We start from the raw sequence: 57,671 nt of genomic DNA, 5'->3' as shown, positions 1-57,671 counted from the left end.
AGGACGAGGAGGGATGTGTAGGCATCGATGGCTTCCTGGAACCGGTACGCTCTGAAGCAGACCTCCGCCAGGTTGGCGAAACCGAGCGCCAGCTTTGGATCGAGGCGGACCGATTTCCTCAGCGATACGATCGCCGTGTTGAAGTCACCGAGCAGGGCCTGGTCGGTTCCGAAGTTAAGCCAGGAAAGAGGATTGTCGGGTTGAATGGATATGCTCTTGGCAAAGGCCTCAGCCGCCTCACGGTATCGGCCTTCGGCGTTCATGGCGAGACCCGCCTGGAACCAGTCGTCGGCTTCGAGGTACTCCTCCTGCTCCAGGGGGGGCCGTGACAGCGGCTTAGGCTCAAGTGCCCCTGTCGTAAGTCCTGCCACTAGCAGGAGCATCAAGTATTTGCCTGGATGATGTTTCATTCCTTGGCCTCGCTGGATGAATAACTTTAGCACATGAGTCCAGTGTTGGCAGTGTCGGCGGGGTCTTTTTGCTGGAAGGTATCTGCCTAATCTGATAGATAGAAAGGATCAGCTTCTGGAAGGAGAGCATCAATGAACGATCTGCTTATCATCGGTTGCGGCGCCATCGGGGCGCGCATTGCCTCGCTGGCCGCGGGGACCAAGGTCTCGACGTTCAGCCGCGGTGAGGCCCGTGTTGGGGGAACGCATCATCTCAGCGGAAACCTCGACGACGTGGCAACACTCAAGGGGCTCCCGACCAGGGGCGCCGGCGTCATATATCTTGCGCCCCCGGTCGGGGGAGGGGTAGAGGAGACCCGGGTACGGAACTTCTGCTCGGCCATTCCGGCCGGTGAGGAGCCGGCGAAGCTGGTCTACATCAGCACCAGTGCCGTGTACGGGGACAGCGGCGGAGAAGTGGTCACCGAGGAGACGGAGCCAAACCCCCAGTCGACCCGGGGCAGGAGGCGTCTGCACGGGGAGCGGCTCTTTACCTGTTGGGGGAAGGAGCGGGGAGTCGAGATCGTGATCCTGCGGGTGACCGCGATTTACTCCGCGGACCGGTTGCCGGTAACGCAGCTTACCACGGGGCAGCCCGTTCTTCGCGAGGAGGAGTCACCTTTAACCAACAGGATCCATGCCGACGACCTTTCCCGTATCTGCCTCGCGGCACTCGAGCGCGGTAAGGACGGCGAGATCTTCAACGTAAGCGACGGCACCAGCATAACCATGACGGATTATTTCAACGCGGCCGCCGACCGCCTCGGTGTCCCGAGACCTCGTCAGGTGACCATGTCGGAGGCTAAGAAGATCATGACGCCGCTGATGATCTCCTATTTTTCGGAATCAAGGATCGTGGACAACTCGAAGATGCTGAAGGAGCTTGGCATCACTCTCTTGTATCCTAAAGGCGTGAATGGTGAATGGTGAAAGGTGAAAGGTGAAAGGTGAAAGGTGAAAGGTGAAAGGTGAAAGGTGAAAGGTGAAAGGTGAAAGGTGAAAGGTGAAAGAACGGCCTCTGTGACCGGTAATGCACGTAGGAGCGCCCTTCCAGGCGCGAACAGCCTCAGCGGGTTTGCGCCCGGAAGGGCGCTCCTACAAAGAGAACAGCCGCGGGTGCGGATACCCGTTGGAAGCAGCGATGAAAAAAAGGCTCCGGGCAGCAGTGCCGGGGCCTTCGCCTTTTCTACAGCTGGAGAGGTCTCAGATGCCGAGAATCAGTGACAGGTGGTGCAGTTCGTCGGCCTGCCTCTTCTCGCTGACCACCACGGTCTCGAGGAGGGTGGGGACGATGGCGTTGCAGCAAAGGCCAACCATCTTCCCTTTCTGTCCGGCCAGCAGGAGTTCGACTGCGGAGTGGCCAAGCCGGCTTCCCAGCAGGCGGTCGAAGACTGATGGCGCTCCGCCGCGCTGGTAGTGTCCAAGCACGGTAACCCTGGTCTCGAAGCCGATGACATCCTTGATGGTGTCCGCTATGTTCTGGGCCCGGCCCGCTCCTTCGGCGAGGATGATGATGGCGTTGCTGCGCCCCTCCTCGTAGCGATGGCGCAGCTGGTTGCAGAGATCCTCCATGTCCGGCTCAACCTCCGGAACGATGGCGTATTCGGCGCCGGTGGCTATGGCCGTCATGCTGGCCAGGTAGCCGGAGTTCCTGCCCATCACCTCTATGACAAAAGCGCGATCGTGAGAGCTGGCCGTGTCCTTGATGCAGTCGACGGCGTATATGATGTTGTTCAGGGCGGTGTCGACGCCGAGGGCCATGTCGGTGAAGGGGATGTCGTTATCGATGCTGGCGGGGATGCCGATCACCGGGACCCCCATGCGGTGGAGCGCCAGGGCTCCATTGAGGGAGCCGTCGCCTCCGATGATGATGAGCCCCTCGACCCCCATTTCTTCCAGGTGGCGCACCGCCTTCTCGCGCCCCAAGGCGGTCCGGAATTCATCGCTGCGGGCGGATTGCAGAAAGGTTCCGCCGCGGTGAAGGATTGCCGCCACGTCCTTTGTTTCCATGTCGATGTACTCAGGCTTCAGGAGCCCGACGTAGCCCTTTTTGAAGCCGACAACCTGCACGCCGTGCCCGAGTGCGGTACGGGTGGCGCTCCGGATGGCGGCGTTCATCCCGGAACAGTCACCGCCGCTGGTCAGTATCCCTATCTTCTTCATAACAGACTCCGGATGTTCGGTTTGCCGCGGATTCCCCTGAAATGCCAAGGCTTGCGGCCTGCTTGAATATATCACGGGTCGGTGCGTTTTCAACATCCCCCCGGGTCTAATGAACAGTCATCTCAACCCTTTTCCCTCTCCCCCTTGATCCACTCCATCCTGTCCTTGATGCTCTTCTCGTAGCCGCTCTCCCTCGGTTCGTAGAAGCGCCGGCCGGCGATCTCGTCCGGGAGATAGCCTTGGGCTACGTATCCCTTGTCGTAGTCGTGCGGGTAGCGGTAACCCTTGCCATAACCTATCTTCTTCATGAGCGAGGTCGGAGCGTTCCTGATATGCATCGGCACCGCCAGGGCGCCGCTCTGCCTGACCTCGTCCAGCGCCTGGTTTATCCCCATGTACGAGGCGTTGGATTTGGGCGCGGTGGCGAGGTAGGTGACCGCCTGCCCCAGAATGATCCTCCCCTCGGGCATCCCCACCAGTTGGAAGGCCTGCAGCGCCGACACCGCCATCTGCAGACCCCGCGGATCGGCGTTGCCGACGTCCTCGGAGGCGAAGATCACCATCCGCCTCAGGATGAAGATCGGGTCCTCACCGGACTCGATCATGCGCGCGAGCCAGTAGAGCGCCGCGTCGGGGTCGCTGCCGCGCATCGACTTGATGAAGGCGGAGATGACGTTGTAATGCTCCTCGCCCCCTTTGTCGTAGAGAAGCGGCTTCTTCTGCAACGCCTCCCGCGCCGTCTCCAGCGAAATGACCTCTCCGTGCCCCACGCGGGCCGCGGTCTCGAGGGTATTCAACGCCACCCGGGCGTCGCCTGCTGCCTGCTCGGCAATGAACCGCAGCGCCTCCGGCGCCGCCGTCAGCCCCGACTCGCCCAGGCCACGCGCCTTATCCTCAAGCGCGTTGGTGAGGATCTGGATCACCTCCTCGTCGGTCAGCGGGTTGAGCACCAGCACCTTGCAGCGGGATAAAAGCGGGGCGATGACCTCGAAGGAGGGGTTCTCGGTGGTGGCGCCGATCATGGTGAAGGTGCCGCGCTCGACGTAGGGGAGGAAAGCGTCCTGCTGGGACTTGTTGAAGCGGTGAATCTCGTCCACGAAGAGGATGGTCCGCTTCCCCTGGTACCTGAGGGTGTCCTCGGCCTCCTTGACCACCTCGCGGATCTCCTTGATCCCGCTCATGATGGCGGAGAAGAAGATGAAGTGGGACTTGGTGGCGTTGGCGATGATCTTGGCGAGGGTGGTCTTGCCGCTTCCCGGTGGACCCCAGAAGATCAGCGAGGTGAGACGGTCGGTCTCGATCAGGCGGCGCAGGAGCTTTCCCTCGCCCAGAATGTGGCCTTGACCAAGATATTCGGAAATGGTGCGTGGCCGCATCCTCTCGGCCAGTGGTGCGATTTCGGTACTATTAGTTGTGAAGAGATCCAATCAGTGCTCCAGTTCTGCGGCCCCAGGGCGGATATCGATCGGTTGGATGCCCCAGATCTCTTCAGCATACTCCTTGATGGTCCTGTCGCTGGAGAATTTCCCCATACCTGCCGCGTTGAGAATGGCCTGGCGCGCCCACTCGTCCTTCTGCAGGAAGAGTTCGCTGACCCTTTCCTGGCAGGCGACGTAGGAGGCGTAGTCGGCCAGCAGCATGTAATGGTCCCCCAGGTTCAAAAGCGAATCGGTGAGCGGGGTGAAGAGTTCGGGTGCGCCGGGCGAGAAGAAGCCGGAAGCGATCATGTCCAGCACCCGTTTGAGCTCGGGGTTGGCGTTGTAGTATTCTTTCGGATTGTAGCCGCGCTCCCTCAGCTCGGCTACGTCTGATGCGGTCAGTCCAAAGATGAAGATGTTTTCCCTGCCGACCTCCTCCATGATCTCTATGTTGGCGCCGTCGAGGGTCCCGATGGTCAGGGCGCCGTTGAGGGCGAACTTCATGTTCCCCGTGCCGGAGGCCTCGGTCCCGGCGGTGGAGATCTGTTCGGAGAGGTCGGAGGCCGGGAAGATGCCCTCGGCCAGGGTCACGCTGTAGTTGGCCAGGAAGATCACCTTGATACGGCCCGCCACGTCCGGGTCGCGGTTCACCACCGAGGCCACGGCGTTGATCAGCCTGATGATCAGCTTGGCTGCGGCATAGGCCGGCGCGGCTTTTCCGGCGAAGATGAAGGTGCGCGGGACGTAGTCGCCCCGCGGGTTGTCCTTGATCCGGTTGTACAGGGTGATGATGTGCAGCACGTTCAGAAGCTGGCGCTTGTACTCGTGCATCCTCTTCACCTGGACGTCGAACATCGAGTCGGGATCGACGTCGATCTCGTTGTGCTTGAGGATGTACTGGCGCAGGCACTCCTTGTTGGACCTCTTCACCTCCTGCCACTTCTCCCGGAATTCGACATTGTCGGCCAGCGGCCTGAGCTTCCTGTTCAGCTCGTAGAGATCGCGGGTCCAGGCGTCGCCTATGTATTCGTCGATCAGGTCGGCGAGGAGCGGGTTCGCCATCTTGAGCCAGCGTCTCTGGGTGATGCCGTTGGTCTTGTTGTTGAACCTCTCAGGATACATCTCGTAGAAGTCCCGGAACAGGTCCTTCTTGAGGATCTCAGAGTGCAGCGCCGCCACTCCGTTCACCGAATGGCTGCCGACGATGGCCAGGTGCGCCATGCGGATCTTCCGCTCCCAGTGCTCCTCGACGATCGACATCCGGGAGATCCGGTGCGGGTCGTCGGGGAAGCGGGCCTTGATCTCCTTGATGAAGTTGTCGTTGATGTCGTAGATGAGCTGCAGGTGCCGCGGCAGGATCTGCTCGAAGAACCACACCGGCCAGAGCTCGAGCGCCTCCGGCAGGATGGTGTGGTTGGTGTAGGCGAAGGTCTTGCGGGTGATTTCCCAGGCGTCTTCCCACTCCATGTTCTCCAGGTCGATCAGTACCCGCATCAGCTCCGGAATGGCCAGGGTGGGGTGGGTGTCGTTCAGCTGGATGGCCACCTTCTCGGGGAGAAGCTTCATGTCCTTGTGCATCTTCTTGAAGCGGTAGAGGACGTCATGGACCGTGGCCGAAGCGAGGAAGTATTCCTGCTTGAAGCGCAGCTCCTTCCCCTCGATGACGTTGTCGGCCGGATAGAGGACCTTGGAGATGGTCTCGGACTGCATCTTCTTCTCCACGGCACGGATGTAGTTCCCCTCGTTGAAGAACTTCAGGTCGAATTCGCGGCTGGACTTGGCGCTCCAAAGCCTCAGGGTGTTGACCGTCTCGGTCTGGTAGCCGGGGATCGGGGTGTCGTAGGCCATGGCCATGACGTCCTCCGTATCAACCCACTCCCGCACCAGCCTTCCGGTCTCCTTGTCCATGGTGGTGATCACCCGCCCGTAGAACTTGACCGTGTGCAGGTGCTCCTGCCGGTCGAGCTCCCAGGGGTTGCGGTAGCGCAGCCAGTTGTCGGGGATTTCGATCTGGTGGCCCTCGCTGATGGCCTGCCGGAAGATGCCGTACTCGTAGCGGATCCCGTAACCGTAGGCGGGGATCGACATGGTGGCCATGGAGTCGAGGAAGCAGGCGGCAAGCCGCCCGAGACCTCCGTTGCCCAGCCCCGCGTCCTGCTCCTCGTTGAGGATCTCGAAGAAGTCGCGCCCCAGCGAGTCGATGGCGTCCTTGAAATCGCCCCACACGCCGAGGTTGATCAGGCTGTTTCCCAGGGTCCTCCCCATGAGGAATTCCATGGAGATGTAATAGACCCTCTTGTTGTCCAGGTTGTAATACGCCTGCTGGGTGTCGAGCCAGCGCTCCACCAGGTGGTCCCGGACCGCATAGGCCAGGGCGTTGAAGCTGTCGTACTTGGTGGCCGAGTACTTGTCCTTGCCGAGAGTGTATTCCAGGTGCTCAAGGAAGGATTTGATGATGCTCATCTGCTTGTCGAGCTCTTCGCTGACGCCTATCATCTCTCCAGTCATGCCGGTTTCGTCAGTCATGCCGATTCCCTCTTCAGTCACCAGTCCTTCGGTCATGGTTCACCTGATTATTGGCGTGGTTTTGGTGCTGCGATGGTGTGTGAGTGCGGCTTTAGGCGGTCGAGTTTCCGTTGGACATGCAAGAGTATATATGCTAGTAAATCCTAGATTACAATACAAGTAAAGGGGTTGTAGTGAAAAAAATAGCCATTTTTGCTAAAGTACATGACCCCCGTTGTCTTGGTGTTGCACAGCAGTTGACAGAGTGGCTGACACAGCGCGGAGTGACTGCCAGGGTTGAGGATCACCTCTCCAAACAGCTCAGGCGGCCGAGTGCGGCGCAGAGCGTGGAGAGTTCGGAAATAGCCCGTGACGCCGATCTCGTCGTGGTTCTCGGCGGCGACGGTACCCTGATTTCCGCGGCGCGCCTGGTGGGCGAGCGCGACATTCCCATTCTCGGCGTAAACCTCGGGAGCCTCGGGTTCCTCACCGAAATCACCCTGGACGAGCTCTACCCCGCGGTCGAGCGCTGCCTCGACGGCGATTTCGAGGTGAGCGAACGCATGATGCTCCTGGCCTCGGTGGAGCGGGCCGGGGAGGTGATCGAGCACCATCGCGTGCTCAACGATGTCGTCATCAACAAGGGAGCCCTGGCCAGGATTATCGACATGGAGACCTCGGTGGACGGGCGCTACGTCACCACCTTCAAGGCCGACGGACTCATCGTCTCGACCCCGACCGGCTCGACCGGCTATTCGCTTTCCGCCAACGGCCCGATCATACATCCGGCCCTGGAGTGCATCTCCATCACCCCGATCTGCCCCCATACCCTGACCAACCGGCCACTCGTGGTCGCCAAGGACGCCAGCATCTCCATCAAGCTCGTTTCCGGCGTCGACGAGGCCGTCTTCCTGACCCTCGACGGCCAGGTCGGAGTCAAGCTGATCAATGGCGACGTAGTGCAGATAACCCGTTCGACCCACATGACGCGGCTGGTCCAGTCGAGGAGCAAGGACTACTTCGAGGTGCTCCGGACCAAACTCAAATGGGGAGAGCGCTAGGCGAGCGGCGCGGCCGGCTCATAACGATAAAGCGAAAACCTCCTTATGCTAAGAGAACTGCAGATAACCAACCTGGCCATCATCGACAAGCTCCACGTGGAGTTCAACGGCGGCCTGAACATACTGACCGGCGAGACCGGGGCGGGGAAGTCGATCATAATCGATGCCGTCAACCTGATCCTGGGCGGCAGGGCCAATGCGGAGCTGATCCGTTCCGGCGCCGATGAGGCCTCGGTTGAGGCGCTCTTCGACCTTGCCGGCGCTCCGGCGCTCCTGGAAACGCTGTCGGAGAGCGGCATCGACTGCGACGGCGAGCTGGTGGTCCGCAGGATCATCTCCCGCGGAGGGAGGAACCGTGTCTTCATCGCCGGCAGCCTCGCCACCATCTCCATGCTCTCGGACCTTTCCCGCGCCCTGATCAACATCTGCGGGCAGCACGATTCCCAGTCGCTCTTGAGGACCGATCACCACCTGAGGCTTCTGGACGGCTTCTCCGGCGCCCTCGAGCTTCGCGACTCCTTCGCCGCCTCCTTCCATGAATACCAGAAGGCCAAGGAGGAGCTGGAGGCCCTGGAGCAGGGGGAGCGCGAGGCGGCCCGCCGCATCGATCTCCTCTCGTTCCAGAGCCAGGAGATAGCCGATGCCAGGCTTTACCCCGGCGAGGAGGAAGAGCTTGCCGAGGAGCGTAAGCGCCTTGCCCACGGCGAGAAGCTCCTGGCCTCCAGCCAGCAGGCCTTCGATGCCCTTTACGGCGGCGACAGCGCGCTCCTGGGCGCCCTCCAGAGGGTCGTTGCCGCGGTCTCCGAGGCCGGCGCCATCGACCACGCCCTCTCGCCGGTGGTCGAGACCCTTGAGGGGGCTTATGCGCAGCTGGAGGATGCCTCTCTCACCCTTCGCGACTACGCGGCCAAGGTTGAGGCCGATCCCGGACGTCTTGAGCAGCTGGAGGATCGCATCGACGCGATCAACCGCCTGAAGCGCAAGTACGGGGCGAACGTCGCCGAGATCCTGGCCTACCAGGAGACCGTGGACGCGGAACTGGCGACCCTTGCCAGGCGCGAGGAGACCCGCGACGAGCTGGTGGCCGGGATGTCGTCCCTGAGGGATGAGCTGGCCGCGCTCGGCGCCAGGCTGACCAAGGCTCGCGCCGAGGGTGCCGAAGCGCTCAAGGCGGGGATGGAGAGGGAGCTGCGGGAGCTCGCCATGAACCATGCCGTCTTCGAGACCTCTTTCGAGCCGCACCCTGAGCCGAGGCCCCACGGTTTCGAGCGGGCCGAGTTCCTCTTCTCACCCAACCCGGGTGAGCCGGCGAGGCCCCTTGCCAAGATCGCCTCGGGGGGGGAGCTTTCCCGGCTGATGCTGGCCTTGAAGCAGATTCATCCCGAGAGCGAGGTCCCGACCCTGATCTTCGACGAGGTGGATAGCGGCATCGGCGGCGCCACCTCCGCGCTGGTGGGGGTGAAGCTGAAGAGGGTGGCGGCCGCGCAGCAGGTGCTGGCGATCACCCATCTGCCGCAGGTGGCGGCCTTTGCCGACCTGCACCTCAAGGTGGAAAAGGCCGTCAGCGAGGGTCGGACCGCCACCTCTGTGGAAAGGCTGGAGGGGGAAGGCAGGGTAGCCGAGGTGGCGCGCATGCTGAGCGGCGCAAGGGTGACACAGAAGACCCTGGAACACGCCAGGGAGATGATCCAGGAGGCAGGTGCATGATCAGGAAGGCCAAAATCAGCGACGTGAAGGATATACAGAAACTCCTTTCGAGCTTTGCGACCCGCGGGGAGATGCTCTCCCGCTCGCTCTCCGAGCTCTACGACTCGCTGCGTGATTTCTATATCTACGAGGAGGATGGGCAGGTGCTGGGCACTTCGGCGCTGCACATTGTCTGGGAGGACCTGGCGGAGGTGCGTTCGGTCGCCGTCGCCGAGGGGGTGGGGCGCCGCGGTATCGGTACCCAGGTGGTCGGAGCCTGTCTGGATGAGGCCCGCAGCCTCGGTCTCAAGAGGCTTTTCTGCCTGACCTACAAGCCCGACTTCTTCGCCAAGTTCGGCTTCGTGGTGGTCGACAAATCGGAGCTTCCCCATAAAGTCTGGGGAGACTGCATCAAGTGCGTGAAGTTCCCCGACTGCGACGAGATCGCCATGATCCTCGATCTCTAAGACCTTTGCGCCCTTCGACGGGCTCAGGGCGAACGGGTCCTTCGCCCTTCGACGGGCTCAGGGCAAAGGGGTCCTTCGCCCTTCGACGAACGGGTCCATTCGCTCTTCGACGGGCCCGGGGCAAAGGGGTCCATTCGCGCCCGGAAGGGCGCTCCTACAGCTTCGAGCTGAGTCCGTTCGTGCTACAATTACCCAGTCCCCAATCCCCATCCCCCAATCTCCGAGGTAACCCATGGACCTGTCACAGCACGCGGACACCGTAGAACGGCTCCTGAAGGGGCGACAGCTTGACGGCTACGAGATCATGGTCCTGCAGTCTCGGGATCTGACCGTGGAGGCCAAGGGCGGGAAACTCGACGCCTACAAGTGTGCCGAGCCTTTCGGGATCGCGGTCCGGGTCCTGGACGGCGAAGGCCTCGGCTTCTCCTTCTCCACGACGATCGATCCGCATGCCCTCGAACGGATGGTTGATGGCGCCCTGGTTGCGGCAAGGATGCAGACGCCGGACCCCTGCTACCTTCTCCCTGCCGCGGCAGCCTCCTATCCGGAAGTCCCGGATCTTTGGGACGAGGAGTTGGGGGAGATCCCGGAGGAACAAAAGGTCGAAAGGGCGCTGGAACTCGAGCGCCTGGTTCTTGCCCGCGATCCCAGGATCAAGAGGGTCCGCAAATGCAGCTACAGCGACTCCCGGCACCATTACCTCATCCGCAACTCCCACGGTTTGAGCGCCGGCTACCGGGGGAGCCACGTCTCATGCAGCGTCTCGGTGGTGGCCGAGGAGGACAGCTCCGCGCAGATGGGGTGGGATTTCGACTTCTCCACCCGCTTCTCCGGAATCGACCTCGGACGGATCGCCGCCCGCGCCGCCAGCAAGGCGACCTCGCTTCTCGGCGCCCGCACCATACCCACCATGCGTTGCCCCGCCGTGCTCGACAACCACGTGGCTTCGGAGCTCCTCGAGGTCGTTTCCGCCTCGTTCCTGGCCGAAAACGTGGAAAAGGGGAAAAGCCTCTTCCGTGGGCGGGTAGGGGAGAGGCTCTTCTCCGAGCTGATAACGGTGAGGGATAACGGGATTCTTGCTGCCGGGATGGGGACCGCTCCCTGCGATGGGGAGGGGGTGCCGCAGCAGGATACCCTGCTGGTGGCTGGAGGGGTGCTGCAGGGCTTTCTCTACGACAGCTACTGGGGGAAAAGGATGGGTGCTGCCTCGACAGGGAATGCCGTGCGCGGCGGGGTCAAGAGTGCGCCCAGGATGGGGGTCCATAACCTCTTCATCGAGGCTGGTGCGGAAGCTGTCGAGAAACTGGTGGCCGGCATGGAGAAGGGAGTCCTTATCACCGATGTCATGGGCATACACACCGCCAATCCTATTTCGGGTGATTTCTCGGTGGGAGCGGCCGGCTTCTACGTGGAGGGGGGAGTGATCGGTCACCCGGTGAAGGGTATCGCCATCGCGGGTAACCTGCTGGAACTCTTCCGTGGGGTCGATATGGTCGCCGATGATCTCCGCTTCTTCGGGGCGGTCGGCTCTCCGGCGCTAAGGGTGGTCGAGCTCGATGTCAGCGGGTCTTAGACCCCGAGCCCGTCCAAGTGGCAAGTTTTTCGAACAAGATCGCGCGGTTCGTCAGGCGCGGTCGAATGCAGGGCGTCAAAGGTTGCAGCCTTCGACGCCCCGGTTTTTTCACGGCTGGTACATCACGGTCAGGAGCTGGCGCACTAACGGACTCACCACCGTGTAGCGTACCTCGACGCCGTCCCTGGTTCCCTCGATGATCCCCTTGTTCTTCAGCAGCGCAAGATGCTGCGAAACGGTCGCCTGCGGCAGCCCGAGGCACTCCCAAATGTGCTTGACGTTGCACTCCTGGGTGCAAAGTCCCGCCACTATCTTCAACCTGATCGGGTGCCCGAGCACCTTCAGTATCTCCGCTTCCTTTGCGAATTCCCTGCTCTTATCGAATGCCAAGTTCTGTATCCTCCAAACTGTATACTTCTACAATATCTATATATAGGAATGTATTTTTTGTCAATCCCCAGCTTCAGCGCGAGCGGTAGATCTTGTCGCTGAAGTGGCAGGCTGCGCGGTGGCCCGGCTCCTTTTCGTCCAGTTCGGGACGCACCTCGCTGCAGACCTTCTCCGCATAGGGACAGCGGGTGTGGAAGGGGCAGCCGGGAGGAGGTGACAGGGGGGAGGGGAGCTCACCCCGCGCGATCACCCGGCGCCTTCTCTTCTCCGGGTCGATGCTGGGGATGGCGCTCAAAAGCGCCTCCGTGTAGGGGTGCAGCGGCCTGGAGAGGACGTCGTCCCGGCTGCCGCTCTCTACGATCCTTCCCAGGTACATGATGGCTATCCTGTCGCTCAGGTGCCTGAGGACCGAGAGGTCGTGGGTGATGAAGAGGAAGGAGAGGCCGAGCTCCCGCTTCACCTCCTGCAGCAGGTTGATGATCTGGGCCTGGATCGAGAGGTCCAGCGCCGAGACCGGCTCGTCGGCGATGATCAGCTTCGGCGAGACCGCCAATGCGCGGGCGATGCCGATCCGCTGCCTCTGGCCGCCGGAGAATTCGTGGGGGAAGCGGGAGAGCTGGTCACCGGAGAGTCCGACACGCTCCAGCAGTTCTTCCACCCGCTCGCGCCTTTGACCCGAGGTCCCGATGCGGTGGATGGCCAGCGGCTCGGCGATGATCTCCGAGACCCGCATCCTCGGGTTGAGCGACGAGAAGGGATCCTGGAAGATCATCTGCACGTCCTTCCTGAAGACCGCCATTTCGTCCCTGGTCATGTGGGCCAGGTCTTTCCCCTGGTATCGGATCACTCCCTGTGTCGGCGGGGTCAGGGCGGTCAAAAGGCGCGCCAGGGTGGACTTCCCGCAACCGGACTCCCCGGCAATCCCCAGCGTCTCGCCGGCCCTGATCTCCAGCTCGACACCGGCCACAGCGGTCAGCACCTGTTTCTCGCCGAAGGCCCCGCCCCTGACGTGGAACTGTTTGTAAAGGCTTTCCGTGGTGATAAGAGCTGTCATTTCAGGCCTTCAGGCAGCGGACGGTATGCCCGGCGCCTGCCTCCCTCATCTCTGTTGCCGTCTCCATGCAGCTTTCGTCGCCCACCGGGCAGCGCGCCCTGAAGGCGCAACCGGCCAGGGCACCCTTCAGGTCCGGTACCGTGCCGGCGATGGTGGCCAGGGGCTCGCCCGGTTCGGCGAACTCCGGGAGCGAGGCCAGAAGGCCCCGGGTGTAGGGGTGGAGCGGATTTTCGAAAAGCTCGTCGGTGGGGGCCATCTCGACTATCTCGCCGGCATACATGATGGCGGTCCGGTGGGCGCGCTCCGCCACGATGCCGAGGTTGTGGGTGATCAGGATGAGACCCATCCGGTTCTCGGTCTTGAGCCGGTCCAGAAGCTCCAGGATCTGGGCCTGGATGGTGACATCGAGGGCGGTGGTCGGTTCGTCGGCGATGACCAGCTCCGGGCGGCAGGCGAGGGCCATGGCGATCATGACGCGTTGCCGCATCCCGCCGCTCAGTTGGTGCGGATAATCCCTGATCCTCTCCCTCGGCGCCGGGATCCCAACCTCGCCCAGGATCGCTATCGTCTCCCGTTCAGCCTCCTCCTTGCCGAGGCCGCGGTGGATCCTCAACCCTTCGGCGATCTGGCTGCCGATGGTGAAGACCGGGTTCAGGGAGGTCATGGGGTCCTGGAAGACCATGGCGATCCTGTTTCCCCTGATCTCCCGCATCTCCTCGGGGCCGAGCTTCAGCAGTTCGGTCCCCTTGAAGCGGATCGAGCCGGAGACGATTTTCCCCGGCGGCGGTACCAGCCCCATGATGGAGGCGGCCGTGATGCTCTTACCGCACCCCGACTCCCCGACCAGCGCCAGGGTCTCACCCGGCTCAAGGTCAAGATCGACGCCGCGGACCGCTTTCAGGGTACGGGGGCCGAGGCGGAACTCGGTGCAAAGTCCTCTGACTTCCAGCAGTGGGGACAAGGTCGACTCCTGTCAAGCGGAAAAAGCTGACACACGGGCTAGCGCATGTCAGCTGGAGAATGTTGTCCGTGGCGGGACAGCGCCGGCCCTCCGTTGCCAGGGAGAGGCACGATCAGGCGCGAACCTAGTTTATAGCATCATTTGGATCACTGGGCAACGTAGGAGTGGAAGCCGCCGGCCGGGGAGCCTCCCTGCAACGGTTCGGGCAGCTCGCATTGCAGCCGCTGCGGCAGGAAGTTGGGGGTCTTCAGGAGTTCGATGAAGATCGGCACCAGCGCAGGGTCGAACTGGGTCCCGGCGTTGTCCACCAGTTCCTTGATGGCGACGTCGAGCTCGAGGGCCTTGCGGTAGGGCCGGTCGGAAGTCATGGCGTCGAAGGAGTCGGCGATGGCCAGTATCCTGGACTCCAGCAGGAGCTGCTCGGCCGACAGGTGGTTCGGGTAGCCGAGCCCGTCGAATCGTTCGTGGTGCTGGCCGATGCAAAGGCGCACGTCATGGAGGAATTCGATCGGCTCCAGGATCCTCATGCCGATGGTCGGGTGCTGCTGCAACTCTGCCACGTCGGCCTCGGTGAGGCGCGCCTCCTTGTGAAGGAGCGAGAGGTCGATCCCTATCTTGCCGATGTCGTGGAGTATGGCGGCCCTCTCGATCACCTTCAGCCTGTCCTGCGGCAGTTCCAACTTCCTCGCCAGCGCCAGGGAAAAGCGGGTTACCCGCTCGGAGTGGCCGCGGGTGTAGCTGTCGCTCGCCTCGATGGCCGAGACCAGGGCCTGGATGGTGTTGAGGTAGGTCTTCTGCTGCTCGTCGTAGAGCATGGCGTTCTTGATGGCGATGCTTGCCTGCGCCGCGATGGTGCTCAGGAGCTCGAGCTCCTCGTGGTGATAGGTGGTGTTGTTGAGCTTGTTGACCACGGTGATGGTGCCGATGATCTCGTCCTTCACCATGAGCGGCGCGCAGATCAGGCTCTTCCTCTCGTAACCGAGGGAGCTGAAGCGGTCGAACTGCGGGGCGTCATCGATGTCCGCGATCAGAAGCGGCTTGCGGTTGCTGATGACCCACGAGGAGACGCTGGACGGCTTCATCGGGATGTACACCCTTTGCCGCGGCGCGTCGTATCCAACGAGGTTCATGACCCTGAGCTTCTCACTCTCCTGGTCATAGAGGATGATGTAGGAGATCTCGGCCTGCAGGGTGTCCATGGTGGTCTTGACCACCAGCTGGTAAAGGCTCTCGACCTCGATGGTCGAGTTGATGGCCAGGCCCAGCCGGTAAAGGGTGGAGAGCTTGGCCACCGCCTTCTCGAGATTGGTGTTCTTGTCCTCGAGTTCCCCCGCGAGGTCTGCGATCTTGTAGTTGGCCTCCTCGATCTCCTCGATGCGCTCCTCGAGGGTGATGTTCAGGTTCTCGATCTCGCGGATCTGCTCCTCCAGCCTGCCGTTCATGATGTGCGTCTCGCGATGGAAGGTCAGCTTCTCCTGGGCACGGGCCAGTTCCCTCTCGTGGGAGACGGTCCGCTCCAGCAGGGTCTTGAGCCTTACCACCATCTTGTTGAAGCTTTCCGCGAGGGTCTGCATCTCCATGCTGCTGGTGATCTTGATGCTGTGGTCGAAGTCTCCCTGTTCGACCTGCTCCATGTAGGCCATCAGCCTGCGGATCGGCCGGTCGACGTAGAGGAAGAGGAAGATGAAGATGGTGCCGAAGGTGAGAAAGACCAGGATCACGCTGGAGATGACAGCGGTGTCCCGCTCCTTGGCGATGAAGCTGTTCATGTACTCCAGGGAGATCCTGATCTCCAGGAGACCGAGAGTCACTTGGGAGGGGGAGTGGCACTTGTAGCACTGGGGTGCGTTGAAGATCCGGGCGTAGGAGACGAACAGACCTTTGTCCGGAACCATGCTGAGGTTCCTGGCCGGCAGTCCATGCTGCGCCGCCTCGGTTATCTTGGTCCCTATCTCTTCGCGATTGGCTGAATTGAGTATCTTTCCGGTGGCTGGGTCGAGAATCCGGATGGACTTTACGAACTGGCGGGACTTGATTTTGGCGAAGATGCTGCCGACCTCATCGGAGTGTCCTGACAGCATCGCGTTGCCGATACTACTTTTGATTGTTTCGATAAGCACAGAGGTGTTGCGGTTCGCTATTTCGTGCAACATCTCTTTCTGCTGGAGAAAGTTGATATAGGCAACGGATGAAATGACTAAGACCAGGATGAGGGTAACTAGGCCAAGGATCTTAATTTTTAGTGAATTGATCATAACCATCCGTGTGGCTGAGTGTCTGCGTCTTATGGCGCAGGTGGCATCAGCGATATAGCGTAATTTGGCACAGCTGGCAACACTTTATTTCCGGGGACCGTCCCTGGCCGTGTCGCCGAATGCCCAATCGAACCAAGAACTTGAAGAATCGTCGCCTCCCGGTCCGAAGCGTGGTGCCGGGGTCGCGGCCAACTTTCTAATGAGAAGCAAAGCAAATCGCTTGCCAAAGAGGGGGGGATTTTGCTTCGTTAGAACGATAAAATTATTGACTTTGCAGGGTGTTCCGTGGTTTATATCTAAGGCTTTGACGGACCCCCAACCTGCGACTGATACGGATTAAATGAGCTGGTTTAGGACATTAATTATTTTGGCGATTTGCCTCGCCGCCGGGGGGAGCTCCGCCGCCTTGAGGCCGGAGACCATCCGGGTCGCCCTGGTGAAGGGTGCCGAAACCCTGCGAATTGACGGTACCGGCATCCTGCTGACGGACGGACGCGGGGAGCCGCTGCGGCTCGAGATGCCGCTCGAGGTGAGACGCGGCAGGGACGGGATGACGGTGAACGGCAGGAGCATTCCCGGCCTCATCGCCTCGGCTCCGGTGCGGGTCACCGTCAATGGCAAGGGGTATCGCGGACTCCTCGAGGTGACCGCTGCCGAGCGCGGTCTGCTGGTGGTGAACGAACTGCCGCTGGAAGAGTACCTGGTGGGGCTGATCAACTGCGAGATATCCTCCGCCTGGCCCATCGAGGCGATCAAGGCGCAGGCTGTCATCGCCCGCTCTTATGCCGTCTACCAGAAAAACGCCCGCCGCGGCGCGCCTTATCAGCTGGAATCGAGCGTCATGGACCAGGTCTACGAGGGGTGCGACGTGGAAGACAGCAGGGCCGCCCGCGGGGTGCAGGAGACCGCCGGCGAGGTCGTGGTTTACGACGACAAGGTCATTCAGGCCTTCTACCATTCCAACTGTGCCGGCCACACCGAGTCTTCCAAGACCGTCTGGGGCCTGTCCATCCCTTACCTGCGCGGAGTCCCGTGCCGTTACTGCCAGGAGGCCAACCCGATCCGCTGGGAGCAGAACATCCCCCTGAGGAAGGTGGAGGCCGCTCTGCGTGCCGCGGGTTACCACGTCTCGGGAGTGAGGGAGCTCCGGGTGGCGGGGCGCAACGACAGCGGGCGGGTGCAGGACGTGGTGGTGACCGGAGCCAAGGGGAGGGTATCGGTCCCCGGGGTGGCCTTCAGGAAGGCCGTCGGCTACGGCGTGGTCAAGAGCACGAACTTCGAGATCAGGGTTTCCGGTGACGACTGCCAGATCAACGGCTCCGGCAGCGGTCACGGCGTCGGCCTCTGTCAGTGGGGCGCCAAGGAGCGGGCCGCCGACGGTTTCGATTACCGCGAGATCCTCTCTTACTATTATCCGGGCGTAAAGCTTGCCAAGGGGTACGGTCGGTAGCATGCGCCTTTCAGATTTTGATTACCATCTCCCCGCCGAACTGATCGCGCAGCATCCGGCCGAGCGCAGAGACGCCTCCCGCGTCATGACCCTCGACAGGGAGAGTGGCGCCATCGGCGAATCGACCGTTGCCGGCATGGCCTCTCTCTTTCGTCCCGGAGACCTGCTGGTGCTGAACGACACCAGGGTTATTCCGGCTCGCCTCTTGGGGAAGAAGGAGACGGGCGGCTCGGTGGAGATCTTCCTGGTGCGGAGGCTTCCGGGTGAGGGAGAGATCTGGAGCTGCCTGATGAAGGCCTCTAAATCGCCCGCTGCCGGCTGCCGCGTGTTGCTCTCCGGCGGCGTCGTCGCCACCGTGATCGAAAAGGAAGACCGGGAGTGGAAGGTTTCCTTCTCCGGGGCCGAGGACTTCATGGCCTGGCTGGAAGAGAGCGGAAGCATGCCGCTCCCGCCGTATATCAAGAGGGCTCCTGAGGGGGAAGACCGGGAGAGGTACCAGACGGTATTCGCCCGGGAGAAGGGGGCCGTGGCTGCGCCGACCGCGGGCCTTCATTTCACCGAGGCTCTCCTGGAGGAGATCCGCGGGCGCGGAGTCGAGATAGCGCCGCTCACCCTGCATGTGGGTCTGGGCACCTTCATGCCGGTGCGCGTTGAGGAACTTTCCGGCCACACCATGCACCGCGAGTTCTACCGCATCCCGCAAGCGACCGCCGAGGCCATCCGCCGGACCCGGGAGAGGGGGGGGCGCGTGATAGCTCTGGGAACAACCTCCCTGCGGGCACTCGAGCATGCCGCCGAGTCGGGCGAGCTTCAGCCGGGGGAGCGGGAGGCGGACATTTTCATACTGCCGGGATACAAGTTTCGGGTGGTTGATTCCTTAATAACGAATTTTCATCTCCCCAAATCAACCCTGTTTATGTTAGTGTGCGCACTTGCCGGTAAGGAACTGATGCTGGAAGCGTATGGAGAGGCGGTAAAGCGGGGCTTCCGCTTCTTCAGCTACGGCGACGCGATGTTCATAAGCTAGTACGCTTCACTCATTGCCTCTCCCCCTCCCTTGACGGGAGGGGGCTGGGGGGTGGGTGAAGCTGCCGGTTGCGACAATGGTGACACTCTCCCCCACCCCCTGACCCCCTCCCGCAAGGGGAGGGGGGACGTAAGGTAGGGGATCAAATAAAGAAATAGGAAGTTTTTTTGCCAGCACTAAAGTTTGACCTCATAAAGAAGGACCCGGGCTCTGCTGCCCGTTTAGGCTCTCTGACAACCACGCACGGCACGATTGATACCCCGATTTTCATGCCCGTCGGCACGCAGGCGACGGTGAAGGCGATGACCCCCGAGGAACTGGTCGAGGTAGGATCGCAGATCATTCTCGCCAACACCTATCATCTTTACCTGCGCCCCGGTCACGATCTGGTCGGACGGCTGGGCGGGCTGCACCGCTTCATGCACTGGGACCGCCCGATCCTCACCGATAGCGGCGGCTTCCAGGTCTTCTCTCTCGGAGAACTGCGCAAGATCTCCGAAGAGGGGGTGAAATTCCGCTCCCATATCGACGGCTCCAGCCACTTCATCTCGCCCGAGATTTCCATCGCCATCCAGGAGGCATTAGGCTCCGACATCGCCATGGTCTTCGACGAATGTCCCCCCTATCCGGCGGAATACTCTTACGTGAAAAAGTCGCTGGAGCTGACCACCCGCTGGGCCAGGCGCTGCAAGGATGCCCACACGCGTCCCGACCAGGCGCTCTTCGGCATCGTGCAGGGGGGGATGCACCCGGAACTGCGGCGCGAGAGCGCCCTGCAGTTGACCGATATCGGCTTCGACGGCTATGCCCTCGGCGGGCTGTCGGTGGGAGAGGAAAAGGAGCTGATGCACGAGATGATGCAGCACTGCTCCGACATCCTGCCCGAGGGAAGGCCCCGCTACATCATGGGGATCGGCGCCCCGGAGGATCTCATCGAGGGTATCAACGCCGGCTTCGACATGTTCGACTGCGTGATGCCGACGCGCAACGCCAGAAACGGCGCGCTCTTCACCGCCACCGGCAGGATAAACATCAAGGCCGCGATCTACGCCGAAGACGAGGGGCCGATCGATCCCGAGTGCAGCTGCTACGTCTGCAGGAATTACAGCCGCGCCTACCTGAGGCACCTGTACCGCAGCCAGGAAATTCTGGCCTCGCGGCTGAACACCTGGCACAACCTGCACTATTACCTGAACCTCATGGCCCAGGCCAGGGCGGCCATTGCCGCAGGCAGGTTCTCCGACTTCCGGCGCGAGTTCTACGCCAAGAGATCGGCGGCGCCGCTTTTCTAATTGTCGCCTGGAGGCTCGTCTCCACCGGCGACGAAAGAGCCCTACGTCCCCCCCTTTGACGAAGGGGGGGACAGGGGGGATTCGCCTTTGATCTTGGCAGCATGGAGAGCTTCAACGCATAGTTGCACGCAGCAATTGATCATAAGGACCTGCAGTAGAATGGAATATCTAACCGAGGAGGTAGCAAAATGTTAGGTTTGGCGTTTGCAATGGGGTCGCCGACTGGCGGAGCAGCCGCAGGCGGATCCGGCGGCATGCTGGCCCAGTTTCAGGGAATGATCCCGCTGGTACTGATGTTCGCCATCTTTTACTTCCTGCTCATCAGACCGCAGCAGAAGAAGGCTAAGGAGCACAGGGCGCTTCTGGAGGCGCTCAAGAAGGGCGATTTGGTGGTGACCGCCGGCGGCATGCACGGCAAGGTGACCGCTCTTGACGATCAGGTGGTGACCCTGGAGATCGCTCCCGGCGTCAACGTGAAGATCAACAAGGGCTTCATCGCAACGGTCAAGAAAGACTAGCTTTTCAAATCCCCGAAAGGAGCTTTTCCATGACGAAGGGTTATACCTGGCGCATCTCCCTCATTGTTATCTTTATCGTCGCCTCGTGCATCTATCTTGTGCCGACGCTGGTGTCGCCGCTTCCCAACTGGTGGAGCGGTCTCCTCCCCAAGGACAAGATCCATCTCGGTCTTGACCTGCAGGGCGGAACTCATCTTGTTATGGAGGTAGAGACCCAGAAGGCGGTCGAAGGTTCCCTGGACCTGATTGCCACCGACCTGGAGGATTCCCTTAACTCCCAGAACCTGCGTTTCAAGAGGGTGGCCAAGGTGGGCGGCGACAAGGTGCAGCTGACCCTGTACGACCGCAACTCGGCCGATGCAGTGCAGAAGGTGGTCAAGAAGAAGTACCCCGACCTCGAGATCCTGCCCGTCTTCGATGAGGGCGGTTTCGTCAACATGCAGCTGCGTATCAACGAGAAGGAAGCGCAGGTAAGGAAGGACAGGGCAGTGGCGCAGGCCCTCGAGACCATCAGGAACAGGATTGACCAGTTCGGCGTCTCCGAGCCGGTGATCCAGCGCGAGGGCATCAACCACATCGTGGTGCAGCTCCCGGGGATCAAGGATCCGAAGCGCGCCATCGAGCTGATCGGCAAGACCGCACGGCTCGAGTTCAAGCTGGTCGACGAGAATGTGAACGCCGCCACGGCTACCGCCTCGACCCTCCCCGAGGACGACGAGCTCCTCTACGAGAAGCGTACCGATCCCACCACCGGGGCAGTCTCCGAGACCCCGCTGGTCGTGAAGAAGAAGGCGATGATCACCGGCGACCTCCTCACCGACGCCCAGATCAGGATTGACTCCCAGTACAACCAGCCCTACGTCGCCATCGAGTTCAACTCGACCGGCGCAAGGCTCTTCGACCAGGTGACCGCCGCCAATGTCGGCAAGCGCTTCGCCATCGTCCTTGACAACAACATCTACTCCGCCCCGGTCATCCGCGAAAGGATCTCCGGCGGCAGCGCCCAGATCTCCGGCTCCTTCACCGAGAAGGAGGCTGCCGACCTCGCCATCGTGCTGCGCGCCGGTTCGCTCCCCGCTCCGGTCAAGATCCTGCAGAACGTCACCGTCGGTCCTTCCCTTGGTCAGGATTCGATCCGCAAGGGCCTGTTCGCCGGCGTGATCGGCGTGGCGCTGGTCATCATCTTCATGGCCATCTACTACAAGCTGGCAGGCATGGTGGCCAACCTCGGTATGGTGCTGAACATCCTCTACCTGATGGGCGCACTCTCCGCCCTGGGCGCCACCCTGACCCTGCCCGGCATCGCCGCTATCGTCCTCCTGGTCGGTATGTCGGTTGACTCCAACGTCCTCATCTTCGAGAGGATCAGGGAGGAGTTGAGGCTAGGGAAGACGCCACATGCCGCCCTCGATTCGGGATATGACAAGGCGTTCCTGACCATCATGGACTCGCACGTTACCACGCTGATCACGGCCGCGGTGCTCTTCCAGTTCGGCACCGGGCCTGTCAAAGGTTTCGCCGTCTCCCTGAGCCTTGGTATCATCATCAACCTCTTCACCTCGCTCCTGGCTACCAAGGTGATCTTCGACCTCTTCCTGGACCGTGTCCGGGTGAAGAGACTCAGCATATAAGGGGGGGACAATGGAACTGATAGGAAAAACCAATATCGACTTCATCGGGATGCGCAAGATCTCCTTCGTCATCTCGGGGATCATCGCCATCATCGGGCTCATAGGCATCATCTCCATCGCCCGCGGCACCGCCAACATGGGCATCGACTTCTCCGGCGGCACCTCGATGCAGCTCAAGTTCACCCAGCCGGTCTCCACCCAGCAGGCGCGCGAAGCGCTGGCCAGGGAAGGTGTCAAGGAGGTTGACCTGCAGGAGATCAAGGACGGCAACAAGCTCCTGATCAAGATGCGCAAAAGCAACGTCACCACCGGCAAGGTTGCCGACACCGTGGAGGCTGCCCTCAAGAAGGAGTTCGCGGCCAACCCCTTCGTGGTGGAAAGCTCCACCGAGATCGGCCCCTCCATCGGGGAGAAGCTCAAAAGTGATACCCTGGTTGCCGTCGCCATCTCCATGCTGGGCATCATCCTCTACATCGCCTGGCGTTTCGACTACAAGTTCGGCGTGGGAGCCGTCGTCGCGACGATGCACGACGTGCTGGCCATCTTCGCGGTCTTCTTCGTGCTCAACAAGGAGGTCAACCTCCTGCTGATCACCGCGGTGCTGACCATCGCCGGTTACTCCCTGACCGATACCGTCGTCGTCTTCGACAGGATCAGGGAGAACATGCACAAGAGCCTGAAGGACCCGCTCCCGACCGTATTCAACCGGAGCATCAACGAAGTCCTCAGCCGTACCATCATCACCTCCTTCACCACCTTCATGGCGTCCTGCTCCCTCTTCGCCTTCGGTGGCGAGGTGATCCACGACTTCGCCTTCGCGCTGCTGATCGGGGTTCTGGTCGGCACCTATTCTTCCATTTTCGTTGCCAGCCCGATCGTGGCGCTTTGGGAAAAAACCCCGGTCGAGTCCAAGGCTTAAGGAGGCTGTCGTGAACAAGGAGAACGTTCTTACCATCGTGGTTGCAGTGATCGTGGGTCTCCTGGGCGGCTTCCTGATCTTTAACATCGCCGGCAAAAAAGAGCAGCTTCCCGCCAACGTCTCTGTCCCGCAGGGAGCCGGGTCCCCGACTGACTACCAGCGGCGGATTGAGCAGGCGGAGAAGATCGTGGCGAAGGACCCGAAGAACGCCCAGGTCTGGAACCAGCTGGCCAACGACTACTTCGACACCGATCAGGCACAGAAGGCGGTCAACGCCTACACCAAGGTGCTCGAACTGGAGCCCAACAACGTCAACGCCCTAACCGACCAGGGGATCATGTACCGCAGGATCGGCTGGTATGACAAGGCGATCGCCAACTTCGAGAAGGCCCAGCAGATCGATCCCAAGCACCTGCAGAGCCTTTACAACCTGGGCGTGGTGTACATGGCCGACCTGAAGCAGCCCGAGAAGGCCAAGGAGATCTGGACCAAGTACCTGCAGTTCGACTCCACCAGCCCGACCGCGCAGCAGATCAAGGCCGATCTCGCGTCCATGCCCGAGAATATGGGCAAGAAGTGAGCAGTAGCAGCTTCAAGGAAAAACCCGCTCCGGCGGGTTTTTTTTTGACCTGTTTCCTCTCCGCTCCCCTCTCCCGGAGGGAACGGGGAGCGCTGAGATATGAGCATCATGCCCCTGCCAGCGTCCCCCCCTTGTCAAAGGGTGGACAGGGGGGATTTGCAGTCAGGATCGAGAAAGCCTTAAATAGTGAAGTCGCGGAAGTTCACGGCACTTTTCTTCTTAAAACCAGTCCAAGCCATGCTATTATTCTAAGCTAATTGCCAAGGGCAGGGGTGCCAAGCCCCTGTAGTGACATGGAGCATTGATGCAACCTGTGACAGAAAGAACATGGCGCCAGCGCGAGGCGGATCCGGCCGTGGTGGAGAGCCTCGCCAGGGCGGGAATCTCCAGGCTCCTGGCCCGGCTCCTTGCCAACCGCGGCGTCGGCGATTCCGACGCCGCCTCGACCTTTCTGAACCCTACGCTTGCCACCCTGCACGACCCCATGCTCCTGGCAGGAATGGAGAAAGGCGTCGACAGGCTCTGTCTCGCCCTTTCCCGCGGCGAGAGGGTCTGCGTTCATGGCGACTACGACGTCGACGGCGTCAGTTCGGTCGCCGTTCTCCTGACCTTTTTCCGCACCATCGGTCTCGACTGCTTCTCCTTCATCCCCAAGCGGCTGACCGAGGGGTACGGGCTTTCCGGGCACGGCATCCGCGCCGCTGTCGAAGGGGGAGCCAGCGTCCTCGTGACCGTCGACTGCGGCATCACCTCCGTTGAGGAAGCGGTCATCTGCCGTGAAGCCGGGATAGACCTGATCATCACCGACCACCATGCTCCGCCCGAGGTGCTCCCCGACGCATACGCCATCATCAACCCGTTGCAGCCGGGGTGCTCGTTCCCGTTCAAATCGCTCGCCGGAGTCGGGGTCGCCTTCCACCTGGTCATCGCCATGCGGGCGAGGCTGCGCGCCCAGGGGCATTTCCGGGGCAACGAGCCCGATGTCAGGGAGTACCTCGACCTGGTGGCATTGGGTACCATCGCCGACGTCGTCCCGCTCTTTGGCGCCAACCGTGCCCTGGTCAGCTATGGTCTGAAGCAACTGACCGGCGGACAGCGGTTAGGTGTCCAGGCTCTGAAGGAGGTGGCGGGGGTATCGGGAGAGGTCGGCTGCGGCGCGGTCGGCTTCCGGCTCGCTCCCCGCATCAACGCGGCGGGACGGCTCGAGGATGCCGCGGTCGGGCTGGAACTCCTCCTCACCTCGGACCCCGCAAAGGCCAAGGCCATCGCCACTCAGCTCGACGAGAGCAATGCCGAGAGGCAGGCCATCGAGCGCTCGACCCTGGAAGAGGCCCGTGCCATGCTCCAGGATGGCGCCTGCCGGGGACGAAAAAGCATCGTCCTGGGGTCGAAGCTCTGGCACCCCGGCGTGGTCGGCATTGTCGCCTCCAGGATTGCCGAACTCTTTCACCGGCCGGTGATCCTCTTCGCCTTCGAGGACGGCACCGGGAGGGGGTCTGGGCGCAGCATTCCCCGCTTCCACCTTCTGGACGCCATCAGAAGCTGCGGCGGGCATCTCCTTCGCTACGGCGGGCACAGCCATGCCGCCGGCCTGTCCATCGCCGAGGAGGAACTGGAACGCTTCGCCCTCAGTTTCGACGAGGCTGCCGCCGGCGCGCTCGATGCAGACGCCCTGGTGCCGCTCCTTCCCTACGACGCCGAGCTGAAAGCCTCCGACATCACGGAATCTCTTCCCCTCGAACTCGAGCGGCTAAAGCCTTTCGGCATGGGCAACCCCGAGCCGGTCTTTCTGCTGAGAGGGGCCGAGATCCGCGATTACCGCGTGCTCAAGGGCGGGCACGTGAAGCTTAAGGTCACGAGCTACGGGCGGAGCTTCGACGCCATCGGCTTCGGCCTCGCCGAAAAAGAGGTGAGCGGTCCAAGGATTGACCTCCTCTTCTCGCCCTCGATCAATGTCTGGAACGGCAAGAGTTCGCTGCAAATGGTCGTCAAGGACCTGCGGCCGGAGGAAGTCCAGTGCTGAGGGGAGAGCGTTTCAACAGGGCCGACCGGGTCATCAGGGTGGGATTCTGGATAAATTTCCTGCTCATGGGGGTGAAGCTCGCAGCCGGCTACTACGGCCATTCCGAAGCCGTCTTCGCCGACGGTCTGGAGAGCGCCTGCGACTTCGTGGCCATCGGCATGACCTTCGTGGCGCTCAGGGTAGGACGCAAGCCCTACGACGCGGATCATCCCTACGGTCACGGGAAGGTGGAAAGCCTTTCTGCCATTTTCGTCTCCATCGTCATCGGCGGGACCGGTGCCTGGATCCTCTATTCCGCCATCGCCACCATCGTAGCGGGGGAGTATCAAGCGCCGGCCTTCATGGCCGTCGCCGCTGCCGCCGTGACCATAGTAATCAAAGAGAGCCTTTACCGTTACTCGATCAAGGTAGGCGGGGCACTCAGGAGCCCGGCGGTACTCGCCATCGCCAAGGATCATCGAAAGGATGCCATCACCTCCATCGCCACGTTGATCGGCGTGGGCGGCGCATACCTGGGCGTACCGATGATGGACCCGATAGCCGCGGGATTGACCTCCCTCTTCATTTTCCGGATCGGCTACCAGACCTTCCGCACCTCCGCCCACGAGCTCATGGACGGCCTCCCCGAAAAGGAGATGATCTCAGCCATAGCCGAGCTTGCCAATAGTGTCGAGGGGGTCGACGGTGTTCACGAGATCCGTGCTAGGCACTCCGGCCAGTTCGTGATAGTCGACCTCAAGCTCGACATGCACTCGGAGATGACCGTCAGGCGGTCCCACGAGATCGCCACCGAGGTGAAGCGGCTCATCTTCGACAGCTTCCCGTACGTGGGCGACGTCATGATCCACATCAACCCCTCCGACGAGCCCCACGAGGACATGATCAGGCTTTAGCTTTACACATCAAATATAGCCACCTGCCCACTCCATTCACGCCGGCCTCTCTTCGTACCGCCTCGACCTGCATCTTCTCCTGATTAAACATTCACTTCACATGCCGGAAGTCTCTCTCCAGCCGGGCCTATGTCAGGCGGCCTTCCAGCTTTTGTGTCAACGATTCCTAGGTGTCTGAATCAGGTGGTGTCTCTGTGACGGGGCTGGCCTTGGAGGGCCTGCTTTCAATGAAATTTCTTTTGCATACGGCATAACTTTTCTTGACAGAGGCTTCGGTAAGGTAGTATTAAGTTCAGTCGAACTTTAACTAGTTAAATGCCATCAAGGAGGAGAGATGAAGAAAAGTGTAAGTACGGCGATGGCTATGTCCACTCGCCTGACGCTGTTAGTGGTGGCGATTGTATTTGTCGCTTCCACTGCCTTCGCGGCCAAGCTCGCGACTGTGGATATCCCGGTGCAGGCCGATCAGTACGCTGCCGCCCCGACCCCGCTGACTCCGACCCAGTGCGCACAGTGCCACACCGGCCAGTTCGGCGCCCTCAAGGATGCAGGCGGCAAGCACCGCTTCGACTGCCAGCAGTGCCACAAGGTGATCCACGCCTACAACCCGAACAAGGCCAACTACGCCGAGATCATGCCGAAGTGCTCCTCCTGCCACACGGAGATCCACGGCCCGGCTAACAAGGACTGCGCTTCCTGCCATGCCAACCCGCACACCCCGCGCAAGGTTGCCATGACCCCGAGGCTGACCAGTTCCTGCGCTACCTGCCACCCGGCTCCGAAGGCCGACCTGGTACAGTTCCCGAGCAAGCACTCCCTGCTCGGCTGCGAGCGTTGCCACACCTCCCACGGCTTCAAGCCTTCCTGCGCCAAGTGCCACAAGCCGCACTACCAGGGCCAGGGCTATGAAACCTGCACCAAGTGCCATTCCGTCCACAAGCCTAAGCAGGTCACCTACGGCGCCAAGGAGCCCGCTGCTACCTGCGGTTCCTGCCACGCCAAGATCTACGCTAAATGGAAGGCAACTCCGAGCCGTCACAAGAACGTGAACTGCGCCCAGTGCCACCACGACAAGCACGGCTACATCCCGCAGTGCACCGAGTGCCACAAGGCTCCGCACCCGGCAGGCATCCTCCAGAGATTCCCGAAATGCCTCAGCTGCCACATGGATGTTCATGACCTGCCGAGCATGAAGTAAGGCAGTTCAGCATCAGCTAAAAAGCCCCGGGAGGATTTCCTCCCGGGGCTTTTTTTATGGCCTCGCCCTCAGCCAGGTTAATGGCATCTTCCCCCACCCCCCGCCCCCCTCCCTCCGGGGGAGGTGGTGGTCCGCATCCTGTCCGGGATGGAGCGGGGAGGGATGATGTTCCCGTAGCGAAGGGGGGGAAAGCGTGTAAAATTACCGGGTGTCGCAGACCGATAGGTTCAGCCGCTGCCGTTTCGCCGGGGGAGACGATGATATACCGCACTCTTGGTCGCACCAACGAGAAGGTTTCCGCCATCGGGGTAGGGGGCTGGCACCTTGGGCTCGAGAAGGTCTCGGAAGAGCTGGCCGTCCGCATCGTGCGCTCCGCCATCGAGCGGGGCATTACCTTCATGGACAACTGCTGGGACTATAACGACGGGGCCAGCGAGATCCGCATGGGGAAGGCCCTTAGGGACGGCTACCGCGACAAGGTCTTCCTGATGACCAAGATCGACGGGAGGTCCAAAAAGGAGGCGACCCGGCAGCTCGATGAATCGCTGCGCAGGCTGCAGGTCGAGATGATCGACCTGGTCCAGCATCACGAAATCCTGCGTTTCGAGGACCCTCACCGCGTGTTCGATGCTGACGGGGCCAATGCCGCTCTCCTCGAGGCGAAAAGGGCAGGGAAGATCCGCTACATCGGCTTCACGGGCCACAAGGATCCCGAGATCCACCTGCACATGCTGCGCGTCGCCGCCGATTACGGCTTCACCTTCGACACGGTGCAGATGCCGCTGAACATCATGGACGCCCACTACCGGAGTTTCCAGCGGCTGGTGCTGCCGGAACTGGTCAGCCATAAGATCGGTGTGCTGGGGATGAAGTGCATGGCCAATGGCATCCTCCTGCAATCGGGGGAGGTTACCCCTGTGGAGTGCCTGCACTTCGCCCTGAATCTCCCCACCTCTGTGGTCATAACCGGCATCGACAGCATGGAGATACTGGATCAGGCTTGTCTAGCCGTTGAATCCTTCCGGCCGCTCTCGGAGGAGGAGGTCGCAGCGCTATTGGAAAAAACAGCCGCTGCCGGGAAGGCAGGGAAATTCGAGCCTTTCAAGACCTCCTCAATATTCGACGGCACGGCGCTCAATCCCGGATGGCTCGGGGAGGAGCCTGAGCGGCTGCGGCAACTGCTCTCCTGAAACGTTCGCTGTTCCCGCTGGAGAAAAAGATGAAGAGAGTGCTTCAGCTGCTTGCCCCGCTGGTCTTGCTGGCAGCAGCGGCTTCCGCTGATGCCGCCGATGGGCGGGCCTATCTCGAGGGGCAGGTCGGTCTCTTCCGGCCGATCAAGAGTTCCGTCACCGGGGATTTCACCGCTCAAAGTGACACGGTTACCTACGATCCTGGGATCATGCTGCTCGCTGCGGGTGGGTACGAGTTCGGTAACGGACTTCGGGGCGAAGGCGAGATCAATTACCGGCATGTCACCATGGACAAGCTCACCGCCGGTGAAAGCCGCTTCCCGGTTGATGGCGATGTAGCGACCTATGGGTTCATGACCAACCTGTACTACGATTTCAGGACCCGTACCGTCGTCACCCCCTATGTCGGGGGCGGAGTTGGTTTGGTGGTGGCGCATGCCAGCAGGGCCACCTCCAACGGAACCGTCCTCTGGACATCGGACCGGGACGTGGCGGTCGCTTACCAGGGGATAGGCGGCTTCGCCCTGCGCATCTCTGACAGTACATCCCTCAATTTCTCCTATCATCACTACGCCACTCCCAGGCTTCACTTTAAAACGCTCTCCGCCGAGTTTCGTGGCCCCAACCTCTCTCTCGGGATTCGCCACTTTTTCTGAAAGTCCTCCTCAGTGCCCCCTCTCATTCTGTCTTGGAATGTTCTTACCACATACCGATACAATCCCCCCTCTAAACGGTGACCTGCATCACATAACTTTTGTTGTTACTACTGTATCTTAGCCAAGGTTGATTGAAGGGTTGCAGTAACAGTTACAGTTAGATCATTTTCTTGCTCTAACGCAGATGACGCACTTTCGCTCCAGTTCCATTCGCCGTCGTTCCCCCCTCTAAAGAAAGGTACCTCGTGCGCATAATCATCACCGTTCTCATGCTGTGCCCGTTACTTGTTCCGTCGCTTGGTTTGGCGACCGAACAAGCGTCGTCGCCCGTCCACTCCTCGAACATCGACCTTCTTCTGGACAGGGCCATCGCCCAGAATCTCATCGCCGGTGGAGTAGTGGTGGTGGGAAATCACGAGGGGATCATCGCCTCGGCATCCCGCGGGAAACTCAATGGAACCGCAGGTTCGTCTGACCTTAACGAGCACACCATCTTCGACATCGCCTCGCTGACCAAGGTCACCGCCACGGCTCCCGCAGTGATGAAGCTGCTGGATGAGGGAAAGATCCACCTTTCAGACCCCATTGCGCGCTGGTTCCCCGAATTTTCCGAGGCAGGCCACAACGACATCACCGTCCTCAGCCTGCTGACCCACACCTCCGGGCTCGATGACGTCGCCATCAGCTCTTCGCAGCCGATGCAGAGCGCCATCCGCAAGGCGGCTTCCGAGCGGCATGCCCATGCCGGCAGCCGCTTCCACTACGCCGACATCAACTTCATCCTGCTGGGAGAGCTTGTTCACCGGGTTTCGGGGCAAACGCTCGATGCCTTCTGCCAGGAGGAGATCTACGGGCCGCTGGGCGCCCAGGAAACCATGTTCCTTCCCCCGCGCGAGCACGCGGGCTCCATCGCCCCCACCTCCGGATACACCGGCGGGGTCGTCCAGGACGGCAATGCCCGCCGCCTGGGAGGGGTCGCCGGACATGCGGGGCTCTTCACCACCGCCTACGATCTCTCCCGCTACGCGAGGCTTTTGCTCAATCGCGGCACCCTCGATAACAAGCGCATCCTCTCAGAGCAGATAGTGACCCAGATGACGACGCCTTACTCCTGCAATGGCGGGGCGCGGCGCGGCCTCGGCTGGGACATCAGCTCCGGGTACTCAGCCCCCAAGGGGACCCATTTCTCCGATGCCTCTTTCGGTCATACCGGCTACAGCGGCTCCTCGATCTGGATCGACCCGCAGCAGGACATGTTCGTGATCCTTTTGACCAGACGCGTCAACTACAGCGACACGCACAGCTTCAACAACTTGCGTCGCGAAGTCTCCACCGTTGCTGCCGCCGATTTCAGGATTCCTGGCCAGGATCGCGCGCCGGCCAAGCCATATGAAGTGGCCAAGGCGGATGCCACTGTGGATCCCAAGATTGTGGAAGCGGCTGCTTCCTCAGCCATCGAGGTCTACGTCAAGGATGGCGTGCTGGTGGCCACCAATATCCCGAGGGTGAAGCCGCAACCGCAGAACCAATTCCAGCGTATTGCAAGGGTGGCGAAACTGTCTGCCAAGAGCTGCGGGGTGCGCCGCAACTCACGCATCTCGCGGGTGGCCAAGGCCGATAACAGATCGAGCCACAGCAGGAAGAGGCGTACACTGGCCAGGAGCTAAAACAGCCTTGCGTGCTTCGACGGGCTCGGCACGAACGGATTCATCCAAACCGAGCTGCGTGCTTCGACGCTCGGCACGAACCGATTTCATGACCTCCGCATCTGCAACCGTTCGCCCTGAGCTTGTCGAAGGGCGCATTTATCCTTCCTTATGACAGGGGCTACTTCAGCCCCTGTTGTCATTTCATCCCCGTCCATACTCATAGCCGCACCGTTATTTTATTGATTCTCTCTGAGAGCTATGCTAATTTGCACATTAGCTGATTCTTAGCTGCTCAATGAGGGAGCGATGCTATGGAAGACAATAATGTGGGTCTTGATCTCGGTGCGCTTTGCCTTTGCTGCGATAACCACTCCTATGAACTCCCCGCCGTTGAAGGTCTCTCTCCAGTCCAGCGTCAGCAGATTGAAGAAATCTGCAAGCTTTGTATAGGCAGCTTCAAGCGCAATGTCGTGAACAGCTGAAAGTCAATTCTGCCTCCTACAGGGTCTATCTTTGCCTATGAGGACCTCCCTGATGATATTGCTGCGCCAGCTTGTATTCGCCCTCCTGCTGCTTCCTCTTCTCTGCCAGATCAGCTTCGCCGACACTCTCTACCAGCGTTCCCTTACGCACTTCAAGGCCAAGGCGCTCAAGGCCAAGCGCAACGACTACACCTTCGTGGTATTGGGCGACAGCCGCGACGGCGATGAAGTTTTCAAGAAGGCGCTGAGACTTGCCAAGTCGTACGATCCGCTCTTCATTCTCCATGGCGGCGACTATTCGGACAGGGGAGGGGAGGCAGAGACCGCGCATTTCCTGTCCCTGGTGGAAGAGACCGCGCCGGAAATGCCTCTCTTCGTGGTCATCGGCAACCACGAGAACCGCGGAGTCTTCGCCAGAAAGATCGGCCCCTCCCATTTCACCCTCAGGAGCAAAAGGCTTGGCCTCGACCTTGTCGCCGTCGATAATGCGGGCAACGTGTTGCAGCCCACGGAGCTCGATTACCTCAGGAGGGAACTGTCAGCCCCCGCCGGTGCCCGCTTTGTCGCCATGCATGTACCGCCTAAGACCGACCGCTGGACCTGGCATACCTTTACCGAAGGGGCTCAGGACCTGATGAGCATCTTGGCCAATGCCAACGTCGACGGCGTCTTCTTCTCTCATGTCCATCTCTTCGACAGCTCCGTCTTCGGTGGGGTCCCGGCTTTCATCACCGGCGGGGCCGGCGCGCAGTTGGTCACCATGGGCTATCCCGGTGATCCTGTCTTTCACATCCTGCTGGTCAGGGTTAAAGACGGGAAGCCTACCTTCACCAAGGTTCCCATTCCTCTTTAGCATTCTCTGACCTGCCGGACCTGTCGGACGGATCGGACGGATCGGACGGACCTGTCGGATCGGACTAATCGGACTGACCTGTCGGATCGTGCGGGTTCGCCGGAGGGTTGGACGGTCTATGGTACAGTTGTTCCATGCCTACCCTGAACAGCCAACTGGTCGACGACTGTTACCGCGAGTCCCTGGCGCTTCTGCGGGAAAACTCCACTCCCGGCGGCGTGCTGGCGTCGGCCATCAACAAAAAATCCATCGGGCGAAACTACACGAGCATCTTCGGCCGCGATGCCGCCATCTGCGCCATCGGGATGGCGGTCACCGGCGAGGCTGGTCTCATCGAGTCGGCACGGGATGGCCTTTTGACCCTGGCGAAGTTCCAGGCGCCGAACGGGCAGATCCCCAAGTACGTGAAGCCCGAAATAGGAGAGGCCGACTTCTGGTACGCCGGCTGTATCGACGCGACCCTCTGGTGGCTGATCGCCATCAATTTCATGGACCGCACCGTTCCTGAAGGGCGCCTGGGGGAGGAGCTCTCTTCCCGGATATCCCTGGGATTGCGCTGGCTCGAATGCCAGGAACACCAGGTCTGGTACCTGCTCCAGCAGGGTGAGGCCAGTGACTGGGCGGACATCATGCCGAGGTCGGGATTTGTCCTCTATACCAACACCCTCTGGTACTGGGTCAAGAAGCTCTATAACCTGCCCACCGCCACGCAGACGCGGGACTACGCGAACTTCCTCTTCTGGCCCTTCGGAAACGTGGTGCCTGAACACAGGCGGGCCCGCCTGCTCATGCATTACATCCGCAACCGTTCCAGACCATCGCCGTTCTTCCTCAGTTTCGTCAACTTCTCCACCTGGGGGGATGAGACCGACGTCTTCGGCAACATCCTTGCCTACCTGGTCGGAGTCGGCACCGCATCGGGAGCCTGCCAGGCGGTGGGGAAGCTCTTCAGGATGAAGGTGAACCACCCATATCCGATCCGTGTGGTGGGGACGCCGATCGGGCAGCAAACGCTTAGCTGGCGGCCGTACATGCAGCGGCACCTGCAGAACTTGCCCTGGCAATACCACAACGGCGGCATCTGGCCCTTCGTCGGCGGCTTCTGGGTGATCCTCCTGTCGAGGCTCGGGCAGATCAAGGAGGCCTGGGCGGAGCTGGAAAGGCTGGCGGTGGCCAGTCGGGTGAATGACTGGGAGTTCAACGAGTGGTTCCAGGGCGAGACGGGAGAACCGATGGGGATGGCGAGGCAGTCCTGGAATGCCGCCCTCTATATCCTGGCCTACCGCACCCTGGTCGACCGGGCGCGATATATCCCCTGACGAAGCGGGTGATTCGAAAGTTCAACACGAGGTGATACCATAAACGGGTAGTGACACACGGGCCGCAGCGCGGATATATGAGAAGGAGGTAGCCATGCTTTACCTTTTCATGCTTCTGAAAACGGCTGCTTGGATCGTTGCCTTCTGGGTGGGAACCAGGGGGGGATGGAAGGGGATGCTGCTCTGGGCCGGAGGCATAACCTTGTTCCTCACGGTGACGGACAAGCTCTCGCTATCCGACAGGCTTCCGCTAACGGCCACATGGCTTAGCTTGCTCCTTTATGGCCTGATGTCGTTTTTCCTGCTTCCTCTCGCCTGGAAGCTCCGGGACCCTGCCGTCTCCATGGCCTGCAATGTCATGGGGACCTTGGGCGCTTTCGCGATAGTGAACTTCACCATGGACTTCATCAGGTTTGCCCTGGCCATTTAAATTTATTACCGCTCGACCGGAGGGATTTTCTTCATGCGGAAACGCAGAATCATCATTGGTTTTATTTTCCTCTTCCTGCTGATCGTCTCCCTTCTCTCCAGCCTGGTCAATTTCTACGCCGACTGGCTCTTCTTCACCGAGACAGGGTATCTGCCGCTGCTGAAGACCAACGTGGTGGCGCAGTTAGCTTCCGGGCTTTGCTTCGGGGGGATCTTCCTCCTCTTCGTCCTGGTCAACCTGCACTTCGCCTACCGCGGATCGCTCTCCACCACCAAGCTCTACCGGCAAGGCGGCAACGTCTATCAGCTGAGAAGCGACGAAACCGCTCGTCTGGTACGACCGGTCAGCATCTTTGTCAGCTGCATCCTCGCCGTTCTTGTCGGCAACTGGGGAGCCTTGCAGTGGGAAAACCTGCTCCTCTTCGTGAACGGATTGAACGCCGGGATCGCCGATCCGGTGCTGGGTCAGGATATCGGCTTCTACCTTTTCAGCCTCCCACTGCTGGAGCAGTCCGTGGCCTTTGCCGGCTTCCTGGTCCCGCTGACGGCCTTGCTGGTCGCAGTCCTCTACTACCTGCGGGGAGGCATTTCCATCACCGCCCGCGGCGCGGTCATTGAAAACAAGCTGAGAAGGCAGCTGGCGGTGCTGGCGGCGATCTACTCCCTCACTATTGCCGCCGGGTTCTACCTCAACCGCTATGAACTCCTCCTCTCGGGGAGCGGCACCTTCCACGCCGCGGGGTACGCCGACGTGAACGGGAGGCTCTTCGCCTTTGGCATCCTGGCGGCCCTGGCTCCGATCGCCGGTATCGTCTTCGCCGTGGGGTTGTGGAAGGGGGCCTGGCGCCTGGGCATCGCCCCCGTCGTCGCCCTCTTCGCGGTTTACGGGATCGGCGTGGTGGCGTATCCGGCGGCGCTGCAGAAGTTCAAGGTGGCGCCCAACGAGCTGGACCTGGAGACCCCGTACATCCGCAACAGCATCAACTTCACCCGCATGGGATATGACCTCGAGAAAATCGAGACGGTCCCGTTCGACGTGGACCTGAAGCTCAACGCAGCCGACATCGCCAATAACGACGCCACGGTGAAAAACATCAGGCTCTGGGACACCGAGCCCCTGCTGAAGACCTTCAGCCAACTGCAGCAGATCAGGACCTATTACAAGTTTTTCGACGTCGACAACGACCGCTACATGGTCAACGGGCGCTACACCCAGGTCATGCTCTCGCCGCGCGAGCTGTCGTACGCCGACCTCCCGAGCCGGAACTGGATCAACGAGCGGTTGATCTTCACCCATGGCAACGGCCTCACCATGGGACCGGTCAGCCGGATCAGCAAGGAGGGGCTCCCCGAGTTCTTCCTCAAGGACATCCCGCCGGTGAGCCTGGCCGACATCAAGGTGACCCGGCCGGAGATCTACTACGGCGAACTCTCCAACAACTACGTCCTGGTCGGAACCAATATCCCGGAGTTCAGCTATCCCACCGCAGCCGGTAATATCAACACCACCTACGCCGGCAAAGGGGGCGTCCCCATCCGCTCCCTCGCCGACAAGGCCTTTTTCGCCCTGCGCTTCGGATCGGACAAGATCCTCCTATCCTCGGACGTCACCGACAAAAGCCGCATCCTCTACTACCGCAACATCGTGGAGCGGGTGAGGACACTGGCGCCTTTCCTGCGCTTCGACGTCGACCCGTACCTGGTGGTCAACGGCAGCGGGGGGCTTACCTGGATCATCGACGCCTATACCTACTCCACCAGGCTCCCCTACTCGAAGCCGCTCAAGGGCGGGATCAACTACATGAGGAATTCGGTCAAGGTTACCGTCGACGCCTATGACGGCACCGTGACCTTCTATCTGATCGACCCGGCCGACATGATGGCCAAGGTCTATTCACGCATCTATCCGAGCTTCTTCAAGCCGATTTCCGCCATGCCCGAAGACCTGCGCCGGCATGTCCGCTATCCACACCAGTTCCTGCTGTTGCAGGCCTCCATCTTCGCCGCCTATCACATGACCGACCCCAAGGTTTTCTACAACAAGGAGAACCTCTGGGAGATACCGATGCTGGGCGAGAAGATGATGGAGCCGTACTACACGGTGATGAAGCTCCCGGGGGAGAAGACGGAGGAATACATCCTCCTCCTCCCGTTTACCCCGTCCAGGCGGGACAACCTCGCCGCCTGGCTCACGGCGCGGTGCGACGGCGCCAACTATGGGAAGATCCAGGTGTACACCTTCCCGCGCGACCGCCTGATCTACGGTCCGAAGCAGATCGATGCCCGCATCAACCAGGACGCCTTCATCTCGCAGCAGTTGACCCTCTGGAACCAGCGGGGTTCGGAGGTGATACGCGGGAGCATGCTGGTCATCCCCATCGAGAAGTCGCTCCTCTACGTGCAGCCCCTCTACCTGGCAGCGGAGAAGGGGGGGCTTCCGGAGCTGCGCCGGGTGATCGTGGCCTACGGGGACGAGGTGGTGATGGAGCAGACCCTGGAGTTGGCCCTGCAGAGGATCTTCGGAGGGAAGGGGGCAGGAGCACCCGCTCCCGCTGCCGCTTCGACGGCTCCGGCCGCGGCCGCGAAGGGCTCGACTTCCGACCTGGCCAAAGAGGCCATGGCCATTTTCGAGCGGGCCACCAACCTGCAGCGCCAGGGGGACTGGGCAGGCTACGGCGAGGAGTTGCGCAAGCTCCAGCAGGTTCTCAAGCGCCTGGCGCAGTAAAAAAGTTCGCGCCCGGAAGGGCGCTCCTACGGTTAACAGGGATGGACAGGATAGACAGGATGAAAAACCAAATACTTTAGGGGCGAATCATCATTGGCCCTTCAGGTGCTATCCCCTGGCCTTTGCCTACAGTTTCGCAGGACAAGGCAGCATGAAGTCCCATGCCTCATTACGACCATGCGGGTCCCCGGGGGTTCATCCTGTTCATCCTGTCCATCCCTGTTAACAGCCTTTACGGGTGTCATTAATGGACTCTCCCTCCCACGATACTCCTCATCCCTGGCACTCGCTGGCGGTGGACGATGTCTGCTCGCTGCTCGGCACCACCGCTGCCGGGCTGGACGAGGCGGCCGCAGCCTCGCGGCTCGCTGAGCATGGCCCTAACGAGCTCCAGTCCGGGCACCGCACCTCTCCCTGGTCGATTCTCCTCGCCCAATTCAAGAACGTACTGATCATCATCCTGCTGGCGGGCTGCCTCCTCTCGATCATCCTGGGGCACGGCGTCGAGGCCCTTACCATCGGGGTGATCGTCGTTTTTGCCGCGCTCCTCGGCTTCGCCCAGGAGTTTCGCGCCGAGCGGGCCATGGAGGCGCTGCGGCAGATGGCTGCCCCTGCTGCCGCTGTCATCCGTGAGGGGACGGAGCGAAATGTCCCGGCGCGCGACCTGGTCCCCGGAGATGTCGTGGTGCTGCGGACGGGAGACAGGATGCCGGCGGATCTGCGCCTGCTCGAGGCGATCAACCTGCAGGTGAACGAGGCCCCCCTTACCGGTGAATCTCTCGCCGTGGAAAAAGATTGCCGCCCCGTCGCCGAGGAAGCTCCGCTGGCGGATCGCGTCGGCATGGCCTACGCCGGAACCTCGGTGAGCTACGGGCGGGGCAGGGGAGTTGTCGTTGCCACCGGCATGGAGACTGAGTTCGGCAGGATCGCCGGCATGCTGGGAAGCGTCCAGACAGGACGGACGCCGCTGCAGGAAAACCTGGACCGGGTCGGGAAACTTCTCGCCCGGGCGGCGGTGGTAGGCGTCGCGGTCATCATCTCTCTCGGCCTTTTGCGGGGTGAGCCTTTCCTGGAGATGCTGATTTTCGGCATCGCCCTGGCCGTCGCCGTGGTGCCGGAAGCATTGCCCGCCGTGGTGACCATATCCCTGGCCCTTGGTGTCCAGCGGATGGTGAAACGCCACGCCCTCATGCGACGCCTGGCCGCAGTAGAGACCCTTGGGAGCACCACCGTCATCTGCTCCGACAAGACCGGGACCCTCACCCGTAACGAGATGACGGTGCGCAGGATTGTGGTCGGCGGTGACTCTTACCAGGTATCCGGTTCCGGTTACCAGCCGGAAGGAAACTTCTCGCTCCGGGGCGAGGTGGCGGCGCCTTCCGGCCCCTTGATCCTGCTGCTGCAGGCCGCAGCACTCGCCAGCGATGCAGAGCTCCTCTACCAGAAAGATATCTCCAGCTGGAGCGTCAAGGGCGACCCCACTGAAGGCGCGCTCATCGTCGCCGCGGCCAAGGCAGGGCTCGAGAAGCGGAGCCTCGACGGTCAGTTTCCCCGTCTGGACGAGATACCGTTCACCTCGGAGTCCAAGCGCATGGTCACCCTCCATTCTCATGGCGATGAGGTGGTGGCCTACGCCAAGGGGGCGCCGGAAGTGATCCTTGAATCCTGCCTGGGCAGGCTTTCGTCCAAAGGGGAAGTCCCAATGGACGAGGCCGCAAGGGCAGAGATCAGGGAAATATCCCGCATCATGGCTGACGACGCCCTGCGTGTCCTCGCCATCGCCTTTAAGAGGGGGGCGAGGAGGGAGGACGCCGAACGGGAGATGACCTTCCTGGGGCTGGTGGGGATGATCGATCCGCCGCGTCCGGAAGCTGTGGCTGCCATACGGACCTGTCGCGAAGCCGGGATCAGGCCGATCATGATCACCGGCGACCATCCCGTGACCGCGCAGGCCGTGGCCCGGGAACTGGAGATACTGACCGATGGCAGGACCATCACCGGAAAGGAACTGGACCTGATGCCCGAGGCGCAGTTCGAAGAGGAAGTGGAATCGATTCAGCTGTACGCCCGCGTCTCGCCTGCCCACAAGCTGCGGGTGGTGAAGGCCTTGCAGACGAAGGGTGAGATCGTGGCCATGACCGGTGACGGCGTCAATGACGCGCCGGCGCTGAAAAAGGCGGATATCGGGATCGCCATGGGGATCACCGGTACGGCGGTCAGCAAGGAGGCCGCCGCCATGACCCTCACCGATGACAACTTCGCCTCCATAGTAGCGGCGATCGAGGAAGGTCGCGGCATCTTTGACAACATCAAGAAATACCTGATGTATCTCCTATCCTCTAATATCGGGGAGATTGGGCTCATGGCCGGCGCGCTCCTCCTGGGCCTTCCCTTGCCCCTGACCGCCGTTCAGATCCTCTACGTGAACCTTGCCACCGACGGCCTGCCGGCTTTGGCGCTGGCCGTCGATCCCTCCGATGAAGAGCTGATGCGACGTCCGCCGCGTAAGGCCGCAAGCGGCGTATTCACACGGCCGGTGGTCACTCTCATACTGGTGGGCGGATTCTGGTCCACCCTGGTCAACGTCTCGTTGTTTGTCTGGGCCCGCTCCTCGGGTCGCAGCGACCTTCAGGCCATGATGATGACCTTCGTCTCGCTGGTGCTGATCCAGTTCTTCAAGGCCTACAATTTCCGCTCCGACCGGCACTCGGTGCTGCGGCGTCCCTTCGCCAACAGATGGCTGAACCTGGCCATCCTCTGGGAAGTCATCCTGCTGATCGTGATCGTCTATCTCCCGGCCCTGCAGCGTCCCTTCGGCACCTTCCCCCTGTCCCGGGAGGACTGGCTCATCGTCCTGCTGGCATCTTTTTCGGTCTCGCCGGTACTGGAGTTGGCCAAATGGATGGAGCGGCGGGGGATCTTCGGCAAGCTGGGCTAGGGGGTAGGCATGGAGTTCCACGGGTTGATACAGATCGTGATCCTGTTCGGCCTCGCTCTGGTTGCGGTGGTGCTGCTGCAGCGGTTGAAGGTCCCCTCGATCGTGGGGTTTTTGGCCACCGGGGTACTGGCCGGCCCTCATGCCCTGGGGCTGATCCGGGATACCCATCAGGTCGAGCAGATGGCGGAGTACGGCGTGGTGCTCCTCCTCTTCACCATCGGCATCGAATTTTCCCTGCAGGAACTGGTGCGCATCCGGCGTATCGCCCTCGTCGGCGGGGGACTGCAGATGGTGCTGACGATCTGCGCGGTCGCCGTCATCGGCGCCTTCGCTGGTCTCTCCAACCCGCAGTCCATTTTCTTCGGCTTCCTCGTCGCCCTCTCCAGTACCGCCATCGTGATGAAGCTCCTTATGGACGCCGGCGAGATGGATACGCCCCAGGGGAAGACCGCCCTCGCCGTCCTGATCTTCCAGGACCTCTGCATCGTGCCCCTCATGCTGTACACGCCCTTTCTTGCGGGAGCGGGGCATGGGGCGGTGGAACTCATCCTGATCTCCGCCAAGGCCACCTTCGTGATCCTGGCAGCCCACTTCGGCTCACGCTTCATCGTGCCGTGGATCTTCGAGCAGGTGGTGAGGACCCGCAGCCGTGAGCTCTTCATCCTGATGATCATCTTCATCGCCATGGGCACGGCCTGGCTCACCGCCCAGGCCGGGCTCTCCCTTGCTCTCGGCGCCTTCATCGCCGGGCTCTCCATCTCGGAATCGCAGTTCAGCCACCAGGCTCTGAGCGACATCATGCCTTTTCGCGAGGCGCTGATGAGCCTTTTCTTCATCTCGGTCGGAATGCTGCTGCAGCCTGCCATCGTGCTCAAGTACCCGCTCCTCCTCGTCTGCATCGTTCTCTCCATCATGGCTCTCAAGGCCCTGCTGGCCTCGGCGGTGGGGGTCGGCATGGGGCTCCCGTTGCGCATCGCCCTCTTGTCGGGCGTCTCGCTGGCCCAGGTGGGGGAATTCTCCTTCGTTCTTTCCAAGACCGGCCTCTCTTATGGCCTGCTGACTCCCGAGACCTACCAGATCTTCCTGGCAGCCTCGATCGCCACCATGGGACTGACCCCCCTGTGCATGAAGGCGGCGGGTCCGGCCATCCATTCGCTGCGTCACGTGCTCCCCCATGCCTGGATGATGGGCCGGGCGACCCTCGTGGACGCCGAGGACGAGTTGCGGCTCGAGGATCACGTCATCATCGTCGGCTTCGGCGTGAACGGCAGGAACCTGGTCCGGGTCTTGAAGGACCTGAACATCCGGCACATCGTGATCGACACCAACCCATACACCGTGAGGGAGGAGAAAAAGAAGGGGGTGAAAATCATCTTCGGCGATGCCTCGAGACCGGAGGTCCTGGCCCATGCCCGCATCGCCGAGGCCCGCATCGTCGTTATCGCCATCTCGGACGCGGCCGGCAGCAGACACATCGCGGCACTGGCGAGGCAGATGAACCGCTCCATTCATGTGATAGTGCGCACCAGGTACCTCCTGGAGATGGCGCCCCTCTTCAAGGTCGGCGTGAACGAGGTGATCCCGGAGGAATTCGAGACCTCGGTGGAGATCCTTTCCAGGGTGCTGAAGAGGTTCCTGATCCCGCAGGAAGCCATTGACCGCTGCGTGGAAGATGTCAGGAAGGACGGCTACGGCATGCTGCGGAGCGCCAGCAAACGCTACAGCCATGCCGTCGGCATCGCGGGCTTCCTCTCCGGGGCCGAGATCGGCAGCTTCCGGGTCAAGAAAGGGGCTCTCCTGGAAGGGGAGACCCTGAGGGGAGGGGTGTTGAAGGCGTGGTCGGGAACTTCCGTGGTCGCCATCAAGAGGGGGGCGGACATGACCCCCAATCCCGATCCGGTCTGGCAGTTTAAGGAGGGTGACATGGTGCTCCTCCTCGGGACCCCCGAACAGCTCCGCGCTGCGGCGAAGCTCTTCGAGCCTGAAAAAAAGGGGAAGCGTCGATAGCTGTTTTGAATTTTTCGAAAGTGGTTACAATGGGAGGAGTCAATCCGGCTCCTGACTCAATTGCCGGCACCAAGGAGCAACCTGATGGATAAAAATACCCACAAGACTGTGAAAGCCCCCGGTATCGCGGATCTCCCCCCCTTGCCCATGGATGCCCAAAGCCTGGTCCACGACTTCATGCACCATTACGCCCATCACCTGGGGCGCGACAAGTACTGCCGCTCCCTGCGCTATCACTACCAGGCCTTCGCCTTCACCATCAGGGAAAGGCTCCTGGAGCGCTGGAACAGCACCCGCTACGCCTACATAGCCGCCAATACCAAGACGTGCTACTACCTCTCTCTCGAGTTCCTGATGGGGAGGGCGCTGGGTAACGCCATGCTCAACCTGGGCGTCACCGATGCCGCCTCCGAGGCTCTGCACCACATCGGCATCACCCTGGAGGAAATCGCCGAGGAGGAAATCGACGCCGGTCTCGGCAACGGCGGCCTGGGAAGGCTCGCCGCCTGCTTTCTCGACAGCTGCGCCACCCTCCGGCTGCCGGTGATGGGATACGGCATCCGCTACGAGTACGGCATGTTCCGCCAGCGGATCGAGGACGGACGACAGGTGGAAGAACCGGACCACTGGCTGCGCGACGGCAACCCGTGGGAACTGGAGCGTCCCGAATACACCCAGCTGGTGCGGTTCGGCGGGCGCTGCGAGTACAGCAGGAACGGCGAGGGGGGCCACAGCTACCGCTGGGTCGATACCCACGACGTGCTGGCGGTCCCCTACGACATACCGATTCCCGGCTACCAGAACGGGACGGTCAATACCCTGAGGCTGTGGAAGGCCGCCGCCACAGATGCCTTCGACCTGGAGGAGTTCAACGCCGGAAGCTACACCGAATCGGTGGCCATGAAGAACGCCGCCGAGAACATAACCATGGTCCTCTATCCCAACGACGCCAGCGAAAGCGGGAAGGCGCTGAGGCTTCGCCAGCAGTACTTCCTGGCCTCGGCCAGCCTGCAGGACGTGATCGCCCGCTGGATCTCGCGGCAGGGACAGGACTTCGCCCATTTCGGGCAGAGGAACTGCTTCCAGCTGAACGACACCCATCCAAGCTGCGCGGTCCCGGAGCTGATGCGCCTATTGATGGACGAGCAGGGGTTGGGATGGGACGAGGCCTGGGAGATCACCAGCCATACCATGGCCTACACCAACCACACGCTGTTGCCCGAGGCCCTGGAGAAGTGGTCCCTCCCGCTTTTCAGGCAGCTGCTGCCGCGCCTTCTGGACATCATCTTCGAGATCAACGCCCGCTTCCTCTCCGAAGTCTCCAGCAGGTGGCCGGGGGATACCGACCGGCTGAGAAGGATGTCCATCATCGAGGAGGGTCCCCATCCGCAGGTCCGGATGGCTTACCTGGCGATCGTCGGGAGTTTCTCGGTGAACGGCGTGGCCGCCCTGCACTCGCAGCTCCTGAGGGAAGGGCTGTTCCGGGACTTCTTCGAGCTGTGGCCTGACAAGTTCAACAACAAGACCAACGGGGTCACCCCGCGCCGCTGGCTGGTCTGGTGCAACCCCGGGCTGAGGAAGCTGATCTCTGAGAAGATCGGCGACCGGTTCGTGGCCGACTTCGGGAGGATAAAGGAGATCGGGGGCTACGCCGACGACCCGGAGTTCCGCGGTCGCTGGGACGAAGTGAAGCGCGCCAACAAGAGGCGGCTGGCCGACATGGTGCTGGGGCAGTGCGGGGTTGAGTTCAACATCGACAGCCTCTTCGATGTCCAGGTCAAGCGGATCCACGAGTACAAGAGGCAGCTTTTGAACGTCCTGCACGTGATCCATCTCTACGACCGGATCAAGCGCGGGGACACGGCCCACTGGACCGACCGCTGCGTGCTCATCGGCGGCAAGGCGGCACCGGGGTATTTCATGGCCAAGCTGATCATCAAGCTGATCAGCAACGTGGCCAAGGTGATCAATGACGATCCCGCGGTCGGTGACCGGCTCAAGGTGGCGTTTTTCCCGAACTACCGGGTGACCGCCATGGAGACCATCTGCCCGGGAACCGATCTCTCCGAGCAGATCTCGACCGCCGGCAAGGAGGCCTCCGGTACCGGGAACATGAAGTTCATGATGAACGGGGCCGTCACCATCGGCACCCTGGACGGGGCCAATATAGAGATCCGGGAAGAGGTGGGGGACGACAACTTCTTCGTCTTCGGGTTGACCGCGCAGGAGGTGGAAGAGCGGCGCAGGCACTACAACCCTGCCGGGATCGTGGCCGACGATCCAGATTTCCAGCGCGTGATGCAGCTTTTGACCAGCGGCCACTTCAACATGTTCGAAAACGGCATCTTCGTGCCTGTCATCGCCGCCATAATGAACCCCCACGACCCGTGGATGGTTGCCGCTGACTTCCGCAGTTTCATCGAGGCGCAGAGGCGGGTGGCCGAGGTCTACCGCGACCGTGAGAGGTGGACGCGCATGAGCATCATCAACAGCGCCAACAGCGGCAAGTTCTCGACCGATCGCACCATCATGGAGTACAACGAGAATATCTGGCATCTGAATCAGGTGAAGGAGCGATTGGAGTAATTTAACGCAGTTCCTCTTCAGCTCCTTATCCATTTGCCGATACATCTGTCAGTGTTGTCGTGGATACCCTGTAACAAGCGGCATTCCTTCCGAGAGGGAAGCTAACACCCGTGCAGGTGTCGCAGAAATAGTGAGGCAGGAGGAACGATGTCTACAATTAACTTACCGGTGAAAAAGGACGAAAGGCAGCACGAACTGATCCAGCTGGTCAGCTTCAGCCTTGGTGAAGAGGAATACGCGGTCGAGGTACTGAAGGTCCGCGAGATCATCCGCATGGCCTCGATCACGCATATTCCCAACACCCCTCCCAGCGTGGAAGGGATCATAAACCTTCGCGGCCAGGTGATCCCGATCGTCTCGCTGAGGAAGAGGTTCAGCATGGAGGCGTGTGACAATGATCATCATACCCGTATCATGGTCATGGACATCGCTGGCAAGCTGATGGGCTTCGTCGTCGATGGCGTTTCGGAAGTCATCCGCATCTCCAGCGGCGAAATTCAGCCGCCGCCTGCCATGGTGGCCGGGGGGATGGACCAGGAATTCATCTGCGGAGTGATCCAGCGCGGCGAGCAGCTTCTGTTGATGCTGCAGCTGGACCTGATGTTCTCGGGAGACGAGCAGGAAGAGTTCAGTGTCATGAACGGCTAGCTTTCGCTGCCAGAGGGGAGTCAACGGGGACCGGGCCAATTGCCCGGTCCCCGTTGTTGTTTCTGAGCTCGTGGGTCCGACTCCCCGCCCCCGGAGGGGGAGGGCAGGGAGGGGGGGAAGAGGAAGCAGGTGAACCCCGCGTCGACGTCAGCCTCGACGTTACATGGTCGGTGAACCGTGCGACCACGTCAGCCCCGGCGTCCCCCCCTTGTCAAAGGGGGGACAGGGGGGATTCGCCTTTAACTCCTTTAGCCTGGAGTCTGCTGCACACCTGCCTCCACGATGACCACCTTGAGATTGAAGGCGGCCTCGAAGAGGTCGCTCTTGGCCTGGGCGCCATGGTGCTCCACCGAGAGGTCCTCCTCGCCGGTCATGGTGATGCGCAGGGCATTGTGGGAGAGGGCGCAGTCCAGCCTTTGCACCGCGCTGTTGCGGCGGCGGTCGAAGCCGTCGCAAAGCCTCAAGATACCGCCCAGCCTCGAAACCAGCACCCGGTCGCTCGCCGCCAGGCGGACGAATTCATCGTGCTTCTTCTTTGGTAGCGCCTTTCTGTGGTAGCGGGCGATGTTGGCCATCAGCTCCCGCTCCCTCGGCGTGAAGCCGAAGAGATCGGCATGGCGGATCAGGTGATAGGAGTGCTTGTGGTGGCTCGCGTAGCTTATGAAGTATCCTACGTCGTGCAGGATGGCGGCTCCTTCCACCAGCCGGGCGTCCTTTTCCGTCAAGCGGAACCTTTCCGCCAGAGCCCTGAAGACCTCCAGCGACAGCTTCGCCACATGTAGAGAGTGCTCGGGCTCGAAGTGGCAGGAGTGCGCGAAGTCGAGGACCGACTCTCGCCAGGACCTGGGCCGTTTTTCCTGCGAAAGGAGCCCCTGCTTCCGCAGCCCCTGCAGTATCAACCCTTCACGGATCCCCCGCTCGTTGACCTTCAGCACGTTTACCTTGAAGAAGTCCATCAGCTCGTCGATGACGGTCACCCCCGCGATGATGATGTCTGAGCGGTCGGGGTTCAGGCCCGGTATGGAGCGGCGCTCCTTGTCGCTCTTTCTCACCAGCATGGCGAGCAGGTGTACGACTTCGGAGCGCAGCAGCTCGTGGCCATGAAGCGAGTCATAACGCTCGCGGGTGGCTCCGGTAATCATGGCGGCGATGGAGGTGGTGGTGCCGCCGGAACCGACCAGGCAGTGCATGCCGGTACGGTCTCCGGTGTAATAGGCCTTGAGGGTCTTCCTGATGTACCTGCGGAGCTTGTCGTGCTCGACAGTGGTCACCGGGTCGCGCTTCAGGAAATTCTCCGTGAGGAAGACCGCCCCGAGTTCCAGGGAGAGGAGCTCCTCCATGTGCGTCCCGAGGGCGGTGATCAGCTCGAGGCTGCCGCCACCGATGTCGTAGATGAGGTAGCGGACCCCTTCCAGGTCGAAGTTGTGGAAGGCGCTCAGGGCGGCAAGTTCGGCCTCCTCCTCGCCGCTTATCACCGCAATGTCGAGGCCGATCCGCTCCTTGATCTCCCTGATGAATTCACTTCCGTTGGCAGCCTTGCGTACGGCGCTGGTGGCAACGGCCTCGATAGAGTCGACCTTGTAGCCGTCGATGATCTTCTTCTGGCGGGTCAGTGCGTCAAGAGCGCGATCCCAGGCCGCCGGCCCGATCCTTCCCGTCTGGTTAAGCCCCTCGCCCAGGCGCACAAGGACCTTCTCATCGTCAAGGATACGGTACTTTCCGTTATTGCGGGGTTCGATGACGAGGCTGCGAATGGAGTTGGTGCCGATGTCAATGGCGGCGAGGCGCATAGGACTCCAGATGTGGGGAGGGGTAACAGGCTTCGACAAGCACGGGGGAAGGGCCGCTCGTGCCGAGCCTGTCGAAACACGTGCAACCCTGATCTGCCTCTATCGGGAAGGCGGCGCAGGTTCCGCGCAGGGGCAAGGCTTTCCTATAACCTGATTAGCATCGCTAATCTCCTGCTATGAGATTGTCATCCCCGAATGCCCTTATCGGGGATCCAGATTTCGCGTCGTTTAGGAGCTGGATTCCCGATCAGAATCGCTTCGGGAATGACAGCTTCGGAAGCTGGCTGAAGATTGGTATTAATCAGGTCCTACAATGCTTTCATCACTGCCTTTCTGGCCCTCTTCAGGCTCTTGTGGATCTTCTTCAGGCCTGCATCGTCGAGCCCTGAAACCCGCTTTTCCACTTTCATGAGGGCCTTCGCGGTCCGCTTCGATCTCTTCTTGCCGCCGCCGCGAAGCTGACCCAAGGCATCCTCCATCCGGACCAGGTCTGCGGTCAGCTTCCTTCCTGTTTTCCCCGTCAGTTGCTCCTGGTGCCGATCTCGCGCTGACTGGGCCAGGGTCTGGATCTTTTCCCTCACCTCCGCCAGCTGTTCCTTTACGGCCTGCTCCCTTTCCGGATGACCCGGTGGCGGCATCGCGGCGAGTTGCCTTGCCTGCTCCACGATCGAGCCGATGGCGCGGGGAGTTATGCCGCGGATCTTTCTCAGACCCTCCTCACCGTCTTGGGCGATCTTGTTGAAACTGTCGTAGCCCGCGTCATGAAGACGCTTGGCCAGGATACTTCCGACTCCCTTCAGCTGCTGCAGATCTGTCGCTTCTTGCGCCATGGACTGCTCCCTTTCAGATGGTCGGTGCTTCCCGCCCGCAGCATCATCCCTGCTGCTGACCCTGCAGCCGTGTCAGGGCTTTTTTGGCTGAGGTGATGATCCTTGCTCCGCCGGTGACGAGCTGGATGAACTCTGCCTTACCCTGGTCTCCGGCACTTCTCTCGAAAGAGACGGTCGCCCCTTTGGCAAGGGAACAGCTCTCCTCCGAGGCGAAGAGGGCCTGGACCAGCATTCCCACATCCGGTTCATGCCCCACCAGCGCTATCTCCTGCGCCTCGGGGTAGGCGTCCAGAAGCTCGTCTAGTCGTCCGGGCCGAAAGCCTGGTCCCAGGAGGGGGGCGACCACCAGCTCGCCGCTGAAGCGGAGCGATTCCGCCAGGATATCAGCCGTCTGCACAGCTCTGATCAGCGGGCTGGTAAGGATGGTGTCGGTGTGGGCTCCGGCCTTTCTGAGCGTCTTCGCTATCTTCCTGAAGCGCTTTCGGCCGCGGCGGGTGAGGAATCTGTTTTCTTCGGATATATTTTCTGATCGATCGACGGCTTCCGCGTGACGTACGATGTGGATAATCATGGCAGGTCCTTGGTTTGGCAATAACGAATACTTTAACCAAGTTGCCGCACTTTGCAACCGCTTCTCCGGGTAAATTAAGCTAGTGTCCTGATGTCAGTATGACAGAGAGGTCTGCAAGAAGGAGTGAGTCTTCAGATGAATAAAGCGAAGAAGCTGTGGTTGTGGTGACTCCACAGCATGTGCCGCAGCAAAGGCAACAGCCTGAGGCAACAAAGGGGATGACTCAAACGCCATCCCCTTTGCACTCTTTCTGTCACATGCTATGCATTGACAATGAGTAGCCGCTCCAGGTTCTCTTTCATGGCGTTGGCGATAGAGTCGGAAGGCTTCGATCCGCCGACTCCTCTGAGCCAGAAGCGGTCGACTGCGGTTTCTCCGACGGTGTCGACAGTCATTTTGACCGGAAACAGGCACCTCATGCTGAAATAGTCCAGGATATCGCCGAGTAACCCGAGCCGGTCGACGCCGCGGACCTCGAGGTAAAGGCTTCCGTCGTGCCGGCTGGCAGGCTCCATCGTGAAGTCCAAAAGAGCGATCTTGCCGGAGGATCGTTCGTAGGGGAGTTCCGTGGCGGCGAGGGCGACATAGTCGATCTTCGTGGGATCTTGCGAGAAAGGAGCCGCTTTCAGCTCGAAGCTGGAATCCCATGCGGTGGTGGTGACCTTTTCGGCCCGCCCGTTGACAATGCTGAGCCGGTGCTTGGCGAGCCCCGCGGTCAGCCTTCCCGTCCAGCCGGGCGAGAGGAACCCCTTCATGGTGAGTTTGTACCCGTTGATCCGGCCGGCGATCGGCTCGATCTGATACCCGCCGCTTCCCAAACCGGCAGGTTCATGCATCACCTCTCTTTGAAACGCCAAACTGTTCATCTTTCTCTCCTTTGAGGTTTTGCCCACTTCTCGTTGTGAGTCATGGTGTCGTCAGTGACTTGTTTTCAGTTCAAGCGAGGATGTCCTGCAAGCATCCGGTAAGAAAGCCGAAGACCTCGCCGCGGGTGCGTACGAAGCGCGGCAGATCCCGGTTCATGATGTCTTCGGCCAAATGGAGCGCCCGCGCGTCGTCGCGCCCCAACTCGTCCATGACCGCCTCCAGCAGGGGGATGATGTCGTACAGGTCGTCCCTGTTGAACGGGGCTTGATCGTGCGAGCCCTGGAATTTTGGCTGGTACCGCGTCTCGATTGCTTTCGGGTATCTGTACTTGAGATCAGACGCCTTGATGGAAAGGCCCATGTTTTCCTCCACGTCTAATGGCAGCCGCAGCCCGAGCCGCTGCAGGCCGTGCCGCAGTCGGACTTCCGCGGCTCGACAACCTCCGGCCGGTACCCGCTGAGAGAGGCCGTGGTGACGAACCACGATCCGTCTATCAGCTCGCCACCAAGCGCTTTCTGCCTCAGCAGCATGAGTATCTTCACTTCGGTCGTTTCCAGTTGCTCCGCTGCCGCCGCCGCCGATACATATTCGACTCCGTCGATGACCATCGTCATAGCTACCCCCTCCAAGTGAGTTGCTCCCTGATTTACACGGAACATGCCAGCGTCCGTAGCGTCCATCAAAGGTGCGGATTTCCGCTCTTTGATGGGATCGGGTCCCTTTCTCAACTCAGGATGCTGCTCATTAATTAGCCATCCCTGCACGGAGGCAAGCACTGGCGGGCAGTGTCGCCGCCGAAGTAAACCCGGTTGATTAGACGAGCCAGACATAGTACTCTGCAGCCACCAAACCCCGAAACGGTATCGAGAGAACGATGATAACGAAAAGAACCGCTGATCGATCAAAAGAAGTAGCACCCTGCGGCGATCTTGATCAGATCACCGGAAGCGAGCTTTCCTCCCTGGTCGCCATTTACGAGCAACTTCATGCCAACCCCGAACTCTCGGGCCAGGAAGAAAAGACATCGGACCTGGTCGCCCGGGAGCTGCGATCTCTCGGTTGTCACGTTACCGAGGGGATCGGCAGATACGAGCACCATGATTGGCCGGGATATGGTGTGGTAGGGGTGCTGGAAAATGGTGCCGGCCCGACCCTGCTGCTGCGGGCCGACATGGACGCCCTGCCGGTCGAGGAGAAGACCGGGCTGCCGTACGCCAGCAAGGCGCGGGGGATCAACCGTGATGGAAAGGCGGTGGCGGTCATGCATGCCTGCGGGCACGACCTCCATGTCACCACCCTGATCGGGGCGGCCCGGGTTCTTTCACGGTTGAAGGATCGCTGGAGAGGGACGCTGGTCCTGGTAGGCCAGCCTGGAGAGGAGGGGGGAGGTGGCGCCGATGCCATGCTGAACGACGGCGCCTACCGGCTCTGCCCGAAGCCGGAGTACGCCCTGGCGCTGCACGTCACCCTGCAACTTGAGACAGGAACCGTCGGCTATGTTCCCGGTCATTTCATGGCCAGCTTCACTGACCTCGAGGTCGTTGTGCGCGGGGTGGGATGTCATGGGTCGGCGCCGGAACTGGGGAAGGACCCCATTGTCATTGCCGCCCAACTGGTTCTCGCCCTGCAGACCCTGGTGAGCCGTGAAAAAGATCCTTTCGAACCGGCAGTCATCACCGTCGGCTCGATTCATGGCGGGACTGCCAGCAACATCATCCCCGACGAGGTGAGGCTGCAGTTGAGCATCAGGACCTATCAGGGCGGCATCCGCGACGGGTTGATAGCCGCCGTGGATCGGATAGCGAGAGGCGTTGCCCTTACCGCGGGGGTGCCGGAAGAGCTGGCTCCCGTCGTGACTGTGAAGGCTTCTCATCCTGCCAATTACAACGATCCGGAGGTGACCGGCCGGGTGGCTGCGGCGCTGAAAGGGGTGCTGGAGGAAGGGAAAGTGCTGAGGACGAAACCGGTGATGGTCAGTGAGGACTTCGGATCCTGGGGCCTCGGCGGAGAGATCCCGACCTGCATGCTCTGGCTGGGAGGTGCCGGTCCCGCTCAGTTCCAGGCGAGCCGGCAGACGGGAGTTCCGCTTCCCTCGCACCACTCTCCTTTCTTTGCCCCGCTCCCCGAGCCGACCATCAGGACGGGCGTGAAGGCCCTGGCCTCCGCCGTTCTCGACCTCCTGAGAGCCGGACCGATATCGTAGGAGCGCCCTTCCGGGCGCGAACAGTTCAGGCTGACGGGGGGCGCGCTTGGGGGTGCGCTTTTATGGGTGTGCGGGGCTACAGATTATGTCTCTGCCCGCTGCAATCCCGTCCGGCTTTGCTAAACTTGCCTGGGTTTCAATCAAGAAAAACCGGCTTGCGGAGGAAAGACCATGGGCAATCCCTTTGTGCATGTTGAACTGATGACTAGTAACGTGAGCAAGTCCAAGGAGTTCTACCAGAGTCTCTTCGACTGGAAGTTCGAGAACGTGCCGGGCGACTATACCTTGATCAAGGTGGGGGAGGGGACGGGAGGAGGAATGATGCAGCATCCCATGCCCGGGCAGCCTTCCCAGTGGTTGCCCTACGTGCTGGTGGCCGATGTCGCCGCCTCGACGGAGAAGGCAAAATCCCTCGGTGCCAACATCGTGAAGCCGGTCACAGAAGTGCCGGGGATGGGTCTCTTCAGCGTCATGATCGACCCCACCGGAGCAACCATTGCCATGTGGCAGACCACGGGGCAGCCAGTGTAGAGGCGTAGGCCACCGGTGCAAATAAAAAGGCCTGCTGCACGCAGGCCTTTTTATTTCCGATCTGCTCCAACAGGCACTGCCGAAGGGGGGAATCGTCACCCTTTCGGAACGGCCCGGGGGATTCGTTTAATGTGGTAAAATTGCTCCTCGTCCACTATCATGCCCGCACCACGGACTGACTCATTGTAATCCTGCATTGCCAGCGAAAGCTCTCAACCGCCCCAAATGATGACAGACAGGAAGAGGCCTCATGCCTGAAGGAAGATCCGCGAAACAGCGCATAACCTCGGATGCGAGGACGGTGGAGAATGCGCTGAACGTCCTCGGGAGCAAGAAGAGGCGGAACATCTTTGCCCGCTGCCTTCCCTTCATGGGGCCGGCCTTCATCGCCAGCGTCGCCTACGTCGATCCCGGCAACTTCGCCACCAATATCCAGGGGGGCGCCAAATTCGGCTACCTGCTGATCTGGGTCATCGTGGCCAGCAACCTGATGGCCATGCTGATCCAGGCCCTGTCCGCCAAGCTCGGTCTGGTCACCGGGATGAACCTCGCCGAGCACTGCCGGGAGCACTTCCCGAGGCCTGTGGTCTACGGCATGTGGGTGCTCATGGAGATCGTGGCCATGTCGACCGACCTGGCCGAGTTCCTGGGTGCCGCGCTGGGCTTTCAGCTCCTGATGGGCGTGCCCCTTCTCGCCGGAGCGGTCCTCACCGCCCTCGCCACCATGCTGATCCTGGGCATGGAGCGTTACGGCTTCCGTCCCCTGGAGGCCGTCATCTCCTCGATGGTCGCTATCATCGCCCTCTGTTATCTCGCCGAGATCTTCATTGTCATGCCGGAGTGGCGGCTTGTTTTGCGAAGCACCTTCGTGCCCCGTTTTTCCGGCGCCGAAAGCGTCTTTCTCGCCTGCGGCATCCTGGGCGCTACCGTCATGCCCCACGCCATATTCCTCCACTCGGCCCTGATGCAGGGGCGCATCGTGGTGCGCGACAAGAAGCGGCTGCAGAGTCTGTATCGTTTCGAGTTGGCTGACGTCGTGGTCGCCATGGGTGTCGCCAGCTGCGTCAATGCCGCTATGCTGATCATGGCGGCCTCCACCTTCTTTTATAGCGGGCACACCTCCGTCGCCAGCATCGAGGAAGCGTACCGGACCCTGGAGCCGCTTCTCGGGTCTGGCGCCAAGTGGATCTTCGGGCTCTCGCTGCTCGTTTCCGGGCTTTCCTCCTCTACGGTGGGGACCGGGGCAGGGCAGGTGATCATGCAGGGTTTCCTGGAGCGGCACATCCCCATCTGGATCCGTCGCCTGATCACCATGGCGCCTTCGTTGATCGTCATCGGCGCCGGGCTTGATCCTACCAGGACCCTGGTACTGAGCCAGGTGGTGCTCAGTTTTGGTCTTCCCTTCGCCGTGATTCCCCTGGTCATGTTCACCAGCCGGGGGGACATCATGGGCGAACTCGTCAACAGGCGGGTTACTACCCTGGTCGCTGCTTTCATCGCGGCCATCATTGTCTTTCTCAATATCTACCTGGTCTACAAGACAGTGTTCAGCGGGTGATACCATGTTCAAGCATATCCTGGTACCGATAGATGGTTCGTTAATGGCCGAGGCTGCGCTCCCGGTGGCGGCTCTCCTTGCGGAGAAACTGCAGGCCCGCGTCACCCTGATACACGTGGTCGAAAGAAACGCGCCCGACGCGGTGCACGGACAGCCCCATCTCAGGCATCCACGCGACGCAGAGGAGTACCTTCGCGAAGTCGCCCGGCGCTCCTTCTCCAGGCATACCGAGGTGAGCTGTCACGTGCATACCAACGAAGTCGATGACGTGGCAGGGAGTATCGTGGCTCACGCCCACGAGTTGGAGCACGACCTGGTAATCATGTGCTCCCACGGGCGCGGGGCGGCCCTGCACCTCTTCCTTGGCAGCATTGCCCAAAGCGTTATCGCGCGCGATTCGACCCCCGTGCTGATCACCCATCCCGATACCGAAGGGAAGCCGCCCGCCTTTGCCTGCAGGCACATCCTGGTGCCGCTCGATGATGATCCCGAACACGCCCAGTCGCTGCCGGTCTCCAAGGACCTGGCCCGTGCCTGCGGGGCGACCCTGCATCTAGCCTTCGTCATACCTGACCTGGCGACACTTTCAGGTGAAACAGCGCTGGCCAGCCGGATGATGCCGGGAACAACCCGGAGGGCGCTCGAGCTGACCACCCAGGACGCCGAGAGGTATTTCCACGATCTGGAAGAGGGGTTAAGGCTGGAGGGATTTCGGGCAAGTGCCCATGTCTTAAGGGGCGATCCGGCCAGCGTCATCGTCGAGGCCGCACAACTCCCGGAGATCGATCTGGTGGTGCTGGGGACTCATGGCAAAACGGGTATGGATGCCTTCTGGGCGGGGAGCGTAGCGCACCGGATCTGCAGCCAGTGCCGCGCCCCGCTGTTGCTGGTGCCGGTCGGGCCTGAGATGACTAAATAGATGATTAAATAATCAAATGTGCGCCCTTCGACAGGCTCAGGGCGAACGGTTGGCTACTTGTGTGCCCTTCGACAGGCTCAGGGCGAACGGTTGCTACTTGTGCGCCCTTCGACAGGCTCAGGGCGAACGGGATGCATAACGAGTTTCTGTTTGTGCTCTTCCTGCCTGCGTGCTTTTGCCTCTCCTAGCGCTGTTGCTGTGTTCTTACTTGTGTGCCCTTCGACAGGCTCAGGGCGAACGGGATGCTACTTGTGTGCCCTTCGACAAGCTCAGGGCGAACGGGATGCATAGCGAGATGTGTCTCTTGATGCTTTTCCTATCCGAGTGCTGCTGGTATGTATTCCTGTGTACTGAGCCTGTCGCAACCTCATCAATGTCTATTCCCTTTCGAGATCCTGCCCCACGTTATCACTATACTCCGTTCGTGCTGAGCCTGTCGAAGCACGATCACTGTCTATTCCCTTTCGAGATCCTGCCCTACGTTATCACTATGTACTCCGTTCGTGCTGAGCTTGTCGAAGCACGCAATTTTTGATCCCAGGCTACCTCCTCGTGCCACCGGGAAAGGACGGGCTCGGTGCGCTTGGAGCTCCCCTCGGCGCAACCGGAGCCGTCGCTCTCGGAGCGACCGGGGCACTGGCTCTAGGTACCACCATTTGGGGCGTTGCCCTTGGTGCCGACATCGGTGGCGTTGCCCTTGGCGTAGAGACCGGGGGAGTTGCCCTTGGTATCGACATCGGAGCCGGCGTTGACCTCGGAACCGCGACGGGCGCAGTGGCTCTCGGAGTAATCGGTGCCGATCGAGGCACAGGAGGTGACCTCGGCGTGGTGATCACAGGAGAACCCGGCGCCGACCCGCCTCGCTGGATTTGCCCATGTCCCTGCCTGTACGGATTTACGGCTCGCGGCGTCGGAGCGGCCGAACCCGGTGCTGCCGGCCGGGGTGTCGCCAGCCCTGGCTCTGAAGTGCTACGCCTGGGCTCGTTCCGATGAATCGTGGTGTTGCTCCCGGGGATTGCTCCGCCCGGAGCTGCCTGGGGACCGGACGGGCCCACCACCGTCCGTCCGCGGTTGATCTCGGTTCCACCAGAGCGTCCACCGCGCTGGCGTACCCCCGGCTGATGCTGACCTCCGCCGGCAGGAGCTCCCGGAGTAACGGTGGTCGGCCCCACTTGGCCGCCTGTCGCTTGCCGGGGGATTGGTCCGCCCGGGGCTGCCTGGGGACCGGACGGGCTCACCACCGTCCGTCCGCGGTTGATCTCGGTTCCACTAGAGCGTCCACCGCGCTGGCGTACCCCCGGCTGACGCTGGCCTCCGCCGGCAGGAGTTCCCGGAGTAACGGTGCTAGGCCCCACTTGGCCGCCAGTCGCTTGCCCACTGGTAGAGATGCTCCGGCTCGGGGTTCCGGGTGATGTTTCCCCTGGCCTTGCTGGTGCCGGCGCACCGCTTCTCCCAGCACCACCGCCAACCGCAGGCTCACCTGGCGCACGCCGCCGTTCTCCTTCAATACCGCGCTGCCGCTCTGCCCCCGGTTGCCGCCGCTCTGCCCCCGGTTGCCGCTGTCGCTCCGTTGTCCCCGGAACAGGTCGCCCCGGCCGCATCATCGGCCCCTGCCGCCGTCGCCAGGTGTCATTCCTCAACTGCTCACGGAATTGGCCCGTGTCGCGCTGCAGGACCCTTTCGTTGACGTTTATTGTCGCTGCCCGCCTGTTGATGTAGACCCCACGCCTGTCATGAACGTACGGTCTGGCCCTGCCGACCCACCCGCCTCCATGCCATCCGTGGTAGTAGACACGGTGTCTGCGCCAGTCGCAGTCACGGTTGAGCCACGCTCCTATGAACAACCCGGCACCGAAGGTGATCAGCGGAAAAGCCGGTTGGTAAGTTTCGAAGTAGATGACGTCAGGATCATAGACCGGCACGTAGACGTATTCCGGTGCCGCCGGCACTATCCTGATCACATCCTGGGTTACGATGACCTGCTGTTGTGAGGTCGTGTAAAGGTTCCCGCGGGCCCTTGCTTCAGCTCGCAGCCTTTGAATCGCGTCCATCACATCTTGCGGCTGATCTATGTAGGCCTGTCCAAGGGCCGCGGTCCAGTCGTTCCTCCTCTCCATCATGAAGAGCACGTCCGGATAGTGCGCCACGGCCTTCACGCTCAGGTCCCACGGCTGGTCATCTATGCTGGGCCCGGAGCCGTAGCTTCGGACATAGTCGGCGGCGTCCTCGATCTGATCGATAAAGGTGGCTGCCGGGAGGATCTGGGCGATCAACGGGTCGGGATAGAGCGCGATGGGGGCCAGGAGGTCGTTGAGTTCGTCAGGTGTGAGGAGGTTCTGATCCGCTTCATCGTAGTAAGCCGCCCCTTCCCCTTGCGCCCACGCCTGATGAACCAGACCCGGGGCGAAGAAGACCAGGACCACAGTAAGAGCCAGTGCTAGCTTTTTCATACTCGTTCTCCATGCAACGCTGGGTTGCATATATGCTCATTTTAAATCAGAACCACCTCTTTTGGGTAAAGAAAGCACAGCGGCTAAGTCCTGTAGTGGTGGCTATTTTTGTCTTGACATTACGGTGAATGGCGGAGACGGAAGTCAGAGTGTGTGGGGGGAGAGGGGTAATGCCAGGGCGGGAAGGATCTGTAACAGAGCGAATATGGAGAAGGTAGTGTCGCCGTCGGGGAAGACGTCAGCTGTGGGCGAGGTGTGGTCGTCTTACTCCATTAATGTTGACGACCCCTGGGCTCATGATATGTTTTAGTAGTTTGGCGGTATCTAATGTTGTCAGGGGGGAACTATGAGGATAAAGAGGTCATCGAGTTTTGCCATCCTCTTCTTCATCTTAATGGCCGGTAGTGCCATGGCGACTCCGTCCACCATCATCTGGATACCGTCGACCGATATCCAGCCTTACCTGGTAGGGCACCTCGGCATAGACAGCTATTTGAGGGGAGCCCGCAACTCGTCCGGCGAAAGGGATCCCAACTTCGTTGATGTCGGTTTCACCATCGGGGTGCTACCTTTTGAAAAGGTCCAGTTGGAACTGGGCTTCGACTACCTGGCCAATGGCCGCAACGACAGCCCCAATGACCAGCATCCCTGGAGCGGCAATATCAAGCTCGGCACGCCGGAAGACTCCATGTTCAAGTATTCCCCGGCGCTCGTCGTCGGTCTCTACAACGCCAGGCCGGTGAAGGACATCGAAACAAAGGATGCCCCCTTCGTGGTATCCGGCCAGAACATCGTCTACGGCCTGGTAGGGAAGACCATCCCTGCCATCGGCCCCGTCCCTTCCCTGGGCAGATTCTCCCTCGGCTACTATAACGGCGCCGATAGGGCGCTGAAGCCCGATGAGAGCGGACTCCTCTTCTCCTGGGACCGCAGCATGACCGAGATTTCTGACAAACT

General features: G+C 61.1%; 47 protein-coding genes (1 of these 47 running past the window's edge). 32 read left to right on the top strand and 15 right to left on the bottom strand.

What is annotated here, in order from left to right; translation table 11 throughout:
* Positions 1-410, bottom strand: partial view of a tetratricopeptide repeat protein gene (locus AC11W3_RS04390; protein WP_484090294.1) — the 5' portion only. Its footprint begins 178 nt before the window's first position; the window shows 410 of its 588 coding nt (coding positions 1-410); the start codon lies at positions 408-410; its stop codon lies beyond the left edge, outside the window.
* A 132-nt stretch (positions 411-542) separates the two neighbouring features.
* Here AC11W3_RS04390 and AC11W3_RS04385 point away from each other — a divergent pair, with 132 nt between their 5' ends.
* A complete protein-coding gene (locus AC11W3_RS04385) occupies positions 543-1,379 on the top strand; it encodes an NAD-dependent epimerase/dehydratase family protein (protein ID WP_484090293.1) in 837 nt (278 codons plus the stop codon).
* Between the two features lie 273 nt (positions 1,380-1,652).
* Here the strand turns inward: AC11W3_RS04385 and pfkA are convergent, their stop codons facing one another.
* From pfkA to AC11W3_RS04370, 3 genes are all read right to left on the bottom strand, one after another.
* Positions 1,653-2,612: a 6-phosphofructokinase gene (pfkA, locus tag AC11W3_RS04380; RefSeq protein ID WP_484090292.1), complete on the bottom strand. Its 960-nt coding sequence runs from the start codon at positions 2,610-2,612 to the stop codon at positions 1,653-1,655.
* A 122-nt stretch (positions 2,613-2,734) separates the two neighbouring features.
* Positions 2,735-3,988 carry a replication-associated recombination protein A gene (locus AC11W3_RS04375; protein ID WP_484090307.1) on the bottom strand — a complete coding sequence of 418 codons (1,254 nt, stop codon included), beginning with the start codon at positions 3,986-3,988 and terminating at the stop codon, positions 2,735-2,737.
* A gap of 51 nt (positions 3,989-4,039) precedes the next feature.
* Positions 4,040-6,538 carry a glycogen/starch/alpha-glucan phosphorylase gene (locus AC11W3_RS04370; protein ID WP_484090306.1) on the bottom strand — a complete coding sequence of 833 codons (2,499 nt, stop codon included), beginning with the start codon at positions 6,536-6,538 and terminating at the stop codon, positions 4,040-4,042.
* Positions 6,539-6,729: 191 nt separating this feature from the next.
* Between AC11W3_RS04370 and AC11W3_RS04365 the strand changes: the two genes are divergently transcribed.
* The 4 genes from AC11W3_RS04365 to AC11W3_RS04350 all read left to right on the top strand — a co-directional run bounded on the left by AC11W3_RS04365 (position 6,730) and on the right by AC11W3_RS04350 (position 11,322).
* A complete protein-coding gene (locus AC11W3_RS04365) occupies positions 6,730-7,596 on the top strand; it encodes an NAD(+)/NADH kinase (RefSeq protein WP_484090291.1) in 867 nt (288 codons plus the stop codon).
* 45 nt (positions 7,597-7,641) lie between these two features.
* Positions 7,642-9,303 carry a DNA repair protein RecN gene (gene recN, locus AC11W3_RS04360; protein ID WP_484092560.1) on the top strand — a complete coding sequence of 554 codons (1,662 nt, stop codon included), beginning with the start codon at positions 7,642-7,644 and terminating at the stop codon, positions 9,301-9,303.
* Positions 9,300-9,749, top strand: a complete 450-nt coding sequence (locus AC11W3_RS04355; protein WP_484090289.1) for an N-acetyltransferase — start codon at positions 9,300-9,302, stop codon at positions 9,747-9,749. The genes recN and AC11W3_RS04355 overlap by 4 nt, the downstream gene beginning before the upstream one ends.
* A gap of 232 nt (positions 9,750-9,981) precedes the next feature.
* Positions 9,982-11,322 (top strand): TldD/PmbA family protein, encoded by a 1,341-nt coding sequence (locus AC11W3_RS04350; RefSeq protein WP_484090288.1) that lies wholly within the window; start codon positions 9,982-9,984, stop codon positions 11,320-11,322.
* Positions 11,323-11,430: 108 nt separating this feature from the next.
* On the opposite strand, the gene AC11W3_RS04345 is transcribed toward AC11W3_RS04350, so the two are convergent.
* The 4 genes from AC11W3_RS04345 to AC11W3_RS04330 form a co-directional block, all read right to left on the bottom strand.
* The gene (locus AC11W3_RS04345) at positions 11,431-11,712 is read right to left on the bottom strand and encodes an ArsR/SmtB family transcription factor (protein ID WP_484090287.1); all 282 of its coding nucleotides are present in this window, start codon (positions 11,710-11,712) and stop codon (positions 11,431-11,433) included.
* Between the two features lie 73 nt (positions 11,713-11,785).
* On the bottom strand, positions 11,786-12,766 hold the full coding sequence (locus AC11W3_RS04340; RefSeq protein WP_484090286.1) for an ABC transporter ATP-binding protein: 981 nt from the start codon (positions 12,764-12,766) through the stop codon (positions 11,786-11,788).
* Between the two features lies 1 nt (position 12,767).
* Positions 12,768-13,727: an ABC transporter ATP-binding protein gene (locus AC11W3_RS04335; protein WP_484090285.1), complete on the bottom strand. Its 960-nt coding sequence runs from the start codon at positions 13,725-13,727 to the stop codon at positions 12,768-12,770.
* Positions 13,728-13,873: 146 nt separating this feature from the next.
* Complete coding sequence (locus AC11W3_RS04330) at positions 13,874-15,880, bottom strand: HD domain-containing phosphohydrolase (RefSeq protein ID WP_484090284.1); 2,007 nt, start codon at positions 15,878-15,880, stop codon at positions 13,874-13,876.
* 442 nt (positions 15,881-16,322) lie between these two features.
* On the opposite strand from AC11W3_RS04330, the gene AC11W3_RS04325 reads away from it, so the two are divergent.
* From AC11W3_RS04325 to AC11W3_RS04220, 22 genes are all read left to right on the top strand, one after another.
* Positions 16,323-17,432, top strand: coding sequence for a SpoIID/LytB domain-containing protein (locus tag AC11W3_RS04325; RefSeq protein ID WP_484090283.1), 1,110 nt, complete (start codon positions 16,323-16,325; stop codon positions 17,430-17,432).
* A gap of 1 nt (position 17,433) precedes the next feature.
* Positions 17,434-18,459: a tRNA preQ1(34) S-adenosylmethionine ribosyltransferase-isomerase QueA gene (gene queA / locus AC11W3_RS04320; RefSeq protein ID WP_484090282.1), complete on the top strand. Its 1,026-nt coding sequence runs from the start codon at positions 17,434-17,436 to the stop codon at positions 18,457-18,459.
* 167 nt (positions 18,460-18,626) lie between these two features.
* Positions 18,627-19,751: a tRNA guanosine(34) transglycosylase Tgt gene (gene tgt / locus AC11W3_RS04315; RefSeq protein WP_484090281.1), complete on the top strand. Its 1,125-nt coding sequence runs from the start codon at positions 18,627-18,629 to the stop codon at positions 19,749-19,751.
* A 188-nt stretch (positions 19,752-19,939) separates the two neighbouring features.
* Positions 19,940-20,269, top strand: a complete 330-nt coding sequence (yajC, locus tag AC11W3_RS04310) for a preprotein translocase subunit YajC (protein ID WP_484090280.1) — start codon at positions 19,940-19,942, stop codon at positions 20,267-20,269.
* A 29-nt stretch (positions 20,270-20,298) separates the two neighbouring features.
* Positions 20,299-21,900, top strand: coding sequence for a protein translocase subunit SecD (gene secD / locus AC11W3_RS04305; RefSeq protein ID WP_484090279.1), 1,602 nt, complete (start codon positions 20,299-20,301; stop codon positions 21,898-21,900).
* A 10-nt stretch (positions 21,901-21,910) separates the two neighbouring features.
* The gene (gene secF / locus AC11W3_RS04300; RefSeq protein ID WP_484090278.1) at positions 21,911-22,819 is read left to right on the top strand and encodes a protein translocase subunit SecF; all 909 of its coding nucleotides are present in this window, start codon (positions 21,911-21,913) and stop codon (positions 22,817-22,819) included.
* A 10-nt stretch (positions 22,820-22,829) separates the two neighbouring features.
* Entirely contained in the window at positions 22,830-23,399 is a 570-nt protein-coding gene (locus AC11W3_RS04295) for a tetratricopeptide repeat protein (RefSeq protein WP_484090277.1), read from the top strand.
* Between the two features lie 304 nt (positions 23,400-23,703).
* Complete coding sequence (recJ, locus tag AC11W3_RS04290; RefSeq protein WP_484092559.1) at positions 23,704-25,422, top strand: single-stranded-DNA-specific exonuclease RecJ; 1,719 nt, start codon at positions 23,704-23,706, stop codon at positions 25,420-25,422.
* Positions 25,416-26,315 carry a cation diffusion facilitator family transporter gene (locus tag AC11W3_RS04285; protein ID WP_484090275.1) on the top strand — a complete coding sequence of 300 codons (900 nt, stop codon included), beginning with the start codon at positions 25,416-25,418 and terminating at the stop codon, positions 26,313-26,315. Before recJ ends, AC11W3_RS04285 begins: the two co-directional genes overlap by 7 nt.
* A 334-nt stretch (positions 26,316-26,649) precedes the next feature.
* A complete protein-coding gene (locus tag AC11W3_RS04280) occupies positions 26,650-27,513 on the top strand; it encodes a cytochrome c3 family protein (protein WP_484090274.1) in 864 nt (287 codons plus the stop codon).
* Positions 27,514-27,770: 257 nt separating this feature from the next.
* Entirely contained in the window at positions 27,771-28,703 is a 933-nt protein-coding gene (locus AC11W3_RS04275; protein WP_484090273.1) for an aldo/keto reductase, read from the top strand.
* 29 nt (positions 28,704-28,732) lie between these two features.
* On the top strand, positions 28,733-29,359 hold the full coding sequence (locus AC11W3_RS04270) for an outer membrane protein (RefSeq protein ID WP_484090272.1): 627 nt from the start codon (positions 28,733-28,735) through the stop codon (positions 29,357-29,359).
* 245 nt (positions 29,360-29,604) lie between these two features.
* On the top strand, positions 29,605-31,026 hold the full coding sequence (locus AC11W3_RS04265) for a serine hydrolase domain-containing protein (RefSeq protein WP_484090271.1): 1,422 nt from the start codon (positions 29,605-29,607) through the stop codon (positions 31,024-31,026).
* A gap of 293 nt (positions 31,027-31,319) precedes the next feature.
* On the top strand, positions 31,320-31,490 hold the full coding sequence (locus AC11W3_RS04260; RefSeq protein WP_484090270.1) for a hypothetical protein: 171 nt from the start codon (positions 31,320-31,322) through the stop codon (positions 31,488-31,490).
* Between the two features lie 52 nt (positions 31,491-31,542).
* Positions 31,543-32,343 (top strand): metallophosphoesterase family protein, encoded by an 801-nt coding sequence (locus tag AC11W3_RS04255; protein ID WP_484092558.1) that lies wholly within the window; start codon positions 31,543-31,545, stop codon positions 32,341-32,343.
* Between the two features lie 134 nt (positions 32,344-32,477).
* On the top strand, positions 32,478-33,662 hold the full coding sequence (locus AC11W3_RS04250; protein ID WP_484090268.1) for a glycoside hydrolase 100 family protein: 1,185 nt from the start codon (positions 32,478-32,480) through the stop codon (positions 33,660-33,662).
* A 94-nt stretch (positions 33,663-33,756) separates the two neighbouring features.
* Positions 33,757-34,092: a hypothetical protein gene (locus AC11W3_RS04245; RefSeq protein ID WP_484090267.1), complete on the top strand. Its 336-nt coding sequence runs from the start codon at positions 33,757-33,759 to the stop codon at positions 34,090-34,092.
* Between the two features lie 33 nt (positions 34,093-34,125).
* Entirely contained in the window at positions 34,126-36,816 is a 2,691-nt protein-coding gene (locus AC11W3_RS04240) for a UPF0182 family membrane protein (protein WP_484092557.1), read from the top strand.
* Between the two features lie 247 nt (positions 36,817-37,063).
* Positions 37,064-39,754: a cation-translocating P-type ATPase gene (locus tag AC11W3_RS04235; RefSeq protein WP_484092556.1), complete on the top strand. Its 2,691-nt coding sequence runs from the start codon at positions 37,064-37,066 to the stop codon at positions 39,752-39,754.
* A gap of 9 nt (positions 39,755-39,763) precedes the next feature.
* Positions 39,764-41,761, top strand: a complete 1,998-nt coding sequence (locus tag AC11W3_RS04230) for a monovalent cation:proton antiporter family protein (RefSeq protein ID WP_484090264.1) — start codon at positions 39,764-39,766, stop codon at positions 41,759-41,761.
* A gap of 84 nt (positions 41,762-41,845) precedes the next feature.
* On the top strand, positions 41,846-44,347 hold the full coding sequence (locus AC11W3_RS04225) for a glycogen/starch/alpha-glucan phosphorylase (protein ID WP_484090263.1): 2,502 nt from the start codon (positions 41,846-41,848) through the stop codon (positions 44,345-44,347).
* A 147-nt stretch (positions 44,348-44,494) separates the two neighbouring features.
* Positions 44,495-44,995 carry a chemotaxis protein CheW gene (locus tag AC11W3_RS04220; RefSeq protein ID WP_484090262.1) on the top strand — a complete coding sequence of 167 codons (501 nt, stop codon included), beginning with the start codon at positions 44,495-44,497 and terminating at the stop codon, positions 44,993-44,995.
* Between the two features lie 248 nt (positions 44,996-45,243).
* On the opposite strand, the gene AC11W3_RS04215 is transcribed toward AC11W3_RS04220, so the two are convergent.
* The 6 genes from AC11W3_RS04215 to AC11W3_RS04190 all read right to left on the bottom strand — a co-directional run bounded on the left by AC11W3_RS04215 (position 45,244) and on the right by AC11W3_RS04190 (position 49,667).
* Positions 45,244-46,785: a Ppx/GppA phosphatase family protein gene (locus AC11W3_RS04215; protein WP_484092555.1), complete on the bottom strand. Its 1,542-nt coding sequence runs from the start codon at positions 46,783-46,785 to the stop codon at positions 45,244-45,246.
* A 308-nt stretch (positions 46,786-47,093) separates the two neighbouring features.
* The gene (locus AC11W3_RS04210) at positions 47,094-47,615 is read right to left on the bottom strand and encodes a helix-hairpin-helix domain-containing protein (RefSeq protein ID WP_484090260.1); all 522 of its coding nucleotides are present in this window, start codon (positions 47,613-47,615) and stop codon (positions 47,094-47,096) included.
* A 43-nt stretch (positions 47,616-47,658) separates the two neighbouring features.
* Positions 47,659-48,186 carry a SixA phosphatase family protein gene (locus AC11W3_RS04205; RefSeq protein ID WP_484090259.1) on the bottom strand — a complete coding sequence of 176 codons (528 nt, stop codon included), beginning with the start codon at positions 48,184-48,186 and terminating at the stop codon, positions 47,659-47,661.
* A 260-nt stretch (positions 48,187-48,446) separates the two neighbouring features.
* On the bottom strand, positions 48,447-49,052 hold the full coding sequence (locus tag AC11W3_RS04200) for an ACT domain-containing protein (RefSeq protein WP_484090258.1): 606 nt from the start codon (positions 49,050-49,052) through the stop codon (positions 48,447-48,449).
* A 70-nt stretch (positions 49,053-49,122) separates the two neighbouring features.
* Positions 49,123-49,413 (bottom strand): hypothetical protein, encoded by a 291-nt coding sequence (locus AC11W3_RS04195; protein WP_484090257.1) that lies wholly within the window; start codon positions 49,411-49,413, stop codon positions 49,123-49,125.
* 14 nt (positions 49,414-49,427) lie between these two features.
* A complete protein-coding gene (locus AC11W3_RS04190; protein ID WP_484090256.1) occupies positions 49,428-49,667 on the bottom strand; it encodes a hypothetical protein in 240 nt (79 codons plus the stop codon).
* 260 nt (positions 49,668-49,927) lie between these two features.
* Here AC11W3_RS04190 and AC11W3_RS04185 point away from each other — a divergent pair, with 260 nt between their 5' ends.
* The 4 genes from AC11W3_RS04185 to AC11W3_RS04170 all read left to right on the top strand — a co-directional run bounded on the left by AC11W3_RS04185 (position 49,928) and on the right by AC11W3_RS04170 (position 54,264).
* Positions 49,928-51,256, top strand: a complete 1,329-nt coding sequence (locus AC11W3_RS04185) for an amidohydrolase (protein WP_484090255.1) — start codon at positions 49,928-49,930, stop codon at positions 51,254-51,256.
* A 171-nt stretch (positions 51,257-51,427) separates the two neighbouring features.
* On the top strand, positions 51,428-51,787 hold the full coding sequence (locus AC11W3_RS04180) for a VOC family protein (RefSeq protein WP_484092554.1): 360 nt from the start codon (positions 51,428-51,430) through the stop codon (positions 51,785-51,787).
* A gap of 250 nt (positions 51,788-52,037) precedes the next feature.
* Complete coding sequence (locus AC11W3_RS04175) at positions 52,038-53,345, top strand: Nramp family divalent metal transporter (RefSeq protein WP_484090253.1); 1,308 nt, start codon at positions 52,038-52,040, stop codon at positions 53,343-53,345.
* A gap of 4 nt (positions 53,346-53,349) precedes the next feature.
* Complete coding sequence (locus AC11W3_RS04170) at positions 53,350-54,264, top strand: universal stress protein (protein WP_484090252.1); 915 nt, start codon at positions 53,350-53,352, stop codon at positions 54,262-54,264.
* A 542-nt stretch (positions 54,265-54,806) separates the two neighbouring features.
* On the opposite strand, the gene AC11W3_RS04165 is transcribed toward AC11W3_RS04170, so the two are convergent.
* Positions 54,807-56,714 (bottom strand): DUF3300 domain-containing protein, encoded by a 1,908-nt coding sequence (locus tag AC11W3_RS04165; RefSeq protein ID WP_484092553.1) that lies wholly within the window; start codon positions 56,712-56,714, stop codon positions 54,807-54,809.
* A 346-nt stretch (positions 56,715-57,060) separates the two neighbouring features.
* On the opposite strand from AC11W3_RS04165, the gene AC11W3_RS04160 reads away from it, so the two are divergent.
* A partial coding sequence (locus tag AC11W3_RS04160) for a hypothetical protein (protein WP_484092552.1) occupies positions 57,061-57,671 on the top strand: 611 nt, incomplete at its 3' end.

The organism is Geomonas sp., from assembly GCF_056994735.1.
Note: the sequence above shows the minus strand (reverse complement) of the source record. Positions and strands in the feature narration are given on the sequence as shown.

Excerpts from the sequence above, each read along its gene's own strand:
- AC11W3_RS04200 (WP_484090258.1), bottom strand. The coding sequence starts at position 49,052 with ATGAACAGTTTGGCGTTTCAAAGAGAGGTGATGCATGAACCTGCCGGT.
- AC11W3_RS04205 (WP_484090259.1), bottom strand. The coding sequence starts at position 48,186 with ATGATTATCCACATCGTACGTCACGCGGAAGCCGTCGATCGATCAGAA.
- queA (WP_484090282.1), top strand. The coding sequence starts at position 17,434 with ATGCGCCTTTCAGATTTTGATTACCATCTCCCCGCCGAACTGATCGCG.
- AC11W3_RS04280 (WP_484090274.1), top strand. The coding sequence starts at position 26,650 with ATGAAGAAAAGTGTAAGTACGGCGATGGCTATGTCCACTCGCCTGACG.
- AC11W3_RS04240 (WP_484092557.1), top strand. The coding sequence starts at position 34,126 with ATGCGGAAACGCAGAATCATCATTGGTTTTATTTTCCTCTTCCTGCTG.
- AC11W3_RS04385 (WP_484090293.1), top strand. The coding sequence starts at position 543 with ATGAACGATCTGCTTATCATCGGTTGCGGCGCCATCGGGGCGCGCATT.
- AC11W3_RS04330 (WP_484090284.1), bottom strand. The coding sequence starts at position 15,880 with ATGTTGCACGAAATAGCGAACCGCAACACCTCTGTGCTTATCGAAACA.
- AC11W3_RS04215 (WP_484092555.1), bottom strand. The coding sequence starts at position 46,785 with ATGCGCCTCGCCGCCATTGACATCGGCACCAACTCCATTCGCAGCCTC.
- AC11W3_RS04350 (WP_484090288.1), top strand. The coding sequence starts at position 9,982 with ATGGACCTGTCACAGCACGCGGACACCGTAGAACGGCTCCTGAAGGGG.
- AC11W3_RS04340 (WP_484090286.1), bottom strand. The coding sequence starts at position 12,766 with ATGACAGCTCTTATCACCACGGAAAGCCTTTACAAACAGTTCCACGTC.
- AC11W3_RS04220 (WP_484090262.1), top strand. The coding sequence starts at position 44,495 with ATGTCTACAATTAACTTACCGGTGAAAAAGGACGAAAGGCAGCACGAA.
- AC11W3_RS04175 (WP_484090253.1), top strand. The coding sequence starts at position 52,038 with ATGCCTGAAGGAAGATCCGCGAAACAGCGCATAACCTCGGATGCGAGG.
- pfkA (WP_484090292.1), bottom strand. The coding sequence starts at position 2,612 with ATGAAGAAGATAGGGATACTGACCAGCGGCGGTGACTGTTCCGGGATG.
- secD (WP_484090279.1), top strand. The coding sequence starts at position 20,299 with ATGACGAAGGGTTATACCTGGCGCATCTCCCTCATTGTTATCTTTATC.
- recJ (WP_484092559.1), top strand. The coding sequence starts at position 23,704 with ATGCAACCTGTGACAGAAAGAACATGGCGCCAGCGCGAGGCGGATCCG.
- AC11W3_RS04165 (WP_484092553.1), bottom strand. The coding sequence starts at position 56,714 with ATGAAAAAGCTAGCACTGGCTCTTACTGTGGTCCTGGTCTTCTTCGCC.
- AC11W3_RS04370 (WP_484090306.1), bottom strand. The coding sequence starts at position 6,538 with ATGACTGGAGAGATGATAGGCGTCAGCGAAGAGCTCGACAAGCAGATG.
- AC11W3_RS04235 (WP_484092556.1), top strand. The coding sequence starts at position 37,064 with ATGGACTCTCCCTCCCACGATACTCCTCATCCCTGGCACTCGCTGGCG.
- AC11W3_RS04230 (WP_484090264.1), top strand. The coding sequence starts at position 39,764 with ATGGAGTTCCACGGGTTGATACAGATCGTGATCCTGTTCGGCCTCGCT.
- AC11W3_RS04170 (WP_484090252.1), top strand. The coding sequence starts at position 53,350 with ATGTTCAAGCATATCCTGGTACCGATAGATGGTTCGTTAATGGCCGAG.
- secF (WP_484090278.1), top strand. The coding sequence starts at position 21,911 with ATGGAACTGATAGGAAAAACCAATATCGACTTCATCGGGATGCGCAAG.
- recN (WP_484092560.1), top strand. The coding sequence starts at position 7,642 with ATGCTAAGAGAACTGCAGATAACCAACCTGGCCATCATCGACAAGCTC.
- AC11W3_RS04245 (WP_484090267.1), top strand. The coding sequence starts at position 33,757 with ATGCTTTACCTTTTCATGCTTCTGAAAACGGCTGCTTGGATCGTTGCC.
- AC11W3_RS04375 (WP_484090307.1), bottom strand. The coding sequence starts at position 3,988 with ATGCGGCCACGCACCATTTCCGAATATCTTGGTCAAGGCCACATTCTG.
- AC11W3_RS04275 (WP_484090273.1), top strand. The coding sequence starts at position 27,771 with ATGATATACCGCACTCTTGGTCGCACCAACGAGAAGGTTTCCGCCATC.
- AC11W3_RS04180 (WP_484092554.1), top strand. The coding sequence starts at position 51,428 with ATGGGCAATCCCTTTGTGCATGTTGAACTGATGACTAGTAACGTGAGC.
- AC11W3_RS04355 (WP_484090289.1), top strand. The coding sequence starts at position 9,300 with ATGATCAGGAAGGCCAAAATCAGCGACGTGAAGGATATACAGAAACTC.
- AC11W3_RS04270 (WP_484090272.1), top strand. The coding sequence starts at position 28,733 with ATGAAGAGAGTGCTTCAGCTGCTTGCCCCGCTGGTCTTGCTGGCAGCA.
- AC11W3_RS04325 (WP_484090283.1), top strand. The coding sequence starts at position 16,323 with ATGAGCTGGTTTAGGACATTAATTATTTTGGCGATTTGCCTCGCCGCC.
- AC11W3_RS04260 (WP_484090270.1), top strand. The coding sequence starts at position 31,320 with ATGGAAGACAATAATGTGGGTCTTGATCTCGGTGCGCTTTGCCTTTGC.
- AC11W3_RS04210 (WP_484090260.1), bottom strand. The coding sequence starts at position 47,615 with ATGGCGCAAGAAGCGACAGATCTGCAGCAGCTGAAGGGAGTCGGAAGT.
- AC11W3_RS04225 (WP_484090263.1), top strand. The coding sequence starts at position 41,846 with ATGGATAAAAATACCCACAAGACTGTGAAAGCCCCCGGTATCGCGGAT.
- AC11W3_RS04255 (WP_484092558.1), top strand. The coding sequence starts at position 31,543 with ATGATATTGCTGCGCCAGCTTGTATTCGCCCTCCTGCTGCTTCCTCTT.
- AC11W3_RS04250 (WP_484090268.1), top strand. The coding sequence starts at position 32,478 with ATGCCTACCCTGAACAGCCAACTGGTCGACGACTGTTACCGCGAGTCC.
- AC11W3_RS04195 (WP_484090257.1), bottom strand. The coding sequence starts at position 49,413 with ATGGGCCTTTCCATCAAGGCGTCTGATCTCAAGTACAGATACCCGAAA.
- yajC (WP_484090280.1), top strand. The coding sequence starts at position 19,940 with ATGTTAGGTTTGGCGTTTGCAATGGGGTCGCCGACTGGCGGAGCAGCC.
- AC11W3_RS04190 (WP_484090256.1), bottom strand. The coding sequence starts at position 49,667 with ATGACGATGGTCATCGACGGAGTCGAATATGTATCGGCGGCGGCGGCA.
- AC11W3_RS04185 (WP_484090255.1), top strand. The coding sequence starts at position 49,928 with ATGATAACGAAAAGAACCGCTGATCGATCAAAAGAAGTAGCACCCTGC.